Below are 57,671 nucleotides of genomic sequence, written 5' to 3'. Positions count from 1 at the left end.
CTCCGCCCGCAGCTGGATGGGGTCCAACGCGATCCACGCCGCCGCGCCGGTCCTCGCCCGCCTCGCCGCGTACGAACCGCGCCGGCCGGTCGTCGAGGGCCTGGAGTACCACGAGGGCCTCAACGCGGTCCGCATCGAGGGCGGGGTGGCGGGCAATGTCATCCCCGACGAGTGCACCGTCGTCGTCAACTACCGCTACGCCCCCGACCTCACCGCCGAACAGGCGCTGGCCCATGTCCACGAGGTGTTCGCCGGCTGCGGGGTCGCCGAGTTCACCGTCGACGACCACAGCGGGGCGGCCCGCCCCGGGCTCACGCACCCCGCCGCCGTCGCGTTCATGAAGGCCGTCGGTGGCACCGCCCGGCCCAAGTTCGGCTGGACCGACGTCGCCCGCTTCAGCGCCCTCGGCGTACCGGCGGTGAACTACGGGCCCGGCAATCCGCTCCTCGCCCACAAGCGCGACGAGCACGTGGTCGTGGAGCGCATCACCCACTGCGAGGAGAAGCTCCGCGAGTGGCTGACGTCGTGATCGGTCCGCGGGCCGGAAACAAGATCTACGCTTGACCGAAGAACGACCAACGACGACGTCCGCGGTGCGGATGTCCGGCGGAGGGAGCAGGTCCATGGGCAACCCCGATGGTGCGCGTGGCTGGGAGGAGCAGCGGCAGGGTCCGGTACTGCGCCGCAGAGACCAGGTCCAGCCCGGCACCACCGACCAGCGGCTGCTGGACACCGAGGGCGACTCCGAGTGGGTGCACACCGACCCCTGGCGGGTCATGCGGATCCAGTCCGAGTTCGTCGAGGGCTTCGGCGCGCTCGCCGAACTGCCCAACGCGATCAGCGTCTTCGGCTCCGCGCGCACCCCGCAGGACACCCCGGAGTACGAGGCGGGCATCCGGATCGGCAAGGCCCTGGTCGACGCGGGCTTCGCGGTGATCACGGGCGGCGGGCCCGGGGCGATGGAGGCGGCGAACCGCGGCGCGCGGGAGGCCGGCGGTGTCTCCGTCGGGCTCGGTATCGAGCTGCCGTTCGAGCAGGGGCTCAACCCGCACGTCGACATCGGGGTCAACTTCCGCTACTTCTTCGTCCGCAAGACGATGTTCGTGAAGTACGCCTCCGGGTTCGTGGTGCTCCCCGGCGGCCTGGGGACCCTCGACGAGCTGTTCGAGGCGCTCACCCTGGTCCAGACCGGCAAGGTCACCCGCTTCCCGATCGTGCTCTTCGGCAGCGCGTACTGGAGCGGTCTGGTCGACTGGCTGCGGGACACCGTCGTCGCCCAGGGCAAGGCGTCCGAGCGCGATCTGCTGCTCTTCCATGTCACGGACGACGTCGACGAGGCGGTGGCGCTGGTCACCAAGGAGACCTCGCGCTGAACGGGTCCGGCGGCGGGGGTACGGGGGAGCCCCGTACCCCCGCCGCCGGTGCACGGTCCGCGCTCCGGTGCGGACCGGTCAGGCCAGGCCGCGGCGGGCCGTCCGCGGCTCCCGGTGACCGGCGATCGCGGCCACCATCTCCAGCACCTGCCGGGTCTCCGCCACCTCGTGCACCCGGTACACCCGGGCGCCCAGCCACGCCGACACCGCCGTCGTCGCCAGGGTGCCGATCAGCCGCTCCTTGACCGGGCGGTCCAGGGTCTCGCCGACGAAGTCCTTGTTGGACAGGGAGACCAGCACCGGCCAGCCGGTCTCCGCCATCTCGCCGAGCCGGCGGGTGGCCTCCAGCGAGTGCCGGGTGTTCTTGCCGAAGTCGTGGCCCGGGTCGATCATGATGCCGTCGCGCCGGACCCCCAGCGCCGCGGCCCGCTCCGCGAGGCCCGTGGTGACCTCCAGGATGTCCGCCATCACATCGTCGTACGCGATCCGGTGCGGCCGGGTCCGCGGCTCCGCGCGGCCCGCGTGGGTGCAGACCAGCCCCGCGCCGTAACGGGCGGCCACCTCGGCCAGCTTCGGGTCGAACCCGCCCCAGGCATCGTTGAGCACATCCGCGCCCGCCTCGCAGACCGCGGCGCCGACATCATGGCGCCAGGTGTCGACGCTGATCACCACCGAAGGGAAGCGCCGCCGGACCTCGGCGACGAAACCGGCGGTACGGCGGATCTCCTCCTCGGCCGTGACCTCCTCGCCGGGACCGGCCTTCACCCCGCCGATATCGATGATCGCCGCGCCCTCGGCCACCGCCTGCTCGACCCGGGCCAGCGCGGGTTCGTCGCGGAACGTGGCCCCCTGGTCGTAGAAGGAATCGGGGGTACGGTTCACGATCGCCATGATCACCGGCTCGTGCGCCGCGAATTCGCGCGTTCCCAGCCGCAGCATCAGCGGTTTCCTCCTCTAGTGGTCCGGCTGCGACCCTAACCGCCGGACCGGCGTGGCACGATCAGCACCGGACGCATCCGCACCCGGGGCAAGCCCCGGTCCGCGACTCCTCGGCTACTCGGTTCCTCGGTTCCTCGGGAAGGGACGCTCGCTCGTGTTCTTGTTCTTGCTGATCGCGATGGTCGTGGTCGTCGGCGCGGTCACGCTCGCCGTGCTCGCCGGCGGCGACAGCGCGGCGCTGCCCGAGGCGGCGCCCGAGCGGCTCGTGGACCCGCTGCCGGCGAACAGGCCGGTGGGGCGGGCCGATGTGGAGGCGCTGCGGCTGCCGGTCGCGCTCCGCGGCTACCGGATGGCGGATGTCGACGACGCCCTGGCCCGGCTGGGCGCGGAGCTGGCCGAACGGGACGCGAGGATCGCCGAGCTGGAATCGGTGCCGGCGGGTGCGCGGGCGGTGGAGCCCGGTGGGCGGGAGCTGTTCGCGGACGCGGACTTCGCGGGGCCGGACAGGGGCACGGCCTTCGCGGACGCGGGCCCCGCCTTTGCGGACGCGGATCCGGACCTCGACCCGGGCTCGGAGCCCGCCTCGGAGCCGGAGCCGGAGCCGGGCAGGGACAGGGAGACGGTGCGCGACGCCGTACCGGACGGCGCGGGGGAGGACCGGGGCGCGGACTCCGCCGTACGGCCCGCCGAAACGTCCGGCGTCCCGTCCGACGCGCGGCCCGGTGAGGCCGGAACCGGCGGGCGGGACCGGTGACCGCCGGGGGAGCCGTGCCCGGGCCCGACGGGCGGCCGCGCTGCCCCTGGGGGCTGTCGGCTGACGACTATCTGCGGTACCACGACGAGGAGTGGGGGCGCCCGGTCCACGGCGACGACGCCCTGTTCGAACGGCTCTGCCTGGAGGCGTTCCAGTCCGGTCTGTCCTGGCTGACCATCCTGCGCCGCCGGGAGGGCTTCCGCCGTGCCTTCGCCGGATTCGCCGTCGCCGAGGTCGCCGCCTTCACCGGCGCCGACCGGGAGCGGCTCCTGGCCGACGAGGGGATCATCCGGAACCGGGCCAAGGTCGATGCCACCCTGGGCAACGCCAAGGTGCTGGCGGGCTGGGCGCCCGGCGAGCTGGACCGGCTGATCTGGTCGTACGCCCCCGAGGCGGACGGCCGGGCGGTCCCCGTGACCCTGGCCGACGTGCCCGCCGTCACGGAAGAGTCCACGGCGCTTGCGAAGGCGCTGAAGAAGGAGGGGCTGCGGTTCGTCGGGCCGACGACCGCCTACGCCCTGATGCAGGCGTGCGGACTGGTCGACGACCATCTGGCGGAGTGCGTGGCCCGCGGCTGACCTCCGCCGGCCGGTCAGCGGCCGCCGGGCGCCGGGCCGGGTGTACGGGCCGGAGCCCGGCCGGGGTACGGGAAACCGGCCGCAGCGGCCGGTGCCCGCCTTGGCTCACCGCTCGGTGAACGCCACCGCTCACCGCCCCTTGAATTCGGGCTTCCGCTTCGCCGTGAACGCGGCCACCGCCGCGCGGTGGTCCGCCGAGCCGCCCGCCCTGGTCTGGAGCTCGTCCTCCTTGGCGAGGGTCTCCTCGAACGAGTGGGCGGCCGCGTGGGCCAGAGACTCCTTGATCGCCGCGTAGGCCAGGGTGGGCCCCTCGGCCAGCGCCCGGGCCACCGCGCCCGCCTCGGCGAGCAGGGCGTCCGGGGCGACCAGCCGGTTCGCGATCCCCAGCTCGTACGCCTCCCGGGCGGTCAGGCTCCGCGGGAAGAGCAGCAGGTCGGCGGCGCGGCCGTGGCCGACCAGCCGGGGCAGCGTCCAGGACACCCCGGAGTCCGCGGTCAGACCGACGTCGGCGAAGGCCGTGGTGAAGGAGGCGGTGTCGGCGACGATCCGGATATCCGAGGCGAGGGCGAAACCGAGCCCCGCGCCCGCGGCGACCCCGTTCACCGCGGCGACGACCGGCTTCGGCATCCCGGCCAGCGCCCGGACGATCGGGTTGTAGTGCTCACCGACCGTGTTCATGGCGGACCCGGAGGCCGCTCCCCGCTCCGCGTCCCGGGCCAGCAGCACGGTGTGCTCCTTCAGGTCCTGGCCGACGCAGAACGCGCGGCCGCTGCCGGTGAGCAGCACCGCCCGTACCGCCTCGTCCGCCGCGGCGGCCCGGACGGCTTCCCGGAGCGCGACCTTGGTCCCGACGTCCAGCGCGTTCATGGCGTCGGGCCGGTTGAGCGTGATCGTCGCCAGCCCGTCGGTCACGTCGTACAGCACGGAGTCGGCCATGGGGTGGGGTCACCTCTTCTTGTCGGGGGCTCGGCGGTGGCTTGGCGGGTCCTGTGGGGGCCTGCCGGGTTGTCGTCTGGTATCCGGTATCCGGTATCCGGTTTCCCGGTCCCGGGCCGGTGCCGCCCAGCTCAGCATGGCGGAGAACGCGGCGAACAGGGCCGTGGGCTGTGACCTGTCTCAAAGAAAATCACCGGAGGGACGGCCCCCGGGGCTCCCGGCCGCGCCCGGGGCTGTCCCCGGGCCCGGGAGAGCCCGGGCCCCGGGCGCCGGGATGCGCGGGCGAAGGGCCGGGCGGCCGGGCGGGCCCGGGAGAAACCCCGGCGGGCCCGGTGGGCTCCCGGCGAACCTCGGCAACTTCGGCAACAACCGGCGGCACGGTGAAACCCCGGTGAATCCCGCGGAATCCCGGAGAAGACGGCCCGGCCGATCGCCGAATTGGGTGGTTTTGAGAATGTGCGTTGCCCAAGCGATGCCGACCGATGTTGGTCATCGGGTCCCGCCATGCGGGATAATGACCTGGAAGCAATGTGTTCGATGCCGTGACGGGCGCCCGCGGGGGAGCCGGTCGGTAGACGATGAGCTGGTTTCAGGAAGGGGAACGAGCATGGCGGCCATGAAGCCGCGGACGGGTGACGGCCCGCTCGAGGTGACCAAGGAGGGGCGGGGCATCGTCATGCGCGTTCCCCTCGAAGGCGGCGGTCGGCTCGTCGTCGAGCTGACTCCGGACGAGGCCGAGGCGCTCGGCGACGCCCTGAAGCAGGTCGTCGGCTGACGTATCCGGTCGTTCAGGACCCAGAGCACCGCCCCGGCACGGTTTCGTGCCGGGGCGGTGTCGTTCGGGCATCGTGTCCGGCGGTCTCCGGCAGCGGGGATTCGGCATTCCGGCCGCCCCGGGTTTCCGTTTCCGTATTCATTCCGGGCGGGGCCGTTCTTCCGGAGCCGTTCCCGGGTCCGGGCCGGGGAGGTTCTTCCGGGGCCGTTCCGGGGTCCTTCGGAGGTGAGCGTTCCGGCCGGGTCCGTTCCGGGCCGGTGTTCCGTGCGGGATTCGGTTACCCGTTACCGCCGGCCCGTATACGGCGCGTACGGCGGGGCGGGGCGGGGCGGGTCCGGTACCGGCGGCCGCCGCCCGGGCCCCGGCGGCGCCTGGCGGGCCGCCCTCAGCCGCGGCGGACCGCGCAGAGCAGACCGTCCCCCACGGGCACCAGCGACGGCAGCAGCTCCTGGCTCTCCCGGACCGTGCGCAGCAGCTCCCGCAGCCGCAGCACCTCGGCCGGCTGGGCCGCGGCATCGACCGTACGGCCGCGGGCGAAGACGCCTTCGAAGCAGACCAGGCCCCCGGGCCGCAGCAGGCGCAACGATTCGGCGAGATAGTCGAGGTACTCCAGGCGGTCGCCGTCGCAGAAGACGAGGTCGTAGCCGCCGTCCGCGAGCCGGGGCAGCACATCGAGGGCGCGCCCGGGTATGAAGCGCGCGCGGTTCCCGGCGAAGCCCGCCTCCCGGAAGGCCAGCTTGGCGAACTGCTGCCGTTCCGGCTCCGGGTCCACGGTGGTGAGCACACCGTCGGGCCGCATGCCGAGCAGCAGATAGATACCGGAGACGCCGGTCCCGGTCCCGATCTCCGCCACGGCCTTGGCGTCCGCGGTGGCGGCCAGCAGGCGCAGCGCGGCACCGGTACCCGGTGACACCGAGGGCACGCCCGACTCCCGGGCCCGGTCGCGGGCCCTGCGCAGCGCGTCGTCCTCGGCGACGAAGGCATCGGCGAATGCCCAGCTCGTCTGCCGGTTGGCGGTAATGGGCCTCTCCTGTCCCCGTAGTTGAACGCGACGTTGACTGTATCCGCTGGAGCCGGGAACCCGCAGATGGGACCGTTCGTTGAGCGGGAGGACACAAGAAGAGGCGGAAGAAGCGGCAACGGAGACCGGGATACCGGGACGCCGGTGATAACACGGGGCGCGGGATTACGCCGGGAGCGCGGCGGCATTCGGCCCGGCGGACGGGGGAGCACATGGATCGGGGCCAAGCGCGAGGGCGCTATCCAAATTCGCGTAAAGATTCTTATCCGGAGCTAACGGGCGAGGTGGCTATGGTAGGGGCTCCGCTGGACACCACCAGAGCCGACAGGGGAGGTGCGGCTGCACCCGCGGATCGTCGGGGAGCGCTGCGGCGCTTTCTCGCCAGGTCACCGGGTGAGCCGAAATCCGTGACCGACATTGCTGACCGTTCCACCGCAGCCACGACCGCAACCGCCACCGCGACCTTCGCCCCGGACGCGGAATCGCAGGCGTGGACGCCCCCCTCGTGGGAGGAGATCGTCAGCACGCACAGCGGCCGTGTCTATCGCCTCGCCTACCGCCTCACCGGCAATCAGCACGATGCCGAGGACCTGACCCAGGAAGTCTTCGTCCGGGTCTTCCGCTCCCTCTCCACCTACACGCCGGGGACGTTCGAGGGCTGGCTCCACCGCATCACCACCAATCTCTTCCTGGACATGGTCCGCCGGAAGCAGCGCATCCGTTTCGACTCGCTGGGCGATGACGCGGCCGAGCGGCTGGCCAGCCGTGAGCCGTCGCCGCAGCAGGTGTTCAACGACAGCCACTTCGACGCCGATGTGCAGCAGGCGCTGGACACCCTCGCGCCCGAGTTCCGGGCCGCGGTCGTCCTCTGTGACATCGAGGGCCTGTCGTACGAGGAGATCGCCGCCACCCTCGGCGTGAAGCTCGGCACCGTCCGCAGCCGGATCCACCGCGGCCGCTCGCATCTGCGCAAGGCACTGAAGCACCGTTCGCCGGAGGCCCGTGCCGATCAGCAGCGCGCGCTCGCGGGGGCAGTGGGGCTCGTGGGGGAGGGCGGACCGGCGTGAGCGGATCAACCCCCATCCCCCGGACCTCCCGGTCCGTCCAGTCCCCGGCCGAGCACCACCTCGGGGACCGGCTCGCCGCGCTGGTCGACGGTGAGCTGACCCATGACGCCCGGGACCGGGTGCTGGCCCATCTGGCGACCTGCCCCCGCTGCAAGGCGGAGGCCGACGCCCAGCGCATGCTGAAGGACGTCTTCGCCCGGAGCGCGCCGCCGCCGCCGTCCGCGGGGCTGCTCGCCCGGCTCCAGGGACTGCCCGCGGGCCCCGGTCCGCTGGGCTCCGACGGGGACGGCCCGGGTGCGGGCCCGTTCGGCGGAGGCCCGGGCTCCGGCTCCGTCTTCACCGCGCCCGTACCGGCCGGCGGCCGGCGGCCGGTGCCCTTCGGATATCTCCCCGGCGGCCATGGCGCCGGGCGCGGCCCGGCACCGCTCGGCGCCGGCCCCCGCGGCTTCGGGGTGCTCGAAGTCGGCCGTCCGGAGGGCGATCGTTCGCCCTGGCGCGGCCGCCGCTTCGCCTTCGCCGCCGCCAGCGCGGTCTCCTTCGCCGCGATCGCCCTCGGCGGCTCCATGCCGGTGGACGGGTCCTCGCAGGCGGGGGCGCGCTCCGGCGGCTCCGGCGCGGGCGGTACCGCCGCGGTGAACACCGGAGCGGGCAGCGCCACCGGCGCCTCGACCGGATCCGGCGCCTCCGCGGCGGTGAACCGCGCCGCGGACTACGAGCGCCGCAGAAACAGCGGTCACGGGCCGACGCGCTCCGAGGAGCGCACCGCCGGCCGGGCCGTGCCGGGAGAGCCCGAGGTGCCGCTGAACCTCGCCTCCCTGCCCGCGCCGGCCGCACTGAACGCCGCTTTCCCGGGCTTCCCGGCCTTCAAGGAGCCGCTGATACGCCCCATGGGGTACGCCTTCCATCTGGGCGCCCCGCACGGTTTCCTGCCGCCGGTCTCCTCGCCCGCCCCCGCCGCCTCCGCGGCGGCGGCTTCACCCGCGCCCGGGCACCGGCTGCCGGTCTCGCCGGGCCGGGTGGCCGACGCCCGCTGATGCGCGACGCCCGCTGACCCCCCGGGGGTGCTGCTCCCGGGCCGGTCGGTCCGGCGCTTGCCGACCCGGCTCCGCCCTGCGGCATCCTGACCCGCAGCATCCGGTGCCTCGCTGCCTGCCGGCCGATGTTTTCCTGGCGGCCGCTGCCTGCCGGCCGGTACCGGGCCCGCGGTCGGCGGCTTCGACGAGGAAGCGCAGCAGGTCCCGGCGGACCTTGGCGACCCGGGCGGAGGACTCGGTGCAGCCGGAGAGTTTCCCGGAGTCCGGTGTGGCCCCGGTCTCCGGCGATCCCGGGGCACCGGCGGACTCCGGGCCCGGCCTTCCGGCCACCGGGTTGTCCGGTGATCCGGGGCTTCTGCCGGGTGATTCGCAAACCTGGTTGAATCTCCGGGGGGTGCCCCGCCGGGGCGCCGCCCAGGCCGGCAGTCTGCGGGGAGAGCATGGACGACGGGAAGCACACCGCACCGAGGGCGGCATGGTGGAACCGGGCCGGTGCCCGGCGCCGTGCCGATGCGGCGTCCGCCGCACCGGCCGACAGCGGTCCCGGCGCGGCCGAGGCGCAGCCGCCCGCGGGGCCCCCCGTCCCCGCACCCGGTACCGGAGGGCCCCGGCCACTGCACGAGCCCGACGAGTACAGCACCCCGCCGTACGGCGGCCCCGGGCCGTGGGCGCCCGCCCCGCCCGTCCAGCGCCCCGTGCCGACCCCCGCGCACGGCACCGCCGTCCCGCCGCCCTACCCGCCGCACGGCACCCCCGCGAGCCCCCCGCCCGGGGCCTCGGGAGCGCCCGGCTCCACGGGAGCCCACCCGGTCCCGCCGCCCGCCGGGCCCGCGACCACCGGAGGCCACCCGGTCGCACCGCCCGCCGCCTCCGCGGCCACCGGGGCCCACCCGGTGCCGCCCTCCGGAGCGCCGGGATCCACCGGGGCCCACCCCGTCCCGCCGCCCGCCGCGGCCGGGGGCGTACCCCCGTACCCGGCTCCCGGACACGCTCCGGCCGCCCCGGGCGGGCCCGCCGACGCCGGGCCCCCGGCTCCGCCCGCCACGGGCGCGCACTGGCTCCAGTACGACCCCTGGGGCGCCCCCGGCGGCTCCGGCGGTTCCGGTGGGTCCCCCACCGCCCCCCTGACCTACGCGGACCTGCCCGGCCCGCGCCGCAGCAGCAGCAAGGGCCCCCTGGTCGCCGGAGCCGTACTGCTCGCCCTGGTCTCCGGTGTCATCGGCGGCGGCATCGGCTCCTACACCGAGCGGAACGGCGGCTTCGGCACCGACCGGATCGAACTGGACCAGGCCCCCAAGGAGAACCGCGACCGCGCTCCCGACAGCGTCGCCGGGATCGCCTCCCGCGCCCTGCCGGGTGTGGTCACCCTCCATGTCGGAGGCGGCGGGGAACAGGGCACCGGCACCGGCTTCGTCCTCGACAAGCAGGGCCACATCCTGACCAACAACCACGTCGTCGACCCGGCGGGCACCTCGGGACCGATCTCCGTCACCTTCAGCAGCGGCGAGACGGCCGCCGCCACGCTCGTCGGCAAGGACAGCGGCTACGACCTGGCCGTGGTCAAGGTGACCGGGGTCTCCGGACTGACCCCCCTGCCCCTCGGCAACTCGGACAACGTCCGGGTCGGCGACCCCGTCGTCGCCATCGGCGCCCCCTTCGACCTCCAGAACACCGTCACCTCCGGCATCATCAGCGCCAAGGAGCGCCCCATCACGGCCGGCGGCGAGAAGGGCGACGGCACCGACGTCAGCTATGTCGACGCCCTCCAGACCGACGCCCCGATCAACCCCGGCAACTCGGGCGGGCCGCTGATGGACTCCCAGGCCCGGGTCATCGGCATCAACAGCGCCATCCGCGCCGCCGACGGCGGCAGCGGCCCCGAGGGCGGCCAGTCCGGCTCCATCGGCCTGGGCTTCGCCATCCCGGTGAACCAGGGCAAGCGGGTCGCCGAGGAGCTGATCAACACCGGCAAGGCCACTCACCCCGTGATCGGCGTCAGCCTCAATATGCGCCACACCGGCGAAGGCGCCCAGGTCAGCGTGAAGAACAGCGACGGCACCCCGGGCGTCGTCCCCGGCGGCCCCAGCGCCAAGGCCGGTATCCGGCCCGGCGATGTGATCACCAAGGTCGACGGCCAGAAGGTGAACGGCGGGGAGGAGCTGATCGTGAAGATCCGCGCCCACCGGCCGGGCGACGAACTGGAGCTGACCGTTGTGCGCGACGGCCGGACCATGACGAAGAAGCTCGTCCTCGGCTCGTCCACGGACGACTGAGCGGCCCGGGGACCCCCGGGTGAACGGCGGATGGACGGGACGGTTCGGCGCGGATCGCCCCTTACCGGCACGTGACGCGCGGAACTTCGGCCGGGTACGGTGGATCGGACCCCGTACCCAGCGGACCGGCGGACCACGGAGAACACGAGGAGTGTCAGGGTGTTCAGTGACATAGGCGTACTGGAGCTGGTGGCTCTCGTCGTGCTCGCCGTACTGATCTTCGGCCCCGACAAGCTGCCCAAGGTCATCCAGGACGTGTCGCGCACGATCCGGAAGATCCGCCAGTTCTCCGACAGCGCCAAGGAGGACATCCGCGAGGAGCTGGGGCCGGACTTCAAGGACTTCGAGTTCGAGGACCTCAACCCGAAGACGTTCCTGCGCAAGCAGCTGGACCAGAACGACGAGCTGCGCGATCTGAAGGAACTGGGCGAGTCCTTCGACTTCCGCAAGGACCTCGGCGATATCGCCGACACGGTCAACGGAACCGAGCCGGCGGCCGCGGCCGTCCCCGGCGCCCGGGACGCCGAGCCGGTGACGAGCGGCTCCGCGCCCGCCGCCGCCGCGGGGACCCCGGATCTGCTGAAGAAGCGCGAGCCCGCGCGCGAGGAGCGTCCGCCGTACGACGCCGACGCGACCTGACCCGGTCCGATCTGACCCGATCTGATCTGACCTGACCCAAGAACAAGCAGCCGGCGCCCGACCCCGCCGGAGCAGTCGTTTTCCCCCGGGGCCCGGGGCGCCGCTGAGCGCTCCGGGCCCCAGGGCGTTCCCACTCCGTCCCCTCCGCCCCGCCGGCCCGGACGGCGGAGAGCGCACGGCGCACCGGGGCGCGTACGCCGCGCACGGCCCGGCCCCGGGCATCCCGGCGACCCGCCGGGACCGGCCCCTGCGGAGGACTCCCCGATGCCTCCGGGCTCCGGCCCGCCCATTGGGCCAGGCGGCCGCAGGCCCCTCGGAAGGGGGTCGGCAGTCGGGTCCTTCCCGCCCCGCGGGCGCCGGTCAATCCCGGTGCGCACGGGCAGGATGGTTATTCTCTCCATCTGTCAGGACGCGAGGACGCCCGAGGGGGGCGGGTCCGCTCCGGACTTCGGACACCGAGGAGGCGGCCCGATGGAGACGACGAGCCCAGAGGCGGACCGGACCGCGCCCGGGCGGCGGCAGCTTCAGGCCGACCGGACGCTCGACGACTACGGCCGGGCGCCCTTCCCCTGGTACGGCCTCGACGAGGCGTTCACCGGGGCCCGCTGGCTGATGCAGGTCGGCGCCGCCGCGGACGGCATCGTGCAGCACGGTTCGCTGGGCCACGGCGACACCCCGTCGATAAGGTCGTCCACCACCGCGGCGGACGAGATCAGGGAGCGCTTCGCCGTGGTCGTCACGGTCGCCGCCAGCCCGGTGCGCCGCAGCGGCGACGGTACGGGAGTGCTCGACGAGACCTCGGTCTCCTCGGCGGCCTGGCTGGCGGGCTCCGGTCTGCTGGCCCGCACCTGGCCGCCGCAGCTGGACCATTCGCTGCGGGACGACTGGCTCGCCCAGCAGACCGAGACGGCCTTCGAACTCGCCGACGACCTCGACGGTCCGGTCTGGTCGGTGCTCTCGCTGCCGGTCGACGGCGAGCCCACCCCGTTCCACTACCGCGAGAACGACTTCGGGTGGATCCTGGCCGGCTCCACCGGCGGCGGGGTGCATCTGGGGGCGTACGGGCGGGGGATGAGCGCGTACGGCCTCGGCTTCTCGGTCGTCCGCGACCTCGGCCCCTACGCCTGACCCCGGAGCCCGGAGCCCGGAGCCCGGACCCCGGAGCGCCCGCGCCCGGAGCTTCCGGTGCGCCCGGGACCTCGGGCGGCCGGGACCCCGGGCGGCCGGGGCTTCCCGGGCCCCCGGCAGGCCGGGCGGCGGGCGGAGCCCCGGCCGGGACCGTCAGAGCATGCTCAGAACTTGTTCAGAACTTGTTCCGGGGGGTGATGCCGAGGCTCAGCCCGGCCAGCCCCCGCTGCCGCCCGCCCAGCTTGCCCGCGATCGCCCGCAGCGCCGAACCCGCCGGGGACTCCGGGGCGGAGAGAACCACCGGCCGGCCCTCGTCGCCGCCCTCGCGCAGCCGTACGTCGATCGGAATGGAGCCCAGCACCGGCACCGTCGTCCCGGTGGTCTGCGACAGCCCCTCGGCGACCTTCTGGCCGCCGCCGGTGCCGAAGACGTCCACCATCTCGTCGCAGTGCGGACACGGCAGCCCGGCCATGTTCTCGACCACACCGACGATCTTCTGATGGGTCTGCACCGCGATGGACCCGGCCCGCTCCGCGACCTCCGCCGCCGCCTGCTGAGGGGTGGTGACCACCAGGATCTCCGCGTTCGGCACCAGCTGCGCCACCGAGATCGCGATATCGCCGGTACCCGGCGGCAGGTCCAGCAGCAGCACGTCCAGATCGCCCCAGTACACATCGGCGAGGAACTGCTGGAGCGCCCGGTGCAGCATCGGCCCCCGCCACACCACGGGCGCGTTGCCCGGGGTGAACATGCCGATGGAGATCACCTTCACCCCGTTCGCGGACGGCGGCATGATCATGTTCTCGACCTGGGTGGGACGGCCGTCCGCGCCCAGCATCCGGGGCACCGAGTGCCCGTAGATGTCCGCGTCGACGACACCGACCTTCAGCCCGTCCGCGGCCATCGCCGCCGCCAGATTGACCGTGACCGACGACTTCCCGACCCCGCCCTTGCCGGACGCGACCGCGTACACCCGGGTCAGCGAGCCCGGCTTGGCGAAGGGCACCTCGCGCTCGGCGGTCCCGCCGCGCAGCGCGGCGGCCAGCTCCCGCCGCTGCTCGTCGCCCATCACGTCCAGCGAGACGTCGACCCCGGTGACCCCCTCGACCCGGGCGACCGCGTCCGTGACGTTCCTGGTGATCGTCTCGCGCATCGGGCAGCCGGAGACGGTCAGCCAGACCGTGACGGCGACCGTTCCGTCCGCTGCGATCTCCACCGATTTCACCATGCCGAGATCGGTGATCGGGCGGTTGATCTCGGGGTCGTTCACCGTCGCCAGTGCCGCGAGCACCGCGTCTTCCGTAGCCATACGGAGATGGTACGGCGCGGCCCTCCGGCGCGGGAAAGCCCGTCAGCGGTCGCCTTCGTCACGCCCCGGCGGGCCCGCCTCCGGGAATACCCCGGGACGCGCCCGCTGCGCCGGCCGGACCGCCCGCTCGGACTGCCCCGGCCGCTGCCCGTCACCCGTGCCCAGGTCCCTGAGCAGGTCCTGGAGCTCCGAACGGATCCAGTCCCGGGTGGCGACCTCGCCCAGGCCCATCCGGAGGGCCGCGATCTCCCGGGCCAGATACTCGGTGTCCGCGATGGTCCGCTCGTTCTGCTCCCGGTCCTGCTCATGGGTGACCCGGTCGCGCTGGTCCTGCCGGTTCTGCGCCAGCAGGATCAGCGGCGCCGCGTAGGACGCCTGGAGCGAGAGCATCAGGGTGAGGAAGATGAACGGATACGGGTCGAACCGCAGCTCCCGCGGGGCCCAGATGTTCCACAGCACCCAGAGGATGATGACGGCGGTCATCCAGACGATGAACCGGCCCGTGCCCAGGAAGCGGGCGATCCGCTCCGACAGCCGCCCGAACGCCTCGGGGTCGTACTCCGGCAGGATCGTCAGCTTCGGCACCTGCGGCATGTCCAGCCGCACCCGGGGGCGGGCCGGCCGCTCCTTCGGCTCGCCCCGGTCCGCGGGCGGGCCCCAGTCGCCGCTCACCGCGCCGCCCGCCCCGGGGCGCCGTCCGCCCCCGCCGCCCCGCTACCGGCGACCGTGCTCCCGGCGGCCGGGCCGTCGGCGACCGCGGTCCCGTGGAACGCGGACTCCTCGAACTCGGTCTCCCGCCAGTCCTCCGGCAGCAGATGGTCGAGGACGTCGTCCACGGTCACCGCGCCCAGCAGCGACCCGCCCTCGTCCACCACCGGCACGGCCACCAGGTTGTACGCGGCGAGGAAGCCGGCCACCGCGGGCAGCGGGGTGTCCGGGGCCAGCGGCGGCAGATCGCTGTCCACCACCGAGGCGACCAGCGTGTACGGGGGCTCCCGCAGCAGCCGCTGGAAGTGCGCCGTACCCAGATAGCGGCCGGTCGGCGTCTCGTCGGGCGGCCGGCAGACGTACACCTGCGCCGCCAGCGCCGGGGGCAGGTCCTCCTGCCGCACCCGGGCCAGCGCGTCCGCGACCGTCGCGTCGGGCCGGAGCACGATCGGCTCGGTCGTCATCAGACCGCCCGCCGTCCGCTCCTCGTACGACAGCAGCCGCCGCACATCGGCCGCGTCGTCCGGCCGCATCAGGGTCAGCAGCCGCTCCTGGTCCTCCTCCGGCAGCTCGGAGAGCAGGTCGGCGGCGTCGTCGGGGTCCATCGCCTCCAGGACATCGGCGGCCCGCTCCTGGTGGAGCTTGCCGAGGATCTCCACCTGGTCGTCGTCGGGCAGCTCCTCCAGGACGTCCGCCAGCCGGTCGTCGTCGAGGGCCGCCGCGACCTCCGCCCGCCGTTTGGGCGACAGATGGTGCATCACATTGGCCAGGTCCGCCGGGCGGAGCCGTTCGAAGGTGGCGACCAGGCTCTCCGCGCCCTGGGCCTCCTCCTCCAGCGAGAAGCCGGTGACCGCCGACCACTCCACGGTCAGCGTCTCGCCCTTGCGGCGCAGCGCCCCGCCCTTGCCCCGCCGGACGAAGACCCGGTCGATCTCCCAGTCGCGGCGGGCCGGCAGCCGCCGTACCGACACGTCCAGCACGGTCACCTCCTCGTCCGCCCCGGCGCCCCCGCCGCCGACCAGCTTCACCCGCCGGTCCAGCAGCTCGCCCAGCACCAGCCGCTCGGTGGGCCGCTGTTCGAAGCGGCGGACGTCCAGTACTCCGGTGGTGATGACCTGGCCGGACTCGATACCGGTCACCCGGGTCATCGGCAGGAAGATCCGCCGCCGGGTCAGCACCTCCACGACCATCCCGAGCAGCCGCGGCGGCCGGTGGCCGACGCGGAGCATGGCCACCAGATCCCGCACCCGGCCGACCTGGTCGCCGTTCGGGTCGAAGACGGGGACACCGGCGAGATGGGAGACGAAGACGCGGGAGGTGCTTCCGGCCATGCTGCTCTTTCGTCCGGTTCCACGGTGAACGCTGGCGTTCGGGGGTTTCAGGCTAGCCCGTACCGAATGTCGCCGCCGGGGATCGGCGTCCGTATGGCGGTGGCACGGGCCCGCGGCGGACCGCCGCCCCGGGCCGCCGGCCCGCCCCGGCGCACCGCCCGGACGACCTCCGGCCGGGACCGGAAGCCCCCGGCCCGGGGGCGGCACGGGATCGTTGCACAGCACCGGTACGCTGCGCACTGCCACCCCATCAGAAGCCGTTGAGAGGCAGTGCGCAGGTGACTCTTCTCCCCTCCGTCTCCCGGACTCCCGCGGACCGGCCCGGGACCCCGTCCCGGCCCCGCTCCGGAGCCCGTTCCCGGCGGGCCATCGCCGCCCTGGTGCTGAGCGCGGGGCTCGTCACCGGGCTCGTCTCCTGCGCGGCGGAGGAGGACCCCGACAAGGGCACCAACGGAGTGGGGAAGCTCCCGGCCGCGGAGATCGAGACCCGGGCGCGGGCGGCCGCGGACGGGGCGAAGGCGGTACGCCTCTCCGGCACGCTGGTCAGCAAGGGCGGCACCTACAAGCTGAACATGAGGCTCAAGGACGGCGGCGGCAGCGGTTCGGTCACCACCGACGACCACACCTTCGAACTGCTGAGGATCGGCGACGACCTCTATCTCAAGGCCGACGCGGGCTTCTGGAGCGGCCGGGGCGCCGGTGACGGCTCGGAACCGTCGGAGACGGACGCGGAGGCGGCCGGGAAGCTCGGCGGCAAGTACGTCCGGGTGCCGCAGGGCGATCCGGCGTACGAGCAGTTCCGCGGTTTCACGGAGAAGGACGGGCTGCTCGACGCCTTCCTCGTCATGGAGGGCGAGCTGAGCAAGGGCGACCGTACGAAGATCGGCAACGTCCGTGCCGTCGAGGTCACCACGGAGGAGGGCAAGGGCGGTGTCCTGGACGTCTCCCTGGAGGGGACGCCCTATCCGGTCCAGTTCGCCCGCGCGGGCGGCGCGGGGGTACTGACGCTCGCGGAGTGGGACGTCGACTTCCCGCTGGCGCCGCCCGCCCGGGGCGCGGTTCTCGACTACGGCAAGGACCTGGGCCGGGGCGGCGGCAAGGGCGGCTCGTCCGGCGGGAAGGGCGAAGGCGGTACGGGCGGCGAGGGCGCTTCGACGGAGGGCAAGGGCGAGAGCGGCGGCTGACGCCCGGACTCCGCCCCGGCGGCTGACGGCCGGGCGCCCGGGCGCTGCCCCGGTGGGGGAGCCGCCGGGCCGCTCAGTTCTTGCGGCGGCGGCGCAGCAGCAGCCGGGGCAGGGCCGCCGGAATCGGGCGCCGGGTGGTCGCCGGGCTGCCCGGGGGCGGTACGGCCAGCGAACCGTCGGGCAGCTCCCCCGCCACCGAGACCGGGGCCAGCCGCAGCACCCGGCAGGACTCCGCCCACAGCTCGGGCAGCCCCTCGGTGTCGGCCGCGTTCAGCCGCTTGGACTTCAGCTCGGCCACCGCCGATTCCCACTCCTCCGAGCGGGGCGCCGGCTCGGTCACCGAGGCCCGCCAGGACACCAGGCGGCCGCCTTTGTCCTTGCTGCGTACGGTGATGTCCGCCGAGCCGCCCGCGGTGAGACCGGGCAGCGGCTGCTCACCGGGCCCGTCGCCCACGACGAACGCCGCGCCCTCGTGCCAGATGTGCCACAGCGCCCGCTCGGGGGCGCCGCCGGTGCCGCGGACCCAGATCAGCCCGGACTTCTTCGTGGCCTCCTCGACCAGGGCGAGCGGGAAGTCCGCGTCCGGGTCCGGGGCCGCCGGGGTGTCCGCTGCGGTGCCGGGGGAGGGGGCCGCTGCCCGGGCCTGGGCCGCGGCGGACTGGGCGTCTGTCATGACCGCAGCCTACCGGCGGGCGGCACCCCGGCCGGCGGGCCGGGGCGGGCGGGGCCGGCGGCCGGGGTGCCGCCCGAGTGTCCGCCGCGGACGCCGGTCCGGCGCCCCCGGCCGCCCGGGAGACCGGCGGTCAGAGCCAGCCGTTGCGCTTGAGGGTGCGGTGGATGGTGAAACAGATGACGCCGATGGCGGTCAGCACCATCGGATAGCCGTACTGCCAGCGCAGCTCCGGCATGTAGTCGAAGTTCATCCCGTACACCCCGCACACCGCCGTCGGCACCGCGATGATCGCCGCCCAGGAGGTGATCTTGCGCATGTCCTCGTTCTGGGCCACGGTCGCCTGCGCCAGATTGGCCTGGAGGATGGAGTTCAGCAGCTCGTCGAAGCCGAGGACCTCTTCCTGGACCCGGGCGAGGTGGTCGGCGACGTCCCGGAAGTACTTCTGGATATCGGGGTCGATCAGCCGCATCGGCCGCTCGCTCAGCAGCTGCATGGGCCGCAGCAGCGGGGTCACCGCCCGCTTGAACTCCAGCACCTCGCGCTTCAGCTGGTAGATCCGGCCCGCGTCGGTGCCCCGGGCACTGCTGCCCTTGGACGGCGCCGAGAAGACCTCGATCTCGACCTCGTCGATATCGTCCTGCATCGCGTCGGCGACCGCGATATAGCCGTCCACCACATGGTCGGCGAGGGCGTGCAGTACCGCGGAAGGCCCCTTGGACAGCAGCTCGGTGTCCTTCTGGAGGCCCTGCCGCAGGGCGCGCAGCGACCCCCGGCCGCCGTGCCGGACCGTGATGACGAAGTCCCGGCCGGTGAAGCACATCACCTCGCCGGTCTCGACGACGTCGCTGGTCGCGGTCAGCTCGGCATGCTCCACGTAGTGCACGGTCTTGAAGACGGTGAACAGGGTGTCGTCGTACCGCTCCAGCTTGGGCCGCTGATGGGCGTGGACGGCGTCCTCGACGGCGAGCGGGTGGAGGCCGAACTCGGCCGCGATCCCGGCGAACTCCTCCTCCGTCGGCTCGTGCAGCCCGATCCACGCGAATCCGCCGCCCTCGCGGACGCGGAGCATCGCCTCGCGCGGGGTGAGGCCGCTGTCGCCGGCCAGCCGGCTGCCGTCGCGGTAGACGGCGCAGTCGACGACGGCGCTGGAGGCGGAGGGGTCACGGGGGTTGTCGTATCCGGCCGGGTAGGCCGAGGGGTAGTCGGTACCGCCGGTGCGCCGCCGGGAGGGGCGGACGGCGGCGCGCAGGTCACGGATCATCGACATGGCTGACTCCAATCACGGAGAGCCGCCGGCGCCGGGGAGGCACAGCCCGGAATGGGGACGTGGGCTCACGTCCGCAAAGCGGGCGGCACCGCGGTTCGGCACGGTGACGGCGTTCGCAACAGACAGTTCGCAACAGACGGAAGGGCTTCGCAGCAAGCAGGGTCTGACCGTCGAGTACCGAACCGCCGGAGGCACCGGACCCGGCGCGGAGGCCGGAGCCGGACGGACCGGCGTACCGCTGCCCGGGATGCGAGCGGGAAGCGGTGCTCTTCCGTGGTGCGAAGACACCTCCGGTGTCCGCGGATCCGCCGTATCAGGAGATACGGGAGGGATTTCGCGGGTCCCGCCGGCCGGACGAGCCGGGGCGGGGGTGGATCACCGGGTGGGCGCGGTCGCGAACGCGGCGCCGTGACGGGGCCGTACGGAAGAGCGGCTGGTACTACACGGTCGACTTCGATCCACCGTGGATCCCACCTCCTCCGGCCGGTCCCCCGTGAGGGACAGTCGTACCCCCGGTGAAGGGGGATCAGATCGTCGGCGGGACCGCGGATGCGGCGCGTGTGACGCACCGGTCTGCTGATGTCCCGACCAGCCGCCAACACTATCAGCCGACCGACGGTCAACAGGTGTCATTGCCCGTTCCGCACGCGTTTTATGCTCCCCGCATGGCTGATGTTCTCGCTCTGGTCGAAGCCCGTTTGCGCGACGCCCTCGGAGAACCGGACGCCCGGGCCGCGGTGACGTTCCTGGGGACGGACCGGGTCGAGGTGCTGCGGTTCCGCGCCGCGGCCCCCGGGGACCCGGCGGCCGGGGACGGCCCGGAGGCTCCGGGTGCGGCCGGAGCCGCCGGTACGGCTCCGGGCGCGCTGGTGCGCTACGCCACGGTCGGAATGTCGGCGCAGCCGATGACCGACCCCACGGCGAGCGTCGCCGATCCGGTGAAGGGGCCGCGGGCGGAACTGCTGCTGACCGTGCGGGCCGGACTCGCCGACACCGACAAGGTCCTCCGGGCACTGGCCGTACTCGCGGCGTCCCCGCAGGTGGAAGGGGTCGTGGTGGCCCCGGGAGCCTCCCTCGACCTCGGCGGGCCGCTCTGGCCCGGCGCCCCGTTCTCCTCCGTCCTGGTCGGTGAGCCCGGCGGACTGGTGGCGGACCTCGACCCGGGCCCGCCGCTCGACCCGGTCCGCTTCCTCCCGCTGCTGCCGATGACCCCGAACGAGGCGGCCTGGAAACGGGTCCACGGCGCCGGTGCGCTCCAGGAACGCTGGCTGCGGTACGGGACGGACCTGCGGGATCCCCGGCGCGCCCCGGTACGCCTCGACGACTGACCGGCCGCCCAGGGCGGCGTCCCCGCGGTCCCGACCCGTACCGCGCGGGCCCCGGCTACACCCGCCGCCCACGGTCCGCAAGCGCACACGCCGGAAAGAGTGATCGTCCTTGACGCGGCGATCGCCGGGTAGGACCGTTGGGCCCTATGAGGGGCGAACCCAGTTGCCCGAAGTGCGGTGGCCGGGTCAGGGCGCCCGGTCTCTTTGCCGACTCCTGGCAGTGCGATGTGCACGGCGCCGTGCACCCACTGCAACCGGTGATCCCGCCCAGTGTCGAAGCCCTCGGCGTCGCGGTGCACCGCGCCCGGGTGCCGGTCTGGATGCCCTGGCCGCTGCCCGTCGGCTGGCTGTTCAGCGGGGTCGCCTATGCGGGCGACGACCGCAGCGGGGGGCGGGCCACCGCGGTCGCCTGCACCGGACCGGGGCCGGTCGGCGGGGTCGGTGAACTGCTGCTGATCGCGGAGGAGCTGGGTGTCGGGCTCGGCGCCCGCTACGCGGGGATCGACGGCCCCGACCCCGGCCCGCACATCAGGACCGACCGCGCCCCGCAGGCGAAGATACTGGCCGCCGGGCGCCCCACCCCGCTCTGGCATCTGCTGGCCGCTCCGGACGACCGGGCGGTCTTCGCGGGTGAGGCACGCGGGCTCTGGCTCTGGGCGATCGTCTGGCCCGGACAGTCCGGGCTGCTGATGTACGACGAGCTGGTACTGACCGATCTGCGGGACGCGGGCGCGGAGGTCGAACTCGTGCCCTGCGGAGCGCTGTCGCCCCGGCTGCTGTCGTAACCGCGCCGCCCGGCCGCCGTTCCGTTCTGCCGTCTGCCGTCTGCCGTCTGCCGTCTGCCGTCTGCCGTCTGCCGTCTGCCCGGTGCCGGTGCCGGTGCCGGTGCGTGGTGCCCGCGCCCGCTGCCCGTGCCGCCGGGTCCCCGGGGGCCGCGGCGCGGACCTCCCCGTACGCCCGTACGCCCGGAGGCCGTGGGGGATCCCCACCGGGCCCGGTCCCGGCGGGCCGTGGGTGTGACCGGAGCGACGTCCGGGGCGGACGGTCCCGGGGAGGCTGCCCGATACACTGGAGCGCCCCTGTCCGCCCGTCCCCCGGAGTCCGCGTGCGCATCGACCTGCACACCCACTCCACGGCGTCGGACGGTACGGACACCCCCGCCGAACTGGTCCGCAACGCGGCCGCGGCCGGACTCGACGTGGTCGCCCTGACCGACCACGACACCACCCGCGGCCATGCCGCGGCGATCGCCGCCCTCGACGGCCTGGACCGCCCGCTGACGCTGGTCACCGGAGCCGAACTCTCCTGCGCCGTCGACGGCATCGGCCTCCATCTCCTCGCCTACCTCTTCGACCCGGCCGAACCCGAGCTGCTGGCCCGGCGCGAGCTGCTCCGCGACGACCGGGTGCCGCGCGCCCGTGCCATCGTGGCCGCCCTCCGCGAACTGGGCGCCCCGGTGACCTGGGAGCAGGTCGCCCGGATCGCCGGTGACGGCTCCGTCGGCCGCCCGCACATCGCCGCCGCGATGGTCGAGCTGGGCGTCGTACCGACCGTCTCGGACGCCTTCACCGCCGAGTGGATCGCCGATGGCGGCCGGGCCTGGGTCGCCAAGCACGAACTCGACCCCTTCACCGCGATACGCCTGGTCAAGGCGGCCGGCGGAGTGGCCGTGCTGGCCCATCCGGCGGCGGCCAAACGCGGCCGTACGCTCTCCGAGTCGACGATCGCGGAGCTGGCCGCGGCCGGTCTCGACGGTATCGAGGCCGACCATCTGGACCATGACGAGCCGACCCGGGCCCGGGTCCGCGGCCTCGCCGCCGAGCTGGGCCTGCTGACGACCGGCTCCAGCGACTACCACGGCAGCCGCAAGGACGTTCCGCTCGGCCACTTCACCACCGATCCGGAGATCTACGGGGAGATCACCCGCCGGGCCACCGGCGCCTTCCCGGTCCCCGGCGCCGGAGGACCCCGCTCCGCGTAACCGTCCGGCCGTACGTACGCCGCGCGCCGCGCGGTACTCCCGGCCGCCCGGCGGCCGCCGTCTCCCCGGGGCCCGCGAACACCGGTCCGCGCATCCGCGTGCCCGGACCGCGCCGCCCCCTCTTGATCCTTTCCCCGCTTCTCTCTCCCGCTAGGCACCACCGTGTTCGATGCCGCCGTTTTCGGCTCGCTCTTTCTGACCCTCTTCGTGATCATGGATCCCCCGGGAGTCACTCCGATCTTCCTCGCCCTGACCTCGGGGCGGCCCGCCAAGGTGCAGCGCCGGATGGCCTGGCAGGCGGTGGCCGTCGCGTTCGGCGTCATCACCGTCTTCGGACTGGTGGGGCAGCAGATCCTGGACTACCTCCATGTCTCCGTTCCCGCGCTGATGATCGCGGGCGGGCTGCTGCTGCTGCTGATCGCGCTGGACCTGCTCACCGGCAAGACCGACGAGCCCAAGCAGACCAAGGACGTGAACGTCGCACTGGTCCCGCTGGGGATGCCGCTGCTGGCCGGACCCGGTGCGATCGTCTCGGTCATCCTGGCCGTCCAGAACGCGGACGGGGCGTCCGAGCAGATCGCCGTCTGGGCGGCGATCGTCGCCATGCACATCGTGCTCTGGCTGGCCATGCGCTATTCGCTGCTGATCATCAAGGTGATCAAGGACGGCGGTGTGGTGCTGGTGACCAGGCTGGCGGGCATGATGCTGTCGGCGATCGCCGTCCAGCAGATCATCAACGGTGTCACCCAGGTCGTCCAGGGCGCCTGACCTGCTTCCGGGCCGGACGCCCGACCCGGACCGCCCCGACCCGGACCGGATACGACGGTGCCCCCGCGGATCTCCGCGGGGGCACCGTGATGTTCTGTTCGGAGTGCCGGTGCGCCGGTCGGCGCCGTCCGGCGGCCGTTCCCGGTTACGAGGCCCCGGTGTCGGCCGGGCGGATGTAGAGGCGCTGGCCCTTGGCGGCCGCCTGCTGAACGATCCGGTTGACGGAGGCGGCGTCGACGACCGTGCTGTCCACGGCGGTGCCGTCGACATCGTCCAGTCGCATGATCTCGAAGCGCACGGCTTCTCCCTTCGTCTGATCCTCCTGATGGAGAACTGGTGTGCATGTGCTGCTACAGCACTCAACAGACTTGGGCCGGGCAAATATTCCCTACGCTAAAGAAAATTTTTCCTTGCCTAACGAGTGCGGGCCCGGCGGGCACGGGCAGGCGCCGCCCGGTGGCTCAGTGCCGGCCCCAGAAGTCCGCGAGGGCCGCGGCCGTCTCGGCGGGGCGGTCGGTGTTGGGGGAGTGCTCGGCGCCCGGGATCACCGTGCGGGACGCTCCGAGCCGTACCGCCATCTCGTCCATCAGCGGCACCGGCCAGGCGTCGTCGCGCTCACCGCTCAACACCAGCTTGGGCAGCGGTTGTACGGCGGCCAGTTCGCCGACCCGGTCCGGTTCGACGGTCAGCCGGAGCCCGGTGGTGATCAGCTGGAGCGGATGGGTCCGCAGCCAGCGCTGCCGCAGCTGCTCCTCGACGGCCGCGCCGTCCGGCCCGGTGGCCTCCTCGGCGTCCGCCGGGGCGTCCTGGGCCTGCATGGCCGTCCACACCTCCGTCATGGGAAGAGTGGCGAGCGCGTCCCGGAGCAGGCCGATCCGCTTCCGCTGGGCGGGGCCGACCGCCTCCGGTCCGGACGACATCAGGGTCAGGGTCCGGAAGGGCGCCGGATCGGTCAGTACGGCCGCGCGGGAGATCAGCCCGCCCAGGGAGTGGCCCAGCAGATGCACCGGCCCGCCACCGCTCTCCGCGGCGACCGCCGCGGCCTGGGCCAGCAGGTCCCGGGCCAGCTCGGGCAGTTCGTACGCCCCCGGATCGTCGGGCCCCGCCGACTCGTACTGCCCGCGCCCGTCGACCGAGACGACCCGGTAGCCGGCCTCGGTCAGCGGCTGGAGCAGGGCGATGAAGTCCTCCTTGCTCCCGGTGAAACCGGGGACGAGCAGGGCGGTTCCGCGGGCCCCGGCCGCACCGGGGACGCCGGCCGGCCGGGCGTCGAGGACGGCGAAGTCGCCCCGGGCGGTGCTCAGGGTCCGGGAGCGGGCGCACGCGGGCGTGGTGAAGGTGGGAGGGCGGCTCATGCGCCCGAGCCTACGGGGCCGGGTGCGGGAACGCCGACGGCCCGCTCCCCGGCAGGGAAGCGGGCCGTCGGACGGTGCCGCTTGCTCAGCCCTCGGGCTGGGCGGCCGCTGCCTTGCGCGCCCGCGGGGCACGCTTCGGCTTCTCGGCGGGGGCCTCGGCGGCCTCCGCCGTCTTCTTCACCGCGCGGGTGCGCTTCGGCTTCTCCGCCGCCTCCGTGGCCACAGCGGCCCCGACGGCCTCCGTGGCGACGAGGGCTTCGGCGACGGTCTTTCTGACCGTGCGCTTCCGCTTGGGCTTCTCGGCGACTTCCTCGGCCGGGGCTTCGGCCACGGTGGTGGCTTCGGCGGCCGGGGCGGTGGCGGCGGTCTTCCGGGCGCGGGTGCGCTTCGGCTTCTCCGCCACCTCGGCGGCCTCCGCGGCGACGGCGACCTCGGGGGCGCCCGTGGCGACGAGGGCCTCGGCGACGGTCTTCCTGACGGTCCGCTTCCGCTTGGGCTTCTCGGCGATCTCCTCGGCCGGGGCTTCGGCCACGGTGGTGGCTTCGGCGGCCGGGGCGGTGGCGGCGGTCTTCCGGGCGCGGGTGCGCTTCGGCTTCTCCGCCACCTCGGCGGCCACGGGGGCCATCGCGGCTTCGAGGGCCTCGGCGGCCTTCCGCACCGCACGGGTCCGGGTGCGCTTCGGCTCCTCGGCAACCGGCTCGACCGGCTGCACCGGCTGGACCGGCTCGGCCACCGGCTCCGCGACCGGGGCGGCCTCGACGGCCGTGACCGCCGCCTCAGCCGTCACGGGCCGGGCGGTACGAGTCCGGCGGCGGCGCGGCTTCGCCACGGTCTCCGCGGATACGGACTCGGCCGCCACGGGCTCCGCCTGCTGCGGCACGGTCGGCGGAGCCACCGGCTCCACGACCGCCGCCGGAGCGGTCACCACGGCCGCGGGGGCCGCGGGAACCTCTGCCGGGGAACCCGTACGGGTACGGCGACGGCGCCTCGGCGTCCGGACGGCCGCGGTCTCCACCGCGGAGTCCCCGGAGTCCGGGCCCTGGGCGGGCGCCACGGCGGCGGTGCCGCCCTCGGCCGGCGAGCCCGCCCGGGTACGGCGGCGCTGGCGCGGGGTGCGGGTCCGGGCCGGACGCTCGGCCGGGGCGGACTGCTGCGGCTGCTGCCTGCGGCCACGTCCACCGGTCTCGCCGAGGTCCTCCAGCTCCTCCGCGGCGAGCCCGGCACGGGTCCGCTCGGCACGGGGCAGGACGCCCTTGGTGCCCGCGGGGATGCTCAGCTCCTCGAAGAGGTGCGGGGAGGTCGAGTACGTTTCGACGGGGTCGTGGAACTTGAGGTCCAGCGCCTTGTTGATCAGCTGCCAGCGGGGGATGTCGTCCCAGTCGACCAGGGTGACCGCGGTACCGGAGGCGCCCGCGCGGCCGGTGCGGCCGATGCGGTGGAGGTACGTCTTCTCGTCCTCCGGCGACTGGTAGTTGATCACATGGGTGACACCCTCGACGTCGATACCGCGCGCGGCGACATCGGTGCAGACCAGGACGTCGACCTTGCCGTTGCGGAAGGCCCGGAGGGCCTGCTCGCGGGCGCCCTGGCCCAGGTCGCCGTGGACCGCGCCGGACGCGAAGCCGCGGCGCGCCAGCTGGTCCGCGATGTCCGCGGCGGTGCGCTTGGTGCGGCAGAAGATCATCGCGAGCCCGCGGCCGTCGGCCTGGAGGATCCGCGAGACCAGCTCGGGCTTGTCCATCGAGTGCGCGCGGTACACGCGCTGGGTGATGTTGGCGACGGTCGCGCCCTCGTCGTCCGGCGCGGTGGCCCGGATATGCGTGGGCTGCGACATGTAGCGGCGGGCGAGGCCGATGACCGCGCCCGGCATCGTCGCGGAGAAGAGCATCGTCTGGCGGCGGGCCGGCAGCAGCTGGATGATCTTCTCGACGTCGGGCAGGAAGCCCAGGTCGAGCATCTCGTCGGCCTCGTCGAGGACGAGCGCGCGCACCTTCGACAGGTCGAGCTTCTTCTGTCCGGCCAGGTCGAGCAGTCGGCCGGGGGTGCCGACGATCACGTCGACGCCCTTCCTCAGCGCCTCGACCTGGGGCTCGTAGGCCCGGCCGCCGTAGATCGCCAGCACCCGCACATTGCGGACCTTGCCCGCGGTGAGCAGGTCGTTGGTGACCTGGGTGCACAGCTCACGGGTGGGGACGACGACGAGCGCCTGCGGGGCGTCGGTCAGCTGGTCGGGGCGGGCCCGGCCGGCCTCGACGTCCACCGGAACGGTGACCCGCTCCAGCAGGGGCAGCCCGAAGCCGAGCGTCTTGCCGGTGCCGGTCTTGGCCTGGCCGATGACATCGGTGCCCGACAGGGCGACCGGGAGCGTCATTTCCTGAATGGGGAAAGGGTTGATGATGCCGACGGCTTCGAGCGCCTCGGCGGTCTCCGGCAGGATCCCCAGATCCCGGAAAGTCGTCTTCTGCGTAGTCAGGATGTTGCCTCTTCTGTGAGACGCGGCGCGAGGCGAGCGAAGGGGGTCGTACCGCACCTGGGTGTCGCACCGGGGTGCTGTCCGGCCGCGGGTTGGCCGATGGCGCGGGACCACTGCCGTCGCTCGAGCGCTCGTGCCGCTGAGGGGGCCCCTCGTCTGCGGATGTACGCGAGGGGCGCACGATCCGCGCGGAGGGCGGTCGGTTCGGAGCCGATCGTGCCACCGACCGGGCATCCTCATGGGGTCCGAAGGATTACCGGACCCCGGCCGGACCTGGAAAAGCCCGGAGGATCGGTAAAGAATCCTTCATTCCTCAGTCAAACACTGCGATCGCCCGCCGGACGTCATTCAGTCGTACACACAACTGTCTCAACGCTCCAGCAGGCGCCATACCACTGTACCCCGGAATCGCGCATGTGTGTTGGCGGATCTCACGGAAACCGGAGCGATCACCGGTACGACGAGCCCCCGGACCCGTCGGCCGGCCCCTTACGACAGGGGCGCGGCGGGCTATTGTGCGGTTCATGGAGACGCCTGATCACGCCCCTGAACCCGACCATGCCGCGCAGTCCGCGGGCCCCGCGGCCGACGCCGGGGCCGCGGAGAGCGCGGCGGCTGCGGAGCCCACCGGGATCGCCGCCCAGGACTGGGCGACGGCCTCCGCCGACCCCCGGTACCGCGCCGCCGTCGTGGATCTGCTGGGCGCCCTCGCCTACGGCGAGCTGGCCGCCTTCGAACGGCTCGCCGACGATGCCAAGCTGGCGCCGACCCTCGGTGACAAGGCCGAGCTGGCCAAGATGGCATCCGCGGAGTTCCACCACTTCGAGCGCCTGCGGGACCGGCTGGCCGCCGTCGACGAGGAGCCGACTGCGGCCATGGAGCCGTTCGCCAGGGCGCTGGACGACTTCCACCAGCAGACCGCCCCGTCGGACTGGCTGGAGGGCCTGGTCAAGGCGTACGTCGGCGATTCCATCGCCAGTGACTTCTATCGCGAGGTCGCCGTCCATCTGGACTCGGACACCCGGGCGCTGGTGCTCGCCGTGCTCGACGACACCGGTCACGGCAACTTCGCCGTCGAGAAGGTCCGGGCCGCCATCGAGGCCGACCCCCGGATCGCCGGCCGGCTCGCGCTCTGGGCCCGCCGGCTGATGGGCGAGGCGCTCTCCCAGGCGCAGCGCGTGGTCGCCGAGCGGGACGCCCTGTCGACGATGCTGGTCGGCGGAGTCGCCGACGGGTTCGACCTCGCGGAGGTCGGCAAGATGTTCTCCCGGATCACCAAGGCCCACACCAAGCGGATGGCGGCGCTCGACCTGGCGTCCTGACCGGGGCGCCGGGCGCGCTCCGGCCGGGGCCGCCCCGCCGCCGGGGCGAGGGCCTCGGACTCCCGGACTCTCCGGACGGAACGCCCGGCTCCGCGGCGAGCGGGGCCGGAAGGCCGGTGCGAGCAGGACAGGTCCGCGCGAGCCGGCAGGTCCGCAAGAGTCGGCAGGTCCGCGTGAATGGGAAGGCCCGTGGGCCCGGAAGGTCCGCGGGAGCCGGAAGGCCGGGCCTGCTGGATCAGAAGGACCGTGGGCTCAGAAGGACCGCGGGCTCAGAAGGGGAGCGCGCGGCTCCGCAGCCGTCGCCCCGTGGGGCGCAGCAGCAGCGACAGGGTGACGGCCCCGACCAGCAGAGCCCCCACGAGCGTCCCCGCGGTCTGCCCGGGTCCCAGTGCCACATGCGTCACATGGAGGCCGAACAGGGCACCCAGCGGGCCGGTGAGGAAGACCGCGCGGCGCTCGGGGAGCCGGTCCGCGAAAAGGCGGACGGCCGCCCAGGAGAGGGCGAGGCCGAGCAGGACCGAGCCGATCGCTTCCAGCAGCACTGCTGATCACCTCACGGACGCGGAGACGGGGGATGCGGTTACAGCCCGTACTACCCCCGGACCGGCGGAAACAACCCCTTCGCACCCCTGAACAACCGGGTCGGCGGCGCCTTCGGCTGCTGCCCCGTCCCGGTGCCGCCCCCGCTTCCCGTCCGTGGAACGCGGCAGGGCCCCGGGGGCCGCCGACAGTGTCGGACGGCCCCCGGGGCCCTGCTCGGGGCGTCGGGTCAGAGCGCGCCGAAGCCCACGCGCCGCGAAGCCGACTCGCCGATCTCGACGTATGCGATCCGGTCGGCCGGCACCAGCACCCTGCGGCCCTTCTCGTCCGAGAGGCTGAGCACCTGGGCCTTGCCCGCAAGAGCCTGGCCCACGGCCTCCTCGACCTCGGCGGCGGTCTGCCCGCTCACCAGAACGATCTCCCGGGGCGCGTGCTGCACGCCGATCTTGACCTCCACGGCTATGTCCCTCCGAACGGTCAGTGCGTTGCGCGATCACCGCGCCGTACCCAGCACACACTAGCCCGGCGGTGGGCCCGCTCAGCCATGCCGGAGCACGCCATCAGCGAACAACGGCGGACGAGCGGGCGCGGCAGGCGGGCCCGGACGGTACGGGCCGCCGCCGGAACGCCCCGGGATCAGCGCTGCGGGTCGGCGCCGTCCGTACCGTGCAGCGGGAAACCGGCGATACCCCGCCAGGCCAGGGAGGTCAGCAGCCCGACCGCCCGGTCGCGCGGGATGCCCGTCTCACTGGAGAGCCAGTACCGGGCGACGACCTGGGCGACCCCGCCGAGCCCCACGGCCAGCAGCATCGACTCGTCCTTCGACAGATCGGTGTCCTCGGCGATGACGTCGGAGATCGCCTCGGCGGTCTGCAGCGACACCCGCTCCACGCGCTCGCGCACCGCGGGCTCGTTCGTCAGATCGGACTCGAAGACCAGCCGGAAGGCGCCGCCCTCGTCCTCGACGTAGGCGACATAGGCGTCCATGGTGGCCGCCACCCGCTGCTTGTTGTCGGACGTCGACGCCAGCGCCGTGCGCACGGCCTGGAGCAGCGCGTCGCAGTGCTGGTCCAGCAGGGCCAGATAGAGCTCCAGCTTCCCGGGGAAGTGCTGGTAGAGCACCGGCTTGCTGACACCCGCCCGCTCGGCGATGTCGTCCATCGCGGCCGCGTGGTACCCCTGCGCCACGAAGACTTCCTGGGCGGCGCCCAGAAGCTGGTTCCTGCGGGCTCGGCGTGGCAGGCGCGTGCCCCGCGGGCGCGCCGCCTCTGTCTGCTCGATGGCTGTCACGCCGCCTCCCAAAATCGTTCCGTGCGCGGTCGTCGCCGCGCCCGCCATCGTACTTTTGGGTAACCCGGCCGTGCGCGCCGCGGACGCAGAATTTCACGGACCGGACAGCCGCGGTAGCTCCCGATTCGGGGGCAAAAGGGGGCACGGCACCGGCGCCTCCCCGGCCGTGGCCGCCCGCTGTCACCAGGAGTCGGCAGGGGGTCACCGATAGTCGTCCTCGTCCTGGGCGACCACTCTGGCCTGCTCGACGGCGTCGGCCTCGTTCGCCCGGTCGCGGTCGATACGCGGCGGATCGTCGTGCTCCGGCCGGACGTCCGCGCGCTGTTCCGCGGCGTCGGCCTCCGGAACCTCGTCGTCCGGACCGGCCGCGGTGCGACCGCCCTCACCGGACGACGTCCGGGTCCCGTCCGCCGTTCCGCCGCTCTCGCGGTCCTCGTACTCCGCAAAGGCTTCCGGATCGCTGGGATCGACGACAGCCATTGAGGCACCTTCTCCCCGGCTCGCTCTCCTCGGCCCGTGGGCCCCTGGACCCGTCGTCCCGCGGTCGCGGTGCGCCGCCACGGGGCGAGCGGGGCTTACCGTCCCTTCTCTCCCTGCGTCCCACCCTCCTCCTCTCCTTACCGCTCCCTTCTTCTCTCCTCTTGTCTTCTCGCGCTTCGTCCCTCTCCCCTTATCTTCCGAGCGTAGGAGCAGACGTCCGGGGGCGCTATGCGATCGGCTTCCCCTTGTGACGCCGAACACACGTTTCGCGGTGTGATCCTCTCGTAACATTGCCGCATGTCTTCGACCGAGCTGCCCGGTGTCCCCGTGCCCCTCGTCGCCGTGGTGCCCGAAGTCGTCCCCGGGCTGCGGATCGCCGAAGGGGAGGAACTGCGCACCGTCACGCTCCCCGGCCTCGGGCTCGCGGTCCGGTCGCGGCCGCCGGCCCGCCCCGGACTGCCCCCCGCCCTCTATCTCCACGGGCTGGGCGGCTCCTCCCAGAACTGGTCGGCCCTGATGCCCCTGCTGGCGGACGTCGTCGACGGCGAGGCCCTCGACCTGCCCGGGTTCGGCGCCTCCCCGCCGCCCGACGACGGCAACTACTCGGTCACCGGCCACGCCCGGGCCGTCATCCGCTATCTCGACGCCGCCGACCGGGGGCCCGTGCATCTGATCGCGAACTCCCTCGGCGGGGCCGTGGCCACCCGGCTCGCCGCCGTCCGGCCCGATCTGGTGCGCACCCTCTCCCTGATCTCCCCGGCCCTGCCGGAGCTGCGGGTCCAGGGCAGTGCGGTCCCGACCGGACTGCTCGCCCTGCCCGGGGTGGCCCGGCTGTTCGGCCGGATCAGCCGCGACTGGTCGGCCGAGCGCCGCACCCGCGGGGTGGTGGCACTGTGTTACGGCGATCCCGGCCGGGTCTCGGAGGATGCCTTCGGCCATGCCGCGGCCGAGATGGACCGCCGGATGAAGCTGCCGTATTTCTGGGACGCGATGGCCCGCTCGGCGCGCGGTATCGTCGATGCGTACACGCTGGGCGGACAGCACGGGCTGTGGCGGCAGGCGGAGCGGGTGCTCGCGCCGACGCTGCTGGTGTACGGCGGGCGGGACAGACTGGTCTCGTACCGGATGGCCGAAAGGGCGTCCGCCGCCTTCCGGGACTCACGGCTGGTGACCCTCCCGGACGCCGGCCATGTGGCGATGATGGAGTACCCGGAGACGGTCGCGCAGGCGATCCGGGAAGTGATCGACGACTGCGGCAGGAGCTGATCGGGGCCCGTGGGACGACACAGCCGTAAGGGCCCCGCGCCCAAGGCCTCTTCTCGTACGGGTCGTACGGGCACCGGCCCGGAGGGTCCGGAGTCCGGCCCCGCGGCCCCGGATCACGGTACGCACCCCGCGGCCGCCCAGGCCGCTCCGGGGGCGGCCGGACCCGGCCCGGGCACGGCTCCCGCGGCCGGAGCGCGGCCTTCCGGCGGCTACGGCCCCGGCGGGCATCCCGCCCAGGGCGGATACGACTCGGGCGGCCGGTCCGCGGCCGGCTACGGGGGCCACCCCGGCGGCGGCTACGGGCAGGGCGGGCATCCCGCTCCCGGCCACCACCCCGCCGGGCACCAGCAGGCCGCGCATCAGGCGGCCGCGCACCAGCAGGCCGCTCACCACCCCGGCGGCTACGGCACCGGGGCGCAGGGCTTCCCGCCCGCCGGGGCACCCGGCCCGGCGGTACCGGGCGGCCGGACCTCCGCTCCGTACGGCACCGGCACCGGTACCGAACACGCGGCCACCGGCTACGGCGTTCCGCAGGCCCGCGGCGGCCACCCCGAGCAGCGTGAGCCGGGGGGCGGCTGGGGGACCGGCACCGGCCCCGCCGTACCTCCGTACGCGGGATCCGGCGGGCATCCGTACCCCGGTGCCGCCCTTCCTCCCCACGCCGGTCCCGCCGGTCCCGGCGGGCAGCCGCACCCCGGCGGCCCGGGGCAGCCGCCCCGGCCGTCCGGGCCGTCCGGGCACTCCGGGCCGGTGAACCCCGCGGGGCCCGCCCCGGCCGGCTCCCGGATACCGGGCCCGCGCCGCGAGTTCGTCGATGCCTTCGACCCGTCCGCCGCGGCCGCCCTGGGCGCCGCCGCCGGCCACGGGCCGGGCGGCGTCCCCGGCAACGGCCCCGGCAGCGGCACGGTCCCGCGGCCGGGTGACCCCGGTGACACCGCCGCCCTCCCCGCCGTCGACCCCTCCGGCGGCCGGTCCCGCGACGAGGACCCCGCCGCCGTACCGGACCAGCGCGCTCCGCTGACCGGCAGCAAGAGCCGTACCGTCACCGGTATCGCCGCCGCCGCGGTCACCACCGTCCTCGCGATCATCGTCGCCGGACAGGTCGCCACCGAGAACGAACGCCGCGAGGACACCGGGACCACCAACGACGAGCGCGCCGAGGACACCGGTGCCGCCTCGCGCTCCGACAGCCGCCGCACGCCGCCGCAGCCCGCCCTCCGCGACACCAAGCCGCAGGCCCCCACGTACGACCAGCTGATGGCGACCCGGTTCCCCATCGACCGGGAGTTCACCGGCGACGGCACCTTCGCGGCCGTCCCCGGCCTGGAGCAGGCACCCGGCAAGGGCCGGAAGATCCGCTACCGGGTGGATGTCGAGAAGGGCCTCAAGATGGACGGCCTGCTCTTCGCCACCGCCGTGCACCGGACCCTCAACGACCGGCGCAGCTGGGCCGCCGGCGGCGAACTGGCCTTCGAGCGGATCTCCTCCGGCGATCCCGCGTTCGTCATCACGCTCGCCAGCCCCGGCACCACCGACGTGTGGTGCGCCAAATCCGGGCTCAATACGTCCATCGACAAGGTGAGCTGCGACTCCGCCTCCACGAGCCGGGTGATGATCAACGCCTACCGGTGGGGGCTCGGTTCGGACACCTACGGGCCGGACGCGATGTTCGCCTACCGGCAGATGCTCATCAACCACGAGGTCGGCCACCGGCTCGGACACGGACACAAGAGCTGCCGGACCGAAGGCGCCCCGGCCCCCGTGATGCAGCAGCAGACCAAATCCCTGAATATCGACGGAATCCGGTGCAAGGCAAACCCCTGGGTTCACCCGAAAGGCTGAATCTTCGGTTCTCGCCTCCCCTGAGGCGTGGCCTGTGCCTCACCATCGGTAACAGAGCGCGTTCATAGCGCGACGGAACGCGATCGTGCCAGGAAAGTTACGGGTATTCACCCCTTCCGGTGGCGCGGCGGACAACCGTCCGCCGCACCCCCGCCGCACCGGCTTACGGTCGTTCCGCCGCGTGCCGCCGAGTCCAACGGCGGTGGCCGACAAGGGAGATCGGGGGTGCGTTCATGCGGATCGGACTGCTCACGGACGGTGGCTATCCGTCTGCGTCGGGTGGCTCGGCGGGCTGGTGCGACCGGCTCGTGCGCGGGCTCGCGCAGCACGAGTTCGACATCTACGCGGGCCGTGCCGGAGCCGCCGAGCGCGCCGGGGGAGCCTCCGGCGCGACGGGTGCGGAGTGCGCGGCCGGCCTCTGTGCCCGGCACTCCCTTGCCGTTCCGCCCCCGGTGGCCCTGCCGCCGCAGGTGAGGGCCGTCCGGACCGCGTCGCCCGCCCCGGCGGGCCGCGGTGACGGCCCGGCGCCGGGGCGCCGCTGGCGCAGACGCTTCCTCGGGCACTTCACCGAGCTGGTGACGGCCGTCCGGGGCGCGGGCGCCGGTGAATCCGCCGGTGGTGCCGCGTCCGGCGCGGCCGGCTTCACATCCGGCGCGGCGGCGGCCGGTTTCGCCGACGGCCTGTACGGACTCGCCGCCCTCGCGCGGGAACACGGCGGTCTGGCCGCCGCCCTCCGCTCCGAACCCGCTGTCCGGACCGTGGAATCCGTCTGCCGGACCCCCGGCGCACACCGGAGCGTGCACACCGCCGCCGTCCCCGACTACCTTGCCTTCGCGGGGGAGCTGGAGCGGGCGCTGCGCCCCCTCTCGTACGACTGGTACGGCGACGACGCCCTCGGCTCCGCCGATCTCTGCCATGCCGTCTCCGGCGGAGCCACGGCGCTCCCCGGCCTTCTGGCCAAACGCTTCTTCGGGGTTCCTCTGCTGGTCACGGAGTACGGCGTGGACCTGCGCGCCCACTATCTCGCCGCCGCACCCGGCGGGGGACCCGACGGCCCCGACGGCCCCGGCAGCCCCGATGCGACGGCCGCCGGGCCGCGGGGCGCGGCGGCGGGCGGGTCCGGGATGCCCGGCGCATGCTCCGGAGCCGGGGAGCCGGGGGCGTACGGTCCGCTCCACGGCGCCCGGTCCCCGCTGAGCGCGCCGGTGCGTGCCCTCCTGGCCGCCTTCCGGCGCGCCCTCGCGGGCGAGGTGTACGCCCAGGCATCCCTGATCACCCCGGGTGACGCCCATATCCGCCGCTGGCAGCGGAAGTGCGGGGCCGATCCGGCGAAGCTGCGTACGGTCCACCCCGGGGTGGACACCGACCGCTATACCGCCGTCGGCGAGGCCGCCGACCCGGGCGACCCGTACACCCTGGTGTGGATCGGGTCGCCCGAGCCGGGGAAGGACCTGGTCGGGCTGGTGCACGCCTTTGCCGAGGTCCACCGGCGCGAACCGCGCGCCCGGCTCCGGCTGTTCGCCCGGCCCGCCCGGGACGGCGAGGATGCGGCGTACCTCGCCCACTGCCGTTCCCTCGCCGCCCATCTCTTCGCCGACGGCGCCGTCGACGCCCGCCCGCCCGGCGCCGGACCGGTCTTCTTCGAGACCCTCGGCGGACCCGGGGGCACCGGGACCGCCGAGGCGTGCGCGAGCGGGGCGGTCACGGTCTCCGCCAGCACCGTCGAGGGCTTCCCGCACACCCTCGTCGAGGCGATGCTCTGCGGCCGGGCCACCGTGTCGACGGACGCGGGCGCGGTCGTCGAGGTCATCGGCGGCACCGGACTCGTCGTACCGCAGCGCCATCCGCGGGCCCTGGCCGAGGCGTGCCTCGCGCTCATCGGGGACCCGGCGCGGGCCGCCAGGCTCGGGGCCGCGGCCCGTTCCCGCGCCCTCGAACTCTTCACGTCCGACCGGAACACGGCCGCCTTCCGCGCGCTGTACCTGGAGGTGATCTCGCACTCCCCGGTCCACCGCGACCAGGCCGGTCCCCACGGCGAACCGCTGCCCTTCGCCCATCCCGCGGAGGCCCTCGTCCCGATGGTGTGGGCCCGCCGCGAACCGGCCCTCACCGGGCCTCCGCCACCGGCCGCGGAAGGCGGCGGCCGCCCCGGCCGGATCGCCCCGGTGGCTGGGCGCGCCCGCTCTGCCGCGGCGGCCCCGTGGCAGACGGCTCCCGGCGGCGGTGGGATGTTTCCGGAGGCGTCGGGTGCCGCCGGTGTGCCGCCGGGGCGGCCGGGGGCGGGGAACCCCCTGTCGGGGGCGGCCTGGGGCGGGACCGGGTGGCAGGGAGCCACCGGCTCCGCGGATGCGCCGTCGGCGGTGCTGCCGTCGGCCGGTGCCGGGCGTACGCGGCCGGGGCCGTCGGCCCGTGGGGCGAAGGAGGCCCGCGCATGAGCGCGCCCGGGACCACAGGGGGCCGTGGCGGAAGTACGGAGCACTCCGGGGCCACCGGCCTCCGGGGGCGCGCCGGGTGCCCCGGCGGAGACCCCGTGGTCGCTACCGCCGCCGGGGACGCGCCCCGGCCCCCCGCCAGCCCCGGTGGCTGGGACGCCCGTTCGCACGCTCTCCTCGGCTCCGGCGACGGGCCCGGCCCCGCGCCGTTATCCGGATCCCCCGGAGGGTCCGCGGCCGCCGCGCCCGGGGGCTCGGCCGACCCGGTCAAGGCCCTGCTCGACCGCCACAAGGACCTCTGCGAACGCGCGGTCGACCCACTGGAGATCGCCGCCGGACTGGAGGCCCACGGCCTGACCGACCGGATCGCCGCCCGCTTCCGGCACCGGGACGTGTTCTCGCTCGCGGAAGAGCTGTACGCCCGCGTCCCCGGGAACACCGCGGAGCCCGCGCCCCGCCCCCGACCGGGGAACCGGCCGGACCGCGGCGCCGCCCTCGCACTGCTGCCCGGTGCCGCCGCCGGGCTCGCGGCCGGGAGCTGGGCCCTCCTCGACGGCCCGGCACGTACGGCGGCCGCCCTCCTCGGTACCGCCGCCGTCACCACCGCCGTCCTGTTCTGTCTGCGCCACGGCCCCCTGCGCGCCCGTTCGTACGGGCCCCGGCGGGGCCGTACCGCCGGAGCCGTACGGACGGCCGTTCTGATCGGATTCGCCGCCTGCGGGCCCGGACTCACGGCCCGGCTGGCCGAGGCCGGGGGCACCGTACCGTTCGCCCCCGGCCCGCCGACCGCCCTGGCGGTCTCCGTCGCCCCCGCCGCCTGGTGCGCCGGACTGCTGGCCACCGGGGCCCGGCGGCGCCTCGGCGACAGCCGCAGGCTCGACGACTTCGCCGCCGGGATGCGGCCCCTGCTCCTGGGCGTCGCCGCGCTCTACACCGTCTCCCTGGCGGCGGTGGCCGCGGCAACCGGCCTGCTGCTCTCCGACGGCAGCACACCCGTCACCGCCGTCTCCCTCGGTCTGCTGCTCTTCACCGCCCGGCTGCTGATCGTCCACGGCTTCCCGGAGGCGGCCGTCACCGGGCTCGGCGCGGCCTGCGCCGGACAGGCGCTCGTCCCGCTGCTGCTGCTCGCCGGACGGCTCCCCGGGCTCGGTTTCCTGGCCCGCCCCGCCGAGGCGGTGGCGGCGGCCTGGGGCGGGGCGGCGGTGGGGGCCCTGGTCTGCGGGGTCGCGGCGGCCGGACTGCTGGTCCATGCCACCGCCGTGCTGTCCCGCGCCTCGGCCCACACCTGACACCCCGTACCCGGCACCCCGCACCCGAGCCCGGCCGGACCGGCGACGGACCGGCGAACACCCTCCCGGGCGCCTGCCCCCGTCCCCAGCCCGCCGCGCCGCCCCGCTGATCCTTGCCTGCCCGCCCGCCCGCCCACCTGCCCGCCCGGACGCCCCGCCCGTCCCCGGCCGCCACGCCGCTCCACCGTCCGCCCGGCCGTCCGTATCCCACGGCCGGCCCGGCCCGCCGGCCCGCAACCGCCCGGCGCGGCCACCCCGTACCGCCCGTACCACCCGTACCGCCCGATCGAATGCCGCATACGCCGTACCCCCGGCCCCGCCGGATCAACTGCCGCCGCCCTGAGCGGCACCGAAGGAGAAACGCGAACATGATCCGCCAATCCCCAGCCCCGACCCGTCGTCAGGACGGGGGCACGCGATGAGGGTGCTGCTGCTCGGAGCCAACGGGTTCCTCGGACGCTTCGTCGCCGACCGGCTGCTCGCCGACCCGGCCGTCCACCTGACCACCCTCGGCCGGGGCGACGACGCCGATGTGCGCTTCGACCTCGCGGGCGGCAGCCCCGGCGCGCTCACCCGCTTTCTGACCGCCGTCCACCCCGGCGTCGTCATCAACTGCGCCGGGGCCACCCGCGGCGGCGCCCGCGAGCTGACCCGGCACAACACGGTCGCCGTCGCCACCGTCTGCGAGGCGCTGCGCCGCAGCGGCTGCGGGGCGCGGCTGGTGCAGGTGGGCTGCTCCTCCGAGTACGGGCCGTCGCAGCAGGGGTCGTCGACCGCCGAGGACGCGATCCCGCGGCCCGGCGGACCGTACGGCGTCAGCAAACTGGCGGCGACGGAGCTGGTCCTCGGCTCCGGGCTGGACGCGGTCGTCCTGCGGGTCTTCTCCCCGGTCGGGCCCGGCACCCCCGCCGGCTCCCCGCTCGGCCGGCTCGCCGAGGCGATGCGCCGGGCGATGCAGTCCGGCGACGGCGAGCTGAAGCTCAGCGGGCTCGGGGTGCAGCGCGACTTCGTGGATGTCCGGGACGTGGCCAGAGCGGTCCACGCCGCCTCCCTCTCCGCGGCCCAGGGCGTGGTCAACATCGGTACCGGGCGGGCCGTACGGCTCCGGGACGCGGCCGCGGTGCTGGCCAGGGTCGCGGGGTACGCGGGTGCCCTCCACGAGCTGGACACCCCGCCCGGACGGCCCGGCCAGGGCGGTCTCGGCGGGCCCGGCCCCCTGGGACACGGCGGACACTCCGGTCCCGCGGGCCACGGCGGGCACGGCGGACCGGTGGGGCACCCGGGCCACGGCGGGCACGGTCCGCTCGCCGGACACGGCATCGGGGCGCCGCGCTCCGAATCCGTGCTGGAGCAGCTCGCCGCCGCCCCCGTCCCGTACCCCGACGGCTGCGGCAACTGGCAGCAGGCGGACATCCGTACCGCCCGCGACCGGCTCGGCTGGCGGCCCCGGATCAACCTGGAGGAGTCGCTCGCCGATATCTGGATGGAGGCGGCATGCCGCATCTGACCACCGGCGGGGGAGCGGCGCGGTGTACCGGGCGGAGGGGGCCGGGCGCGGGGCCCACCGGCGCCCCGGGGTACCCGGGCTTCCCGCGGTTCACGGGCGCCCAGGGCCTCCCGGTCTCCGCGGGTTCCCGGGACTTTCCGGCTTCCCGCGACTCCCCGGGTCTCCCGGGCTCCCCCGGCAACCCGGGCTCCCCGGGTGACGGCCGGGGACGGGAGCCCCGGCCGTCCGGAGGCGGCGCGGCCGGGCCGTGGGGCCGGCTCGGGATCGGAGTCCCCGGGTACGCCCATCCGCTGCTCGCCCCGGCCGAGTGGGCGGAGCTGACCCGGCCGGGCACCCCGCTGGACTGGGTCGTGCTCACGGTGGCCAACGGGCCCGGCGACCGCCCCGATCCGCACTGTCTGGCCGCCGCCGGCCGGCTGGTCAACGCGGGGGTACGGGTGCTGGGCCGGGTCGATCTGGCCGGGGGCGCCCGGCCCCTGGCGGAGGTGGTCGCGGACGCCGGCCGCTATGCCGAGTGGTACCGGGTCGGCGGGTTTCTGCTGGACCGCTGCCCGGCCGACCGGGCCGGTCTGGCGGCCGTGCGGCGGGCCGTGGGGGCCCTGCGGGCGGTCACCCGGGACACCGGGGTCAGGACCCCGGGCGGCTGCGGCCGCCGCGGTACCGGACCGGGGACCGGCACCGTACCGGGCACCGGGGGCGGGGCCGGGACGACCGGGACCGGGTCCGGCGGATATGTGGTCCTCGGCCCCGGCCGCCATCCGCACCCCGCCTATGCGGAGCTCGCCGACCAGCTGATCACCTTCTCCGGAGCCTGGGCGGACTACCGCTGGTCGCAGGTGGCGGAGTGGACGGCGGGCCATCCGCCGGAGCGGTTCGCCCACTTCGTCCACGGCGTGCCGCGCACCCATCTGGAAGAGGCCGCCCGGATCGCCCGCTGGCAGGGCGCGGGCACGGTCTTCTTCACCGACCGCCTCGGCGGCGGCCCGGCGGGCTTCGGTACCGCGCCCGCGGCCGCCGGTACGTTCCCCGGCGGGTTCCCCGGGGAGGCCCCCGGTACGGCCCCGGACACCCCCGGGGGACATTCCGGGGCATTCGAGAGTCTGCCCGGCTACTGGGACGAATTCGTCTCGCAGATCGGACCGGGTGTCTCGGAATGAGGAGGCGCGTGGCAGTGTTGACGGGAGAACAACCGTATTGACTTACCCACGCAACGGAGTCCCCGTGTCGCTGCCACCCCTGGTCGAGCCCGCTGCCGAGCTCACCGTCGACGAGGTCCGCCGGTACTCCCGCCACCTGATCATCCCCGACGTCGGGATGGACGGGCAGAAGCGGCTGAAGAACGCCAAGGTGCTCTGTGTCGGCGCGGGCGGTCTCGGCTCGCCCGCGCTGATGTACCTGGCCGCGGCCGGCGTCGGGACGCTCGGCATCGTCGAGTTCGACGAGGTCGACGAGTCGAACCTCCAGCGTCAGATCATCCACAGCCAGGCCGACATCGGCCGGTCCAAGGCCGAGTCCGCGAAGGACTCGGTCCTCGGGATCAACCCGTACGTGAACGTGGTCCTTCACCAGGAGCGGCTCGAGGCCGACAATGTGATGGACATCTTCAGCCAGTACGACCTGATCGTCGACGGCACGGACAACTTCGCCACGCGCTATCTCGTCAACGACGCGTGCGTGCTGCTGAACAAGCCGTACGTCTGGGGCTCCATCTACCGCTTCGACGGCCAGGCGTCCGTCTTCTGGTCCGAGTACGGCCCCTGCTACCGCTGCCTCTACCCCGAGCCCCCGCCGCCGGGCATGGTCCCGAGCTGCGCCGAGGGCGGCGTCCTCGGAGTGCTCTGCGCCTCCATCGGCTCCATCCAGGTCACCGAGGCCATCAAGGTCCTCGCCGGCGTCGGCGAGCCGCTGGTCGGCCGACTGATGATCTACGACGCCCTGGAGATGCAGTACCGCCAGGTCAAGGTGCGCAAGGACCCCGACTGCGCGATCTGCGGCGAGAACCCCACCGTCACCGAGCTGATCGACTACGAGGCCTTCTGCGGCGTCGTGTCCGAGGAGGCCCAGGAGGCGGCCGCCGGCTCGACCATCACTCCCAAGCAGCTGAAGGAGTGGATCGACGAGGGCGAGAACATCGAGATCATCGATGTCCGCGAGGTCAACGAGTACGAGATCGTCTCGATCCCCGGCGCCAAGCTGATCCCCAAGAACGAGTTCCTGATGGGCACGGCGCTCGAAGGACTGCCGCAGGACAAGAAGATCGTCTTGCATTGCAAGACGGGTGTCCGCAGTGCGGAAGTGCTGGCGGTGCTGAAGTCGGCGGGCTTCGCCGACGCCGTCCATGTCGGCGGCGGAGTCATCGGCTGGGTGCACCAGATCGAACCGCACAAGCCGGTCTACTGACCGAACCGTGTCCGGGCCCCGGGCCGTACGCCGTCGGCGTACGGCCCGGGGCCCGCCGCGTCAAGAGCAGACCGTTCCGCTCTTCGGGACGGCGCCCTTCAGCAGATAGTCGTCCACGAGCCGGGTCGCGCACTCCGAGAAGCCGTACGAGCCGTGGTTCTCGCCCTTGCTGGTCACCAGCACCCCGACCCCGTTGCCCAGGCCGTCCGCCATCCGCTCGGCGCCCTCCACCGGGGTCGCCGGGTCGCCCGTGGTGCCGACGACCAGGATCGGCGCCGCGCCCTTCGCCGACACCGGGGGCTTCTGCCATGCCCCGTCGACCGGCCAGTCCGCGCACCAGCCCGCGACGTCCCAGGCGAGATACGGCCCGAAGACCGGGGAGGCCGCGGTGAAGTCGGCCAGATGGCGCGAGGTGACATCCGCGGCGGTCGGCCGGGACGCCGCGTCGGCGCACGATATCGCCCGCTGCGCATGGTCCTGGGTGGAGTAGCGGCCCTTCTCGTCCCGGCCGGTGTACATATCGGCGAGCGCGAGCAGTTCGGTGCCGTCACCCTTCTCGGCCGCCTTCAGCGCGTCCGTCAGATAGGGCCAGAACTGCTCGGAGTACAGGGACTGGATGATGCCGGTCCGGGCCATGTTCTCGGTCAGGGTGCGGCCGTTCCCGGCGGGAATCGGCCGGGCGTCGAGCCGCTTCAGCAGCCGCACCGTCCGGGCGGTGCCGTCGGCGGCTCCGATGCCACGGCTCCGGTGGTAGTTGTCCAGGGCCCGCTGGAAGCCGACGACCTGGTTGCGGGTGCCACGGGCGTAGTCCGCCGTCGGGTCCACGACGCCGTCCATCGCCAGGCGCCCGACCCGCTCCGGGAAGAGATGGGCATAGACGCCGCCCAGTTCGGTGCCGTACGAGAAGCCGAGGTAGTTGAGCTTGTCGTCGCCGAGGACCTGGCGCATCAGGTCCAGGTCACGGGCCGTGTTCGCGGTGCCGACATGGGGGAGCACCCGCCCGGAGCGCCGGGCGCAGTCCGCCCCGAAGGAGGCCGAGGCGGCCATGAACGCCCGCTGCTCCGCCGGGGTGTCGGGGGTGCTGTCGACCCGGTGGGCGGCCTCGATGGCCTTGTCGTCGCGGCAGACGACGCCGGAGCTCTCGGCGACCCCGCGCGGGTCGAAGCTGACCAGGTCGTAGCGGCGGCCGAGCTTGTCGACGACATCGTCACCGCTCGGCAGGGCGGAGATGCCCGAACCGCCGGGCCCGCCGAAGTTGAACAGCAGGGAGCCGATCCGGCGGCCGGGGTCCTTCGCCACCGTCCGGATCAGGGCGATGCCCAGGGTCGCCCCGCCGGGCCGCGCATAGTCCAGCGGCGCCTTCAGCGTCGCGCACTGCCACTCCGGGCCCGGCTTCTCCGCGTTCGCCCCGTCGGCCTTGACCGGCGCCCGGCACGCCGCCCAGGCGAGCTTCTGCCCGGTCAGGGTGGCGGGCAGGGCGGCCGTGGTCACGGGCTCCCGGTCCGGGGCCGGTGCGGAAACGGACGGGGCCGCGGCGGCCGGAGCCGTACTCCCGCCGCCGTCCTTCGCGGTGCCACCGCGCCCGCCCGGACCGCCGCCCCCGCCGTCGTCCTTCGTACAGCCGAAGGCCGTCCCGGCCAGCAGCAGCGCCGCCGTGGCCAGGGCGGCCGCCCGGCGCCCGCCGTTTCCGGCATGCCCGATCCGCATGGTGTGCCCCCCGTCGGGCCGGGGACCCTCGCGGCCCACCGCCCGGATGTCGTACGCGTGCCGACATCCTAGACACCGCTACTGACAGACCGTTCCCGCCGCCGGGACCCGGCCCTCCAGGAGGTAGGCGTCGACCGCGCCCTTCACACAGGTGCTCGTCGCGCCGTAGGCGCCGTGGCCCTGGCCGCGGTACGTGATCTCCACCCCGACCCCGGGGCCGAGGGACTCGACCATCGCCCGGGCGCCCTCGTAAGGAGTCGCGGGGTCACCGGTGTTGCCGATCACCACGATCGGCGCGGCGCCCGGGGCGGAGACGTCGGGGTGCTCCCAGACACCGGGCACCGGCCAGTTGGTGCAGCCGAGCATGCCCCAGCCCAGGTAGTCGCCGAAGACCGGCGACACCTTGCGGAACTCGGGCAGCTTCGCCCGGGTCTGCGCCACCGAGTAGCGGTCCGCCGTGTCCACACAGCTGATCGCGTTGAACGCGGCGCCCATATTGCTGTACTCGCCGTCCGGGCTGCGGCCGTTCATCGCGTCGGAGAGCGCGAGCAGCAGGGACCCGTCGCCGCCGTCCGCCTCGTCCACGCCCTGCTCCAGCAGCGGCCAGAACTGCTGCGAGTACAGCGACTGGGCGATACCGTTCAGCGCCTGGGTCTGGGTCAGCTCCCGGCCCCCGCCGGCCGGGACCGGCTGCCGGTCCAGACGGGCCAGCAGATCGGTGATCTGCCGCTCGACCTCGGCCACCGTGGTACCGGCGATCAGACACTGGTCGCCGCGGTCCACACAGTCCCGGGCGAAGTTGTCGAGGGCCAGCTGGAAGCCCTTCGCCTGGCCGAGCGAGCTCTGTTCGGAGTCCTTCGTCGGGTCGACGACCGCGTCGAAGACCGCGCGCCCGACCTTCGCCGGGAAGAGATGGGCGTAGACGCCGCCCAGTTCGGTGCCGTACGAGATGCCGAAGTAGTACAGCTTGTCGTCGCCCAGGACCTGGCGCATCAGGTCCAGATCGCGGGCCGCGTTCAGGGTGCCGACATGGGGGAGTTCGGTGCCGGAGTTCCGCTTGCAGGCGGCGGCGTACGACTTCAGCCCGTCCGAGTAGGCGGTGACCTCGGCATCCGTGTCGGGGGTGGCGTCGAGGGAGTAGAAGGTGTCGAGCCGTTTGGCGTCCTCGCAGACGACGGGCGCGCTGCGGCCCACCCCGCGAGGGTCGAAGCTGACCAGGTCGTAGCGGGTGTTCAGGGCCGTGTAGTCGCCGGCCGCGGCGGGCAGGGTGGTGATCCCGGAGCCGCCGGGCCCGCCGAAGTTGAAGATCAGTGAGCCGATACGTTTCTCCGGATCGGTCGCCCGGGCTCTGATCAGCGCGAGTTCGATGGTCTTCCCGTCCGGGTCCGCGTAGTCGAGCGGGGCGTCGATGGTCGCGCACTCCCAGGCCGAACCCCCGGCCGGCGGCTCCGGAGCCGTACCGCCGCCCTCCTCCGCGGACGGCGCCGGACAGGCCTTCCACTCCGGTTTCTGGCCGGTCAGCTTCTTCCCGAGCGGCGGGACCGCTTCCTTCGCGGCCGCCGAACTCGCCGTACCCGGCACGGCGGACGCGTCCGGTCCGGCCGGGGTGCCGGAGGGGTCGGGGGTACGCGCCCCTTCGGCCGCCTCTGCGGAGGCGGTACTGGTCGTCCCGGCGGCCGGGCCCTGTCCCCGGTCGCGGTCGCCGCCGCCGGAGCAGCCCGCGGCCAGCAGGACGGACAGGGACGCGGCGAATGCCGCGGCGCGCCCGGTGGCGGTGCGCACGGCGGTGGCAGAGGTCGGCATGCCGCCATCGTGCGCGCCGGGTGCCCGGCCCGCCCCCGCGGTGGTCCGGTCGGGTGGTTTTCCGCCGCGATCACGGCGTGGCTCCCGCATCCGGGCGCTCCGGAACTCCTCCGGATCCGGCGGATCCCGAAGCCCCGTGGGGCCGGTCCGGGCGCCCTGCGGCCCCGACCGGCGCGGGCGCCCTGCGCTTTGGAGGGCGTCCTGCTTCAGAGGGCGCCCTTGCGCGACAGGCTGCTGAACGCCAGCCAGCCCGGCAGCACCGGCAGCCAGAGCGTCAGGATGCGGTACAGCAGCACCGCGGCCGTCGCCACGTCCTTCGGTACGCCCGCCGCGATCAGACCGAGGATCAGCGCGCCCTCGACGGCACCCACACCGCCGGGCGTCGGCGCCGCCGACCCCAGCGCGTTGCCCGCGAGGAAGACCACGGCGAGGCTGGCGTAGCTCAGCGGCTGGGCGCCGTCGTTGAACGCCCGGATCGACGCGTCGAGGCACATCACGAAGGCGAAGGTCAGCAGGAGCTGTCCGCCGATGCCCGTGAGCAGCTTCACCGGCCGCTGGAGCACGTCCAGCATGCGCGGTACGACTCCGGCGAACAGCGACCGCAGCCGGGTCGAGACGAACTTCCGCAGGAACGGGATCGCGGTCACGACCAGCACCAGCACCGCGACCGTCAGCAGGCCGGCGATCACCGTTCTGGACGGGCTCAGCGACGGGGTCTTCTCCGTCCCCGTGAGATAGCCGAAGGTCAGCAGCAGCAGGATGTGCGCCCCGAGCCCGAAGAGCTGCGCCGCGCCCACGCTCGCCACCGCGAGCCCGGGCCGGACGCCCGAGCGCTGGAGGAAGCGGGTGTTCAGGGCGACACCGCCGACCGCCGCCGGGGCGACGATCTTCACAAAGGATCCGGCGACCTGTGCCAGGACGGTCCGCGGGAACGGCACCCGCTCGGGCACGAAGCCCAGCAGGCTCATCGCGGCGGCGACATAGCTGAGCGCGGAGAACGCGGCCGCGACCGCCACCCACACCCAGTGCGCGCTGCTGAAGTCGGCGCCGAGGTTGTTGCCCGCGATCTGCGAGAGCAGGAAGTACGCGGCGACGGCGCCCGCGATCAGGCTGACCAGGGTCCGGGGCCGGATCCGCTCCAGCCGGACCGGCTCCACCGGGGCCTGGGGGCGGATCAGCAGCACCTGATGGCGGATCTGGGTGAGGAGATCCTCCTCCCGCGCGGCTTCGAGGGCCTCGTCGACGGCGCGTTTGTCCGCCCGCCGCTCCGCGTGCGGGCCGGAGGGCGCGGCGGGACCGGGACGGTCGGCGGGCGCCGCCGGCTCCGGCTCCGCGGCCGTCCCGTTCGGCTGGGCCGCGGCCTCCGCGCGGGCCCGGCGGGCCGCCGCCGACGCCTCCAGAACGGCCTCGCGTTCCCGCTCGGCGCGCTCCCGCGCCAGCCGCCGCAGGGTGGCCCGGGTGGAGCGGCTCAGCGCGATGGGCTGGAGCAGCGGCAGACAGTCGGCGACCGCGTCGGGCCCGAGGACCTCCAGCGCACCCGACACCGACCGCTCGGCACCCACCCGCAGCCCCATGGTCACCAGGAGCTGGGCCACGTCCATCCGGAGCACCAGATCGCCCGCGGCGATCTCGCCGCCGCGCAGATCGGTCAGGATCACCTTGCCGGAACGATCCACCAGGATGGCGTCGCCCGTCAGCCTGCGGTGCGCGATCCGGCGCGACTGGAGCGCCTTGACCTGCCGCCAGGCCCCGCGGACCACATCGTCCGTGATCTCGGCGTCCTCCATGCTGTCCAGGGACCGCCCGCCCAGGTGCTCGTAGACGAGCATCACCGCGTCCGGGCCCAGCTCGGAGGTGGCGATCAGCTTCGGCGCGTTCGCCCCGGCGGCGATCGCCGCGTACGCGAGGAGAGCCTCCTGCTCCAGCGCCTGGCGCAGCGACTGGAGCGACGAGCGGCGGGTGGTGATGGAGCGCAGCGTCAGCCGCCGCCACAGCCGGTAGAAGAAGCCGTGGGCCTGCTGTTCGCGGTCGACGACGGTGACGTCGAGCGGTGGGCCGTCCTCCAGGGTCACCAGATAGCGGCGCCCGCGGTCGCCCTGCTCGGCCTGGCCGCCGTCGGCGCCCTCCGGCACGTCCTCGGTGCGCATCGCGGTGACCGGGCGGAAACCGACGTGGCGCAACCCCGCCAGAAGGGTCTGCCCGGTGGGCCGCACATTGGGCGAGCCCACCGCGTACAGCGTGCCGTACGCCACGGTCCAGCCGAGGAGGACCGTGAGGATGATCGAGAAGGGGGTGGTGTACCCGGCGACCAGCATCGCGAAGGCGTCCAGCAGCAGCACCACCCAGAGCACGACCCGCCAGCGGGGTCTGCGGGCCATGCCGACCGCCGTCATATAGGCGATGACGGGGGCGAGATAGCCGTGGACGGGGTCCGTCAGCCCGCTGCCCTGGGCCCGGGTGAGGGCCTCCTGGATGCTGTCGGGTGCCGCTTGGGCGACCCAGAGGTCGGTGGCGAGGGTGATGCCGTGGGCCAGGACCGCGGCGAGCACACCGTCGGCGATGCGCAGCCCGTCCCGTTTGATCAGCCGTTCGATCGCGAAGGCGATGGGGACGAGGAGGACCGCGATGGAGGAGACCAGACCGGCCAGCTTCACCAGCAGCACGGGGGCCTGTTCGGTGCCCTTGCTGATGTCGTGCTCGAGGCCGGTGGTGGTGCCCTGGGCGAAGGCCGCGATGGCGAGGAGGACGGCGATCGCGAGGATGCCGCCGAGGAAGCGCATCAGGTCGGACGGGCGGTGCACCCGGGCGGCGAGCAGCGGTTCGTCGCCGGAGACCCGGTCGGCCCCGGCGACGGACTCCTCACCGGGGGCGCACTCGCTGCCGGGGGCGTCCTGACCGGAGGGTGCGGCACCGGGGGTTCCGGCCGGGCCGGTGGGGCTCGGCGGGGGTGTTCCCGTCGGGCCCGTGGGGTTGGTGGGGCCGGTGGATCCGGTACCCGATGCTCCGGCCGGTCGTTCCGGGCCGGTCCCGGGGGCTCCGGCGGCACCGGTGGCACCGGTGGGGTCCGGCCCGGAGGCTTCGGCAGGGCCGGTGCCGGATGGTTCGCCGGTGCCGGACGGTACGCCGGTTCCGCGGGTGGACGCCCGGGCCGGGCCGGGGGCGCCTTCGGGGGCGTCGGCGAGGGTGCCCTCGGGTGATGCATGGCCGGCTCCGGTTCCCGAGGCGGCACGGGCCCGCCGCCCGGCGGTGGTATCGCCCGCCTCCGGGGCGGTGCCGGGGGTCCGGGTACTTCCGGACGGCTCTCCGGCCGTACCGTTCCGCGGAGTGCCCCCCGAAGCGGCCGCGGGGGCGGCCGCGGCGGGACCCGACCGGGCGCGGGCGCGCCGACGGCCGGGGCCGGTGCCGCCGTCGCGCCGGTCGCCGTCGTCTGCGTGCTTCTTGTCCTCGATCGGTTCTACGTCCTTGTCGGTGGGCACCCGGTCGGGCGGGGTGCCGTCGGCGGATGGTGCGGCGGCCGCGCCGGCACCCTCCGGGCGCGGCCCCGTGCCGGAGGCGTCAGCCGTCGTACCAGGCTGCACACCCCGCTCCCTTCCCTGCCTGCTCGGTCTCTTCTCGGTCACACGTCACCCGCCACCGTCCGCGCACGATGGTGACACGAGCGGCCGCCGCGGCAGGCCATCAGGGTCGTCGGCGCGGGCGTGACCTGCGCAATAGTTCGTAATGAACCGCTCGTGATCACCCTATTCGCCCCGTGTGGTCTCGGTCCGGCTGATCTGCCTGATGCGCCGCCGGGTCTTCGCCGGGCCGCCGCCGGAGCGCCGGTGATCCGCCGGCGGCCCGTCCGTGCGGTCCGTCCATCCTGGCCGCCCGCCGCGTCCCGTGCACGGGGTTGTCCACAGGCCGGGCCGCTTGTCGGTGCGGTGCGGCAGGATGGCGGGATGGAAGAGCTCGCGGAGATCCCCGACTACGCGGAGCGGGTGCTCGACGTCGCCGAGCGGATCCCGCCCGGGCGCGTGATGACGTACGGCGATATCGCCGAGTGGCTGGGCGAAGGCGGCCCGCGTCAGGTCGGCCGGGCCATGGCGCTGTTCGGCGGCGCGGTGCCCTGGTGGCGGGTGGTGCGTGCCGACGGCACCGTGCTGCCGGGCCATGAGCCGGAGGCCCTCCAGCAGTACCGCGCGGAGGGCACCCCGCTGCGGGCCGCGCCGCCGAGCGCCGACGGCCATGTGCCGCGGATCGACATACGGCGGGCCCGCTGGGACGGCACCGGCACCGGAGCCGCCGCGGGTACGGACCCGGACACCGGCACGGACGGGCACACGGGCACGGACAGGAGTACGGACGGGGGTACGGGGACCGGCACCGGGATATGACGGACTCCGCCGGACCCCGCCGCGCCGGGCGCCCCGGCCGGGCGGGGTAGCGTCGTCGGCGTGCGGTTCCGTCCGCACTCGTATCCGTATCCGCACCCGCTCCATCAGCACCACCACACCCACCAGGACCGGCGATCCACGTGAGTTCCTCCTCCACCACCGGGCGTCCGCCGTACCGGCAACAGGCACGGCAGGGGGATTCCGCGCGCCCGTCCCAGGGCCGCCGGGGCCGGAACCCGGGCGCCTACCGGCTGGTGCGCACGCCGCCCGCGGCCGCGGATCCCCCTCATCTGGACGCCGCCCAGCGTGCCGTGGTTGACCACGCACACGGCCCCCTGCTGGTGCTGGCGGGCCCGGGCACCGGCAAGACGACCACGCTCGTCGAGGCGGTGGCCGAGCGGATCGCCCGGGGCACCGACCCCACGCGCATCCTTGTGCTCACCTTCAGCCGCAAGGCCGCGGTGGAGCTGCGGGACCGGATGGCCGTGCGCCTCGGCGGCGCCCGCGGCCCGCAGGCGACCACCTTCCACTCCTACTGTTACGCCCTGGTCCGGGCCCACCAGGACGCGGAGCTGTTCGCCGAGCCGCTGCGCCTGCTGTCCGGCCCCGAGCAGGACGTCGCGGTCCGTGAGCTGCTCGCGGGCCAGCTCGGCCTGGAGGCCGACGGTCTCGCCCGTAACGAGTGGCCCGACGAGCTGCGGGCCTGTCTCACCACCCGCGGCTTCGCCGACGAGGTCCGGGCGGTGCTCGCCCGCAGCCGCGAGCTGGGGCTCGACCCGTCCGCGCTGAAGCGGTTCGCCGACCGCACCGGGCGCCGCGACTGGCGGGCGGCCGCCTCCTTCCTGGCCGAATATCTGGACGTCCTCGACATGCAGGGCGTCCTCGACTACGCGGAGCTGGTCCACCGGGCCGTCCTCCTCGCCGAGCGCACCGCCCCCGCCCGGAGCTTCCCGTACGGCTTCCCTTATGACGCGGTGTTCGTCGACGAGTACCAGGACACCGACCCCTCGCAGGTCAGGCTGTTGCGGGCGCTCGCGGGCGGCGGCCGGACCCTGGTCGCCTTCGGCGATCCCGACCAGTCCATCTACGCCTTCCGGGGCGCCGATGTGAACGGCATCCTGGACTTCCCGGCCACCTTCCCGCACACCGACGGCACCCCGGCGGGCGTCGCCGTGCTCACCACCTCCCGCCGGAGCCGCGAGGCCCTGCTGACGGCCACCCGGCTGCTGACCCGCCGGATGCCGCTGACCCGGCTGCCCGCCGACAAGGTCCGGGCCCACCGGGAGCTGGCCGCGACCCGCCCGGGCGGCTCGGTCGAGGCGTACACCTACCCCACCTCCTCCGCCGAACTGGAGAACATCGCCGACATCCTGCGCCGGGCCCATCTGGAGGACGGCGTCCCCTGGCACGACATGGCGGTCCTCGTCAGGGCGGGCAGCCGTACGATCCCGGCGGTGCGCCGGGCGCTGACCTCGGCCGGGGTCCCGCTGGAGATCGACGGCGCGGATGTCCCGCTGCGGCACGAACCGGCGGTCGCCCCGCTGCTGACGGCCCTGCGGGCGGTGGCGGCCCCGCTCGCGGACCGCCCCGCGGCGGCCCCCGGCGCCGGGCCGGAGGGGGCGGCGCCGTCCGGAGCCGTACCCACCGGATCCGCGCCGGAACCAGCAGCTCCGGCGGACGCGGCGGATGCGGCGGCTCCGGCAGCTCCGGCAGCTCCGGCAGCTCCGGCAGACACGGCAGACACGGCAGACACGGCAGACACGGCAGACACGGCAGACACGGCAGACACGGCTCCGGCAGACCTGGCGGACGCGGTTCCGGCGCATGCGGTTCCGGACCCGACCGCACCTGCCGTGACCGCACCCGAAGGCGAGGCGCCCGGCGGCGCCGTACCGGACGGTGCGGTACCGGGGCCCGGCCCGGCGGGCGGCGAGGCTCCGGCGGACCCGGCCGAGGCAGGGCCCGGCGAACCCGGCGGCCCGGCCGCCCCCTGGCTGGACACCGAGACCGCCCTCACCCTCCTCACTTCACCCCTCGGCGGTATGGACGCCGCCGACCTGCGCAAACTCGGCCGAGCCCTCCGTGACGAGGAGCGGGCCGCGGGCAACCGGCTGCCGCCGCCGTCCGATTTCCTCGTCGCCCGTGCCGTCGCCGAACCGGAGCGCCTCGTCGTCCACGACCCCGCCTACGCCCGGCGCGCCCAGGAACTGGGCGGGCTCCTCGCCCGCGCCCGTGCCGTACTCGACGGCGGCGGCACCGCGGAGGACGCCCTGTGGGAGCTGTGGAACGGCACGTACTGGCCACAGCGCCTGGAGAACGCGGTACTGCGCGGCGGCGCGGCCGGCCGGAACGCCGACCGTGACCTCGACGCCGTATGCGCCCTCTTCGACACGGCGGCGCGCGCCGAGGAGCGCACCGGCGGCCGCGGCGCCCTCAACTTCATCGAGGAGATCGAGGCGCAGGACATCGCCGCCGACACGCTCTCCTCGCGCGAGATCCGTCCCGACGCGGTCCGGCTGATGACCGCGCACCGCTCCAAGGGCCTGGAGTGGGGCCTCGTCGTGGTCGCCGGGGTGCAGGAGGGCCTCTGGCCCGACCTCCGCCGCCGCGGCTCCCTGCTGGAGGCCGACCGTATCGGCCGGGACGGGCTCGCCGAACCCCTCACCCCCGGCGCGCTCCTCGCCGAGGAGCGCCGGCTCTTCTACGTCGCGGCGACCCGCGCCCGCGACCGGATCGTCGTCACCGCCGTCAAGGCCCCCGCCGACGACGGCGACCAGCCCTCCCGCTTCCTCACCGAACTCGGCGTCGAACCGGTCGCCGTCGCCGGCCGCCCGCGGCGGCCGCTCGCCGTCTCCGCGCTCGTCGCCGAACTGCGGGCCACCACCGTCGACCCCGGCGCCCCGCCCGCCCTCCGTGACGCCGCCGCCCGCCGGCTGGCCGGACTCGCCGCGCTCCGCGACGACGAAGGGCTCCCGCTGGTCCCGTCCGCGCACCCCGACCGCTGGTGGGGCCTGTACGAACCCACCCACAGCGGCGTCCCCCTCCGGGACCGGACCCAGCCCGTCGCCCTCTCCGGCAGCGCCCTGGACCAGCTGGCCAACGTCTGCGCGCTCCAGTGGTTCCTCGGCCGCGAAGTACGGGCCGACGCCCCCGCGACCTCCGCCCAGGGCTTTGGCAATGTGATCCACGTACTGGCCGACGAGGTCGCGTCCGGCCGTACGCCCGCCGACCTCGCCGTCCTGATGGAACGCCTCGACTCGGTCTGGGGCGCCCTCGCCTTCGACGCGCCGTGGAAGTCCGAACAGGAGAAGCGGAACGCCAGGGCCGCCCTGGAACGCTTCCTCCGCTGGCATGTCATGGACCGCGGCGGACGGGTGCCCGCGGCCACCGAGAGCGCCTTCGACGTCGTCCTCGCGGCCGGGGAGTACGAGGTACGGATCCGGGGGTCCATGGACCGGGTCGAGAAGGACGCGGAGGGCCGGGCGTACGTCGTCGACTTCAAGACCGGGAAACAGGCCCCGACCGGGGACGAGGTCGCCCGCCACGCCCAGCTCGCGGTCTACCAGCTCGCGGTCCGCGAAGGCGCCGTCGACGAGTCCTTCGACGGCACCCGGCCCCCGTCCGGCGGCGCCGAACTGGTCCAGCTGCGGCAGCCCGCACCGGCGAAACAGGGCGGCGACGCCCTGCCCAGGGTCCAGGCCCAGCAGCCCCTGGAAGGCGAGTGGGCCGGAGAGCTGCTGGCCACCGCGGCCGGCCGGGTCCTCGACGAACGCTTCGCGCCCTCGACCGGCGGCCACTGCGCCAACTGCGCCTTCCGGGCTTCGTGCAGCGCACGCCCCGAGGGGCGCCAGGTGGTGGAGTAGCCCGCGGGGCGCGCCGCCCGGGCTCGGCGGGACCCGACCGGGCGCGGGGGAGCGGCCCCGGCGGCCCGCCCCGGCCGCCCCTTACGGCGCCCCGCTCCCGGCCCTGGCCCCGCTCCCGCCCCTGCCCCGCCCCGGCGCACCCTCCCGGCGGCCCGCCCGCCGCCGCGCTGTCGGTGGGGGACCGTAGCCTTTTCGTGTGACCGCGCGCATCAGTGATCCCGAGGAGCTCAAGCATCTCCTCGGGATCCCCTTCACCCCGGAGCAGACGGCCTGCATCACGGCGCCGCCCGCCCCGCAGGTCGTCGTGGCCGGCGCCGGGTCCGGGAAGACGACGGTCATGGCCGCCCGCGTCGTCTGGCTCGTCGGCACCGGACAGGTCGCCCCCGAGGAGGTCCTCGGCCTCACCTTCACCAACAAGGCGGCCGGCGAGCTGGCCGAGCGCGTCCGTACCGCCCTGGTGCGGGCCGGGGTCACCGACCCCGACACCATCGACCCCGACAACCCCCCCGGCGAACCCCGTATCTCCACCTACCACGCCTTCGCCGGACGGCTCCTCGACGACCACGGGCTGAGGATCGGTCTCGAGCCCACCGCCCGGCTCCTCGCCGACGCCACCCGCTACCAGCTCGCCGCCCGGGTGCTGCGGGAAGCCCCCGGCCCGTACCCCTCGCTCACCCGCTCCTTCCCCACCCTCGTCAGCGACCTCCTCGCCCTCGACGCCGAACTCTCCGAACACCTCGTCGACCCCGGGCGGCTCGCCGGATACGACACCGGACTGCTCCGTACCCTCGACGGCACCCGGCTCGGCAACGCCGAACTGCGCAAGGTCCCCGAAGCCGTCGCCGCCCGCCGCGAACTCCTCGACCTCACCCTGCGCTACCGCGCCGCCAAGCGCTCCCGGGAACTGCTCGACTTCGGCGACCAGATCGCCCTCTCCGCCGAACTGGCACTCACCCGCCCCGAAACCGGCCGCATCCTGCGCGACGAATTCAAGGTCGTCCTCCTCGACGAGTACCAGGACACCTCCGTCGCCCAGCGGCTGCTGCTCTCCGGCCTCTTCGGACGCGCCCCCCGCCCCGGCGGCGACCCCGAGCCCACCGGCCACGCCGTGACCGCCGTCGGCGACCCCTGCCAGGCGATCTACGGCTGGCGCGGCGCCTCCGTCGCCAATCTCGACGACTTCCCCGACCACTTCCCCCACCGCGACGGCACCCCCGCCACCCGGTACGCGCTCAGCGAGAACCGCCGCAGCGGCGGCAGACTGCTCCGGCTGGCCAACGGGCTCGCCGCCCCGCTGCGCGCCCGTCACGAAGGCGTGGAAGCCCTCCGCCCCGCCCCCGGCGCCGAACACGACGGCACCGTCCGCGTCGCCCTCCTCCCCACCCACCGGCAGGAGATCGACTGGATGGCCGACTCCATCGCCCATCTGGTGCGCACGGGCACCGCGCCCGGCGAGATCGCCGTCCTCTGCCGGACCGCCGCCGACTTCCCCGACATCCAGGGCGCCCTGGTCGCCCGGGAGGTCCCCGTCGAGGTCGTCGGCCTGTCCGGGCTGCTCCACCTCCCCGAGGTCGCCGACCTCGTCGCCGTCTGCGAAGTCCTCCAGGACCCCGGCGCCAATGCCTCCCTGGTACGGCTCCTCACCGGCCCGCGCTGGCGGATCGGCCCCCGTGACCTGGCACTCCTCGGCCGCAGGGCCCGCCTTCTGGTCTTCCGGCAGGGCGCGGACGGCGATCCGGCCGACGCCGACGAGCGGCTCGCCGCCGCCGTCGAGGGCACCGACCCGGCCGAGGTGGTCTCCCTCGCCGACGCCCTCGACACCTTCCTCGAATCCCCCGGCGGATCGTCCGGCGGCCCCGCCGGCAGTTCCGGCAGAGGTCCCGGCGGAGGTCCCGGCGGCGGCGGGGACGACGGGCTGCCGTTCTCCGCCGAGGCCCGGGTCCGCTTCGCCCATCTCGCCGCCGAACTGCGCGAACTCCGCCGTGCCCTCGGCGACCCCCTGATGGACGTCCTCCACCGCGTCCTCGCCGCCACCGGACTCGACGTCGAGCTGTCCGCCTCCCCGCACGCCCTGGCCGCCCGCCGCCGCGAAACCCTCGCGAACTTCCTCGACACCGCCGCCGCCTTCGCCGGACTCGACGGCGAGGCCACCCTGCTCGCCTTCCTCGGCTTCCTGCGGACCGCCGCCCAGTACGAGAAGGGCCTCGACAACGCCCTGCCCGGCGGCGAGAACACGGTCAAGGTCCTCACCGCCCACAAGTCCAAGGGGCTGGAGTGGGACGTCGTCGCCGTACCCGGACTGGTCGCCGGACAGTTCCCGAACGAACGGGGGCGGGAGGCCTGGACCTCCCATCCGCAGGTGCTGCCGCACGCCCTGCGCGGCGACGCGGGCACTCTCCCCGACGTCACCGCGTGGGACGCCAAGGGCCTCAAGGCGTTCAAGGACGGGATGAAGGACCACCAGCACACGGAGGAGCTGCGCCTGGGCTATGTCACCTTCACCCGGCCGCGCTCCCTTCTCCTCGGCTCGGGCCACTGGTGGGGGCCGGTCCAGAAGCGGCGCCGCGGGCCGTCGGCGTTCCTGACGGCGCTGTACGAGCACTGCGAGGCCGGTCACGGCGAGATCGAGGCCTGGGCCGACGAGCCCGCCGAGGACGCCGAGAACCCCGCCCTGGCGGAGGCCGGCCCGGACCGTGCCTGGCCGCTGCCCCTCGACCCGGACTCCCTGGCCCGCCGCCGCCGGGCCGCCGCGACGGTCCTCGCGTACCTCGACCGGGAGCAGGGCCGGATCCCGGGCCCGCGCCCGGGGGACGGGCCGGAGACCGGGGACGAGACCGGCGACGAGACCGGGGGCGAGCTGTTCCCCGAGGGACTGGAGGAGGCGGAGGTACCGGACGAGGAGTGGGCCCCGCCGCCGTACGCGGACGACGATCCGTACGCGGAACCCCCTCCGTACGACGGCGCACCTCCGTACGGTGCCGACGCACGCCGCGGCGAGGGCGGCGAAGGCGGCGGGGACGACCGGCCCGGTACCGGGGGCGCCCACGGCGACGCCCGGGCCGGCAAGCCCGGGGGCACCGGCCCCGTATCGCCGGACCGGGCCTCCGGCCCGCCGCCGCTCCACGGCCCCGGCGGTTCCGACGGCCCCGACGACCTTGACGGTCTCGGCGGTCCCGGCGGCTTCGACGACGGGCTCACTCCGGAGGACCACCGCACGATCGCGTCGTGGGACCGCGACCTGGACGCCCTCGCCGGGGAGCTGCGGCGTACCCGTGCGGCCGTCCGGGACGTCGTGCTGCCCGCATCGCTCACCGCCTCCCAGATGATCCGGCTCGCCGCCGACCCCGACGGCTTCGCCAGGGAGCTGGCCCGGCCCATGCCGCGCCCGCCGCAGCCCGCAGCCCGCCGCGGCACCCGCTTCCACGCCTGGGTGGAGTCGCGGTTCGAGGCACTGCCGCTGCCCCTGCTCGGCCCCGACGAGCTGCCCGGCGGCGACCCGTTCGACACGACGGACGGAGCCGGTATCGAGGACGAGCGGGACCTGGCCGAGCTGAAGGAGGCGTTCGCCCGTACGCCCTACGCCCGCCGTACCCCGCACCGGGTCGAATCGCCGTTCCAGATCACCCTCGCGGGCCGGGTGATCCGGGGCCGTATCGACGCCGTCTACCGCACCCCGGCGGCCGGCGGCGGCCCCGCCGGATACGAGATCGTCGACTGGAAGACCGGCCGGACCGCCACCGCAGACCCCCTTCAGCTGGCGATCTACCGTCTCGCCTGGGCGGAACAGCACGGGCTGGCCCCCGAGGAGGTCGGCGCGGCCTTCGTCTTCGTCCGCAGCGGGGAGGTCGTCCGGCCGGGCGCGCTGCCGGGCCCGGCCGCACTGGAACGACTGCTGCGCGACGACCGGGACGGCGACCCGGAAGGCGGCCCCGGGAACGGTCCCGGAAGGGGTCCCGGGAGTGGTCCCGGCGGCGGGCGCGACCGCGTACGGACATCCGCACCCGAAGTCCGGCAGACTCGCGACGCCCATGACACCCATGACACCCATGACACCCATGGCGCCGATGGCGCCGATACAGCCCAGGAAACCCGTGACACCCGGGGTGTCAGAGCCGGGTGGGACGGACGGGGCGGCGGAGGTGCCCGGAGTGCCCGCCCGGCGGGTCCGGGGCCCGCGACGGCCCCCGCCCGGACGGGGACGGCGGAGGAGAGCGCCCCCGGCGCCGGTTAGGCTCATACACATGAGCGACACCCCGGACAGCGCCGTCCGTACGTACATCCGGCAGCACCGCGACGCCTTCCTCGGCGACCTCGTGGAGTGGCTGCGGATTCCCTCCGTATCCGCCCAGCCGGAGCACGCGGAGGACGTACGGCGCAGCGCGGACTGGCTGGCGGCCAAGCTGCGGGAGACCGGCTTCCCGGTCGCCGAGGTGTGGCCGACGGCGGGCGCGCCCGCGGTGTTCGCCGAATGGCCCTCGGACGATCCCGGTGCCCCCACCGTCCTGGTCTACGGCCACCACGACGTCCAGCCCGCGGCCCTAGCAGACGGCTGGTACTCGGACCCCTTCGAACCGCGGCTGGAAGGCGGCAGGCTGTACGCCCGGGGCGCCGCCGACGACAAGGGCCAGGTCTTCTTCCACACCCTCGGCGTCCGGGCGCACCT

Annotated in this window: 43 protein-coding genes and 3 pseudogenes (2 of these 46 cut by a window edge); 28 read left to right on the top strand and 18 right to left on the bottom strand. The window is 74.5% G+C overall.

What is annotated here, in order from left to right:
• Together dapE and ACWDR0_RS09880 are read left to right on the top strand one after the other, a co-directional pair.
• Nucleotides 1-529: the 3' end of a succinyl-diaminopimelate desuccinylase gene (gene dapE, locus ACWDR0_RS09885; RefSeq protein ID WP_456351131.1), read on the top strand. It extends 551 nt beyond the left edge of the window; 529 of the gene's 1,080 nt are visible here — the last part of the coding sequence; the start codon falls outside the window, past its left edge; the stop codon is at nucleotides 527-529.
• A 94-nt stretch (nucleotides 530-623) separates the two neighbouring features.
• Nucleotides 624-1,373, top strand: a complete 750-nt coding sequence (locus ACWDR0_RS09880) for an LOG family protein (protein ID WP_456351130.1) — start codon at nucleotides 624-626, stop codon at nucleotides 1,371-1,373.
• A 78-nt stretch (nucleotides 1,374-1,451) separates the two neighbouring features.
• Here the strand turns inward: ACWDR0_RS09880 and folP are convergent, their stop codons facing one another.
• Nucleotides 1,452-2,312: a dihydropteroate synthase gene (gene folP, locus ACWDR0_RS09875; RefSeq protein WP_456351129.1), complete on the bottom strand. Its 861-nt coding sequence runs from the start codon at nucleotides 2,310-2,312 to the stop codon at nucleotides 1,452-1,454.
• 154 nt (nucleotides 2,313-2,466) lie between these two features.
• On the opposite strand from folP, the pseudogene ACWDR0_RS09870 reads away from it, so the two are divergent.
• Together ACWDR0_RS09870 and ACWDR0_RS09865 are read left to right on the top strand one after the other, a co-directional pair.
• Nucleotides 2,467-2,787: pseudogene (locus ACWDR0_RS09870) on the top strand (DivIVA domain-containing protein); the annotation flags it as partial.
• 275 nt (nucleotides 2,788-3,062) lie between these two features.
• Entirely contained in the window at nucleotides 3,063-3,644 is a 582-nt protein-coding gene (locus tag ACWDR0_RS09865) for a DNA-3-methyladenine glycosylase I (protein ID WP_456351128.1), read from the top strand.
• A 129-nt stretch (nucleotides 3,645-3,773) separates the two neighbouring features.
• On the opposite strand, the gene chcB is transcribed toward ACWDR0_RS09865, so the two are convergent.
• Entirely contained in the window at nucleotides 3,774-4,580 is an 807-nt protein-coding gene (gene chcB, locus ACWDR0_RS09860) for a 2-cyclohexenylcarbonyl CoA isomerase (protein WP_456351127.1), read from the bottom strand.
• A gap of 607 nt (nucleotides 4,581-5,187) precedes the next feature.
• Between chcB and ACWDR0_RS09855 the strand changes: the two genes are divergently transcribed.
• Nucleotides 5,188-5,355, top strand: a complete 168-nt coding sequence (locus ACWDR0_RS09855; RefSeq protein WP_006346801.1) for a DUF3117 domain-containing protein — start codon at nucleotides 5,188-5,190, stop codon at nucleotides 5,353-5,355.
• A gap of 385 nt (nucleotides 5,356-5,740) precedes the next feature.
• On the opposite strand, the gene ACWDR0_RS09850 is transcribed toward ACWDR0_RS09855, so the two are convergent.
• On the bottom strand, nucleotides 5,741-6,442 hold the full coding sequence (locus tag ACWDR0_RS09850) for an O-methyltransferase (RefSeq protein WP_456351139.1): 702 nt from the start codon (nucleotides 6,440-6,442) through the stop codon (nucleotides 5,741-5,743).
• Between the two features lie 224 nt (nucleotides 6,443-6,666).
• Between ACWDR0_RS09850 and sigE the strand changes: the two genes are divergently transcribed.
• The 5 genes from sigE to ACWDR0_RS09825 all read left to right on the top strand — a co-directional run bounded on the left by sigE (nucleotide 6,667) and on the right by ACWDR0_RS09825 (nucleotide 12,517).
• Nucleotides 6,667-7,443: an RNA polymerase sigma factor SigE gene (gene sigE, locus ACWDR0_RS09845; RefSeq protein ID WP_456351138.1), complete on the top strand. Its 777-nt coding sequence runs from the start codon at nucleotides 6,667-6,669 to the stop codon at nucleotides 7,441-7,443.
• Nucleotides 7,440-8,477: an anti-sigma factor family protein gene (locus ACWDR0_RS09840; RefSeq protein ID WP_456351126.1), complete on the top strand. Its 1,038-nt coding sequence runs from the start codon at nucleotides 7,440-7,442 to the stop codon at nucleotides 8,475-8,477. Before sigE ends, ACWDR0_RS09840 begins: the two co-directional genes overlap by 4 nt.
• Nucleotides 8,478-8,917: 440 nt before the next feature.
• Nucleotides 8,918-10,750, top strand: a complete 1,833-nt coding sequence (locus ACWDR0_RS09835; protein WP_456351125.1) for a S1C family serine protease — start codon at nucleotides 8,918-8,920, stop codon at nucleotides 10,748-10,750.
• Nucleotides 10,751-10,909: 159 nt separating this feature from the next.
• Nucleotides 10,910-11,389, top strand: coding sequence for a sec-independent translocase (locus tag ACWDR0_RS09830; protein WP_456351124.1), 480 nt, complete (start codon nucleotides 10,910-10,912; stop codon nucleotides 11,387-11,389).
• Between the two features lie 471 nt (nucleotides 11,390-11,860).
• The gene (locus tag ACWDR0_RS09825) at nucleotides 11,861-12,517 is read left to right on the top strand and encodes a hypothetical protein (protein WP_456351123.1); all 657 of its coding nucleotides are present in this window, start codon (nucleotides 11,861-11,863) and stop codon (nucleotides 12,515-12,517) included.
• A 175-nt stretch (nucleotides 12,518-12,692) separates the two neighbouring features.
• Here ACWDR0_RS09825 and ACWDR0_RS09820 read toward each other — a convergent pair whose 3' ends face one another.
• The 3 genes from ACWDR0_RS09820 to ACWDR0_RS09810 all read right to left on the bottom strand — a co-directional run bounded on the left by ACWDR0_RS09820 (nucleotide 12,693) and on the right by ACWDR0_RS09810 (nucleotide 15,865).
• The gene (locus ACWDR0_RS09820; protein ID WP_456351122.1) at nucleotides 12,693-13,826 is read right to left on the bottom strand and encodes an Mrp/NBP35 family ATP-binding protein; all 1,134 of its coding nucleotides are present in this window, start codon (nucleotides 13,824-13,826) and stop codon (nucleotides 12,693-12,695) included.
• A 42-nt stretch (nucleotides 13,827-13,868) separates the two neighbouring features.
• Nucleotides 13,869-14,420: a DUF1003 domain-containing protein gene (locus ACWDR0_RS09815; protein ID WP_456351137.1), complete on the bottom strand. Its 552-nt coding sequence runs from the start codon at nucleotides 14,418-14,420 to the stop codon at nucleotides 13,869-13,871.
• A gap of 74 nt (nucleotides 14,421-14,494) precedes the next feature.
• Complete coding sequence (locus ACWDR0_RS09810; RefSeq protein WP_456351121.1) at nucleotides 14,495-15,865, bottom strand: magnesium transporter MgtE N-terminal domain-containing protein; 1,371 nt, start codon at nucleotides 15,863-15,865, stop codon at nucleotides 14,495-14,497.
• 278 nt (nucleotides 15,866-16,143) lie between these two features.
• Between ACWDR0_RS09810 and ACWDR0_RS09805 the strand changes: the two genes are divergently transcribed.
• On the top strand, nucleotides 16,144-17,049 hold the full coding sequence (locus ACWDR0_RS09805; RefSeq protein WP_456351120.1) for a hypothetical protein: 906 nt from the start codon (nucleotides 16,144-16,146) through the stop codon (nucleotides 17,047-17,049).
• 73 nt (nucleotides 17,050-17,122) lie between these two features.
• On the opposite strand, the gene ACWDR0_RS09800 is transcribed toward ACWDR0_RS09805, so the two are convergent.
• The gene (locus tag ACWDR0_RS09800) at nucleotides 17,123-17,722 is read right to left on the bottom strand and encodes a hypothetical protein (RefSeq protein WP_456351119.1); all 600 of its coding nucleotides are present in this window, start codon (nucleotides 17,720-17,722) and stop codon (nucleotides 17,123-17,125) included.
• A 130-nt stretch (nucleotides 17,723-17,852) separates the two neighbouring features.
• Complete coding sequence (locus tag ACWDR0_RS09795) at nucleotides 17,853-18,989, bottom strand: magnesium and cobalt transport protein CorA (RefSeq protein ID WP_456351118.1); 1,137 nt, start codon at nucleotides 18,987-18,989, stop codon at nucleotides 17,853-17,855.
• Between the two features lie 665 nt (nucleotides 18,990-19,654).
• On the opposite strand from ACWDR0_RS09795, the gene ACWDR0_RS09790 reads away from it, so the two are divergent.
• From ACWDR0_RS09790 to ACWDR0_RS09775, 4 genes are all read left to right on the top strand, one after another.
• A complete protein-coding gene (locus ACWDR0_RS09790; protein WP_456351117.1) occupies nucleotides 19,655-20,317 on the top strand; it encodes a suppressor of fused domain protein in 663 nt (220 codons plus the stop codon).
• A 146-nt stretch (nucleotides 20,318-20,463) separates the two neighbouring features.
• Nucleotides 20,464-21,102 carry a DUF6758 family protein gene (locus ACWDR0_RS09785; RefSeq protein WP_456351116.1) on the top strand — a complete coding sequence of 213 codons (639 nt, stop codon included), beginning with the start codon at nucleotides 20,464-20,466 and terminating at the stop codon, nucleotides 21,100-21,102.
• A 320-nt stretch (nucleotides 21,103-21,422) separates the two neighbouring features.
• A complete protein-coding gene (locus tag ACWDR0_RS09780) occupies nucleotides 21,423-22,298 on the top strand; it encodes a PHP domain-containing protein (RefSeq protein WP_456351115.1) in 876 nt (291 codons plus the stop codon).
• A gap of 162 nt (nucleotides 22,299-22,460) precedes the next feature.
• The gene (locus ACWDR0_RS09775) at nucleotides 22,461-23,066 is read left to right on the top strand and encodes a MarC family protein (RefSeq protein WP_456351114.1); all 606 of its coding nucleotides are present in this window, start codon (nucleotides 22,461-22,463) and stop codon (nucleotides 23,064-23,066) included.
• Nucleotides 23,067-23,211: 145 nt separating this feature from the next.
• Here the strand turns inward: ACWDR0_RS09775 and ACWDR0_RS09770 are convergent, their stop codons facing one another.
• From ACWDR0_RS09770 to ACWDR0_RS09760, 3 genes are all read right to left on the bottom strand, one after another.
• Nucleotides 23,212-23,364 (bottom strand): hypothetical protein, encoded by a 153-nt coding sequence (locus ACWDR0_RS09770; RefSeq protein ID WP_456351113.1) that lies wholly within the window; start codon nucleotides 23,362-23,364, stop codon nucleotides 23,212-23,214.
• A gap of 163 nt (nucleotides 23,365-23,527) precedes the next feature.
• Complete coding sequence (locus ACWDR0_RS09765) at nucleotides 23,528-24,421, bottom strand: alpha/beta fold hydrolase (protein WP_456351112.1); 894 nt, start codon at nucleotides 24,419-24,421, stop codon at nucleotides 23,528-23,530.
• Nucleotides 24,422-24,506: 85 nt separating this feature from the next.
• Nucleotides 24,507-26,792 carry a DEAD/DEAH box helicase gene (locus tag ACWDR0_RS09760; RefSeq protein WP_456351111.1) on the bottom strand — a complete coding sequence of 762 codons (2,286 nt, stop codon included), beginning with the start codon at nucleotides 26,790-26,792 and terminating at the stop codon, nucleotides 24,507-24,509.
• Nucleotides 26,793-27,409: 617 nt separating this feature from the next.
• Here ACWDR0_RS09760 and ACWDR0_RS09755 point away from each other — a divergent pair.
• Entirely contained in the window at nucleotides 27,410-28,216 is an 807-nt protein-coding gene (locus ACWDR0_RS09755; RefSeq protein WP_456351110.1) for a ferritin-like fold-containing protein, read from the top strand.
• A 269-nt stretch (nucleotides 28,217-28,485) separates the two neighbouring features.
• Here ACWDR0_RS09755 and ACWDR0_RS09750 read toward each other — a convergent pair whose 3' ends face one another.
• The 4 genes from ACWDR0_RS09750 to ACWDR0_RS09735 form a co-directional block, all read right to left on the bottom strand.
• Entirely contained in the window at nucleotides 28,486-28,758 is a 273-nt protein-coding gene (locus ACWDR0_RS09750) for a hypothetical protein (RefSeq protein ID WP_456351109.1), read from the bottom strand.
• 227 nt (nucleotides 28,759-28,985) lie between these two features.
• Nucleotides 28,986-29,213: a DUF3107 domain-containing protein gene (locus ACWDR0_RS09745; protein ID WP_456351108.1), complete on the bottom strand. Its 228-nt coding sequence runs from the start codon at nucleotides 29,211-29,213 to the stop codon at nucleotides 28,986-28,988.
• Nucleotides 29,214-29,392: 179 nt separating this feature from the next.
• Nucleotides 29,393-30,046, bottom strand: coding sequence for a TetR/AcrR family transcriptional regulator (locus ACWDR0_RS09740; protein WP_456351107.1), 654 nt, complete (start codon nucleotides 30,044-30,046; stop codon nucleotides 29,393-29,395).
• Nucleotides 30,047-30,247: 201 nt separating this feature from the next.
• Complete coding sequence (locus ACWDR0_RS09735; RefSeq protein ID WP_456351106.1) at nucleotides 30,248-30,526, bottom strand: hypothetical protein; 279 nt, start codon at nucleotides 30,524-30,526, stop codon at nucleotides 30,248-30,250.
• A 297-nt stretch (nucleotides 30,527-30,823) separates the two neighbouring features.
• Between ACWDR0_RS09735 and ACWDR0_RS09730 the strand changes: the two genes are divergently transcribed.
• From ACWDR0_RS09730 to moeZ, 8 genes and pseudogenes are all read left to right on the top strand, one after another.
• Nucleotides 30,824-31,792, top strand: a complete 969-nt coding sequence (locus ACWDR0_RS09730) for an alpha/beta fold hydrolase (RefSeq protein WP_456351105.1) — start codon at nucleotides 30,824-30,826, stop codon at nucleotides 31,790-31,792.
• A 9-nt stretch (nucleotides 31,793-31,801) separates the two neighbouring features.
• On the top strand, nucleotides 31,802-33,634 hold the full coding sequence (locus ACWDR0_RS09725; RefSeq protein ID WP_456351104.1) for a DUF3152 domain-containing protein: 1,833 nt from the start codon (nucleotides 31,802-31,804) through the stop codon (nucleotides 33,632-33,634).
• Nucleotides 33,635-33,867: 233 nt separating this feature from the next.
• Nucleotides 33,868-36,069, top strand: a complete 2,202-nt coding sequence (locus ACWDR0_RS09720) for a DUF3492 domain-containing protein (RefSeq protein WP_456351103.1) — start codon at nucleotides 33,868-33,870, stop codon at nucleotides 36,067-36,069.
• A 95-nt stretch (nucleotides 36,070-36,164) separates the two neighbouring features.
• Nucleotides 36,165-37,355 carry a hypothetical protein gene (locus tag ACWDR0_RS09715; RefSeq protein WP_456351102.1) on the top strand — a complete coding sequence of 397 codons (1,191 nt, stop codon included), beginning with the start codon at nucleotides 36,165-36,167 and terminating at the stop codon, nucleotides 37,353-37,355.
• A 418-nt stretch (nucleotides 37,356-37,773) separates the two neighbouring features.
• A pseudogene (locus tag ACWDR0_RS09710) lies at nucleotides 37,774-38,538 on the top strand (NAD-dependent epimerase/dehydratase family protein); the annotation flags it as partial.
• 129 nt (nucleotides 38,539-38,667) lie between these two features.
• Nucleotides 38,668-38,862, top strand: a pseudogene (locus ACWDR0_RS09705) (reductase); the annotation flags it as partial.
• A 263-nt stretch (nucleotides 38,863-39,125) separates the two neighbouring features.
• Entirely contained in the window at nucleotides 39,126-40,019 is an 894-nt protein-coding gene (locus tag ACWDR0_RS09700; RefSeq protein WP_456351136.1) for a spherulation-specific family 4 protein, read from the top strand.
• A 64-nt stretch (nucleotides 40,020-40,083) separates the two neighbouring features.
• Nucleotides 40,084-41,262 carry an adenylyltransferase/sulfurtransferase MoeZ gene (gene moeZ / locus ACWDR0_RS09695; RefSeq protein WP_456351101.1) on the top strand — a complete coding sequence of 393 codons (1,179 nt, stop codon included), beginning with the start codon at nucleotides 40,084-40,086 and terminating at the stop codon, nucleotides 41,260-41,262.
• A 60-nt stretch (nucleotides 41,263-41,322) separates the two neighbouring features.
• Here the strand turns inward: moeZ and ACWDR0_RS09690 are convergent, their stop codons facing one another.
• The 3 genes from ACWDR0_RS09690 to ACWDR0_RS09680 all read right to left on the bottom strand — a co-directional run bounded on the left by ACWDR0_RS09690 (nucleotide 41,323) and on the right by ACWDR0_RS09680 (nucleotide 48,350).
• Entirely contained in the window at nucleotides 41,323-42,969 is a 1,647-nt protein-coding gene (locus ACWDR0_RS09690) for an alpha/beta hydrolase (protein ID WP_456351100.1), read from the bottom strand.
• Between the two features lie 78 nt (nucleotides 42,970-43,047).
• Entirely contained in the window at nucleotides 43,048-44,772 is a 1,725-nt protein-coding gene (locus ACWDR0_RS09685) for an alpha/beta fold hydrolase (RefSeq protein WP_456351099.1), read from the bottom strand.
• Between the two features lie 206 nt (nucleotides 44,773-44,978).
• On the bottom strand, nucleotides 44,979-48,350 hold the full coding sequence (locus ACWDR0_RS09680) for a lysylphosphatidylglycerol synthase domain-containing protein (RefSeq protein WP_456351098.1): 3,372 nt from the start codon (nucleotides 48,348-48,350) through the stop codon (nucleotides 44,979-44,981).
• Between the two features lie 360 nt (nucleotides 48,351-48,710).
• Between ACWDR0_RS09680 and ACWDR0_RS09675 the strand changes: the two genes are divergently transcribed.
• From ACWDR0_RS09675 to ACWDR0_RS09660, 4 genes are all read left to right on the top strand, one after another.
• On the top strand, nucleotides 48,711-49,145 hold the full coding sequence (locus ACWDR0_RS09675; protein WP_456351097.1) for an MGMT family protein: 435 nt from the start codon (nucleotides 48,711-48,713) through the stop codon (nucleotides 49,143-49,145).
• A gap of 140 nt (nucleotides 49,146-49,285) precedes the next feature.
• Complete coding sequence (locus ACWDR0_RS09670) at nucleotides 49,286-53,008, top strand: UvrD-helicase domain-containing protein (RefSeq protein ID WP_456351096.1); 3,723 nt, start codon at nucleotides 49,286-49,288, stop codon at nucleotides 53,006-53,008.
• A 196-nt stretch (nucleotides 53,009-53,204) separates the two neighbouring features.
• Nucleotides 53,205-57,239: a UvrD-helicase domain-containing protein gene (locus ACWDR0_RS09665; protein ID WP_456351095.1), complete on the top strand. Its 4,035-nt coding sequence runs from the start codon at nucleotides 53,205-53,207 to the stop codon at nucleotides 57,237-57,239.
• 10 nt (nucleotides 57,240-57,249) lie between these two features.
• Nucleotides 57,250-57,671, top strand: the beginning of a protein-coding gene (locus ACWDR0_RS09660; protein ID WP_456351094.1) for a dipeptidase. 976 nt of this gene lie beyond the right edge of the window; 422 of the gene's 1,398 nt are visible here — the first part of the coding sequence; the start codon lies at nucleotides 57,250-57,252; the stop codon falls past the right edge of the window.

Source organism: Streptomyces sp. NPDC003691 (genome assembly GCF_053981115.1).
The sequence above is the reverse complement of the archived record's forward strand: the minus strand, read 5'-3'. Positions and strand labels throughout refer to the sequence as shown.

What these genes read in the sequence shown, in the direction of transcription:
- ACWDR0_RS09880 (WP_456351130.1), top strand. Translation starts at nt 624, where the DNA reads ATGGGCAACCCCGATGGTGCGCGTGGCTGGGAGGAGCAGCGGCAGGGT.
- folP (WP_456351129.1), bottom strand. Translation starts at nt 2,312, where the DNA reads ATGCTGCGGCTGGGAACGCGCGAATTCGCGGCGCACGAGCCGGTGATC.
- chcB (WP_456351127.1), bottom strand. Translation starts at nt 4,580, where the DNA reads ATGGCCGACTCCGTGCTGTACGACGTGACCGACGGGCTGGCGACGATC.
- ACWDR0_RS09855 (WP_006346801.1), top strand. Translation starts at nt 5,188, where the DNA reads ATGGCGGCCATGAAGCCGCGGACGGGTGACGGCCCGCTCGAGGTGACC.
- sigE (WP_456351138.1), top strand. Translation starts at nt 6,667, where the DNA reads ATGGTAGGGGCTCCGCTGGACACCACCAGAGCCGACAGGGGAGGTGCG.
- ACWDR0_RS09835 (WP_456351125.1), top strand. Translation starts at nt 8,918, where the DNA reads ATGGACGACGGGAAGCACACCGCACCGAGGGCGGCATGGTGGAACCGG.
- ACWDR0_RS09825 (WP_456351123.1), top strand. Translation starts at nt 11,861, where the DNA reads ATGGAGACGACGAGCCCAGAGGCGGACCGGACCGCGCCCGGGCGGCGG.
- ACWDR0_RS09820 (WP_456351122.1), bottom strand. Translation starts at nt 13,826, where the DNA reads ATGGCTACGGAAGACGCGGTGCTCGCGGCACTGGCGACGGTGAACGAC.
- ACWDR0_RS09815 (WP_456351137.1), bottom strand. Translation starts at nt 14,420, where the DNA reads ATGCCGCAGGTGCCGAAGCTGACGATCCTGCCGGAGTACGACCCCGAG.
- ACWDR0_RS09810 (WP_456351121.1), bottom strand. Translation starts at nt 15,865, where the DNA reads ATGGCCGGAAGCACCTCCCGCGTCTTCGTCTCCCATCTCGCCGGTGTC.
- ACWDR0_RS09800 (WP_456351119.1), bottom strand. Translation starts at nt 17,722, where the DNA reads ATGACAGACGCCCAGTCCGCCGCGGCCCAGGCCCGGGCAGCGGCCCCC.
- ACWDR0_RS09795 (WP_456351118.1), bottom strand. Translation starts at nt 18,989, where the DNA reads ATGTCGATGATCCGTGACCTGCGCGCCGCCGTCCGCCCCTCCCGGCGG.
- ACWDR0_RS09790 (WP_456351117.1), top strand. Translation starts at nt 19,655, where the DNA reads ATGGCTGATGTTCTCGCTCTGGTCGAAGCCCGTTTGCGCGACGCCCTC.
- ACWDR0_RS09785 (WP_456351116.1), top strand. Translation starts at nt 20,464, where the DNA reads ATGAGGGGCGAACCCAGTTGCCCGAAGTGCGGTGGCCGGGTCAGGGCG.
- ACWDR0_RS09765 (WP_456351112.1), bottom strand. Translation starts at nt 24,421, where the DNA reads ATGAGCCGCCCTCCCACCTTCACCACGCCCGCGTGCGCCCGCTCCCGG.
- ACWDR0_RS09760 (WP_456351111.1), bottom strand. Translation starts at nt 26,792, where the DNA reads ATGACGCTCCCGGTCGCCCTGTCGGGCACCGATGTCATCGGCCAGGCC.
- ACWDR0_RS09735 (WP_456351106.1), bottom strand. Translation starts at nt 30,526, where the DNA reads ATGGCTGTCGTCGATCCCAGCGATCCGGAAGCCTTTGCGGAGTACGAG.
- ACWDR0_RS09730 (WP_456351105.1), top strand. Translation starts at nt 30,824, where the DNA reads ATGTCTTCGACCGAGCTGCCCGGTGTCCCCGTGCCCCTCGTCGCCGTG.
- ACWDR0_RS09720 (WP_456351103.1), top strand. Translation starts at nt 33,868, where the DNA reads ATGCGGATCGGACTGCTCACGGACGGTGGCTATCCGTCTGCGTCGGGT.
- ACWDR0_RS09690 (WP_456351100.1), bottom strand. Translation starts at nt 42,969, where the DNA reads ATGCGGATCGGGCATGCCGGAAACGGCGGGCGCCGGGCGGCCGCCCTG.
- ACWDR0_RS09685 (WP_456351099.1), bottom strand. Translation starts at nt 44,772, where the DNA reads ATGCCGACCTCTGCCACCGCCGTGCGCACCGCCACCGGGCGCGCCGCG.
- ACWDR0_RS09675 (WP_456351097.1), top strand. Translation starts at nt 48,711, where the DNA reads ATGGAAGAGCTCGCGGAGATCCCCGACTACGCGGAGCGGGTGCTCGAC.